The sequence below is a fragment of the Pseudomonas syringae CC1557 genome, from assembly GCF_000452705.1.
Classification (GTDB): Bacteria; Pseudomonadota; Gammaproteobacteria; order Pseudomonadales; family Pseudomonadaceae; genus Aquipseudomonas; species Aquipseudomonas syringae_F.
Window position 1 is genome coordinate 3,195,863 of sequence record NZ_CP007014.1, and the last position, 57,671, is coordinate 3,253,533.

The 57,671-nt window shown below is 61.0% G+C and carries 32 protein-coding genes and 2 pseudogenes (2 of these 34 running past the window's edge); 14 read left to right on the forward strand and 20 right to left on the reverse strand.

The window, feature by feature from the left end; all coding sequences use genetic code 11:
• Both N018_RS28395 and N018_RS28400 read right to left on the reverse strand, forming a co-directional pair.
• Positions 1–12,610, reverse strand: a pseudogene (locus N018_RS28395) (amino acid adenylation domain-containing protein) (it extends 5,209 nt beyond the left edge of the window).
• Positions 12,607–22,087: pseudogene (locus N018_RS28400) on the reverse strand (amino acid adenylation domain-containing protein). Before N018_RS28400 ends, N018_RS28395 begins: the two co-directional pseudogenes overlap by 4 nt.
• Positions 22,088–22,380: 293 nt before the next feature.
• On the opposite strand from N018_RS28400, the gene N018_RS14165 reads away from it, so the two are divergent.
• Positions 22,381–23,154 carry a helix-turn-helix domain-containing protein gene (locus N018_RS14165; RefSeq protein ID WP_025390008.1) on the forward strand — a complete coding sequence of 258 codons (774 nt, stop codon included), beginning with the start codon at positions 22,381–22,383 and terminating at the stop codon, positions 23,152–23,154.
• A gap of 71 nt (positions 23,155–23,225) precedes the next feature.
• Here N018_RS14165 and N018_RS14170 read toward each other — a convergent pair whose 3' ends face one another.
• The 3 genes from N018_RS14170 to rpiB all read right to left on the reverse strand — a co-directional run bounded on the left by N018_RS14170 (position 23,226) and on the right by rpiB (position 27,172).
• A complete protein-coding gene (locus N018_RS14170) occupies positions 23,226–25,601 on the reverse strand; it encodes a membrane-bound PQQ-dependent dehydrogenase, glucose/quinate/shikimate family (RefSeq protein WP_025390009.1) in 2,376 nt (791 codons plus the stop codon).
• 65 nt (positions 25,602–25,666) lie between these two features.
• Complete coding sequence (locus N018_RS14175) at positions 25,667–26,647, reverse strand: sugar-binding transcriptional regulator (RefSeq protein ID WP_024643615.1); 981 nt, start codon at positions 26,645–26,647, stop codon at positions 25,667–25,669.
• Positions 26,648–26,710: 63 nt separating this feature from the next.
• Positions 26,711–27,172 (reverse strand): ribose 5-phosphate isomerase B, encoded by a 462-nt coding sequence (gene rpiB, locus N018_RS14180; protein ID WP_025390010.1) that lies wholly within the window; start codon positions 27,170–27,172, stop codon positions 26,711–26,713.
• A gap of 282 nt (positions 27,173–27,454) precedes the next feature.
• On the opposite strand from rpiB, the gene N018_RS14185 reads away from it, so the two are divergent.
• The 7 genes from N018_RS14185 (at position 27,455) to dhaL (ending at position 34,812) form a co-directional block, all read left to right on the forward strand.
• Positions 27,455–28,942 carry a sugar ABC transporter ATP-binding protein gene (locus N018_RS14185; RefSeq protein ID WP_025390011.1) on the forward strand — a complete coding sequence of 496 codons (1,488 nt, stop codon included), beginning with the start codon at positions 27,455–27,457 and terminating at the stop codon, positions 28,940–28,942.
• The gene (locus tag N018_RS14190) at positions 28,939–29,916 is read left to right on the forward strand and encodes an ABC transporter permease (protein ID WP_025390012.1); all 978 of its coding nucleotides are present in this window, start codon (positions 28,939–28,941) and stop codon (positions 29,914–29,916) included. Before N018_RS14185 ends, N018_RS14190 begins: the two co-directional genes overlap by 4 nt.
• Before the next feature lie 51 nt (positions 29,917–29,967).
• Positions 29,968–30,978, forward strand: a complete 1,011-nt coding sequence (locus tag N018_RS14195; protein WP_025390013.1) for a substrate-binding domain-containing protein — start codon at positions 29,968–29,970, stop codon at positions 30,976–30,978.
• Positions 30,979–31,221: 243 nt separating this feature from the next.
• Entirely contained in the window at positions 31,222–31,977 is a 756-nt protein-coding gene (locus N018_RS14200; protein WP_025390014.1) for an SDR family oxidoreductase, read from the forward strand.
• A 29-nt stretch (positions 31,978–32,006) separates the two neighbouring features.
• Positions 32,007–33,122, forward strand: a complete 1,116-nt coding sequence (locus tag N018_RS14205; protein WP_024647481.1) for an MDR/zinc-dependent alcohol dehydrogenase-like family protein — start codon at positions 32,007–32,009, stop codon at positions 33,120–33,122.
• A 40-nt stretch (positions 33,123–33,162) separates the two neighbouring features.
• Positions 33,163–34,164 carry a dihydroxyacetone kinase subunit DhaK gene (locus N018_RS14210; RefSeq protein ID WP_025390015.1) on the forward strand — a complete coding sequence of 334 codons (1,002 nt, stop codon included), beginning with the start codon at positions 33,163–33,165 and terminating at the stop codon, positions 34,162–34,164.
• 3 nt (positions 34,165–34,167) lie between these two features.
• Positions 34,168–34,812, forward strand: a complete 645-nt coding sequence (gene dhaL, locus N018_RS14215; protein ID WP_025390016.1) for a dihydroxyacetone kinase subunit DhaL — start codon at positions 34,168–34,170, stop codon at positions 34,810–34,812.
• 88 nt (positions 34,813–34,900) lie between these two features.
• On the opposite strand, the gene N018_RS28125 is transcribed toward dhaL, so the two are convergent.
• The 12 genes from N018_RS28125 to N018_RS14270 all read right to left on the reverse strand — a co-directional run bounded on the left by N018_RS28125 (position 34,901) and on the right by N018_RS14270 (position 46,276).
• Positions 34,901–35,158, reverse strand: coding sequence for a hypothetical protein (locus N018_RS28125; protein WP_229631111.1), 258 nt, complete (start codon positions 35,156–35,158; stop codon positions 34,901–34,903).
• Positions 35,159–35,183: 25 nt separating this feature from the next.
• Positions 35,184–35,345, reverse strand: coding sequence for a hypothetical protein (locus tag N018_RS28130; protein ID WP_229631113.1), 162 nt, complete (start codon positions 35,343–35,345; stop codon positions 35,184–35,186).
• Between the two features lie 108 nt (positions 35,346–35,453).
• Complete coding sequence (locus N018_RS14225; RefSeq protein WP_025390018.1) at positions 35,454–36,041, reverse strand: peroxidase-related enzyme; 588 nt, start codon at positions 36,039–36,041, stop codon at positions 35,454–35,456.
• The gene (locus tag N018_RS14230; protein WP_024647486.1) at positions 36,038–36,568 is read right to left on the reverse strand and encodes a CMD domain-containing protein; all 531 of its coding nucleotides are present in this window, start codon (positions 36,566–36,568) and stop codon (positions 36,038–36,040) included. Before N018_RS14230 ends, N018_RS14225 begins: the two co-directional genes overlap by 4 nt.
• Positions 36,569–36,638: 70 nt before the next feature.
• Positions 36,639–38,204, reverse strand: a complete 1,566-nt coding sequence (locus N018_RS14235) for an ABC transporter substrate-binding protein (protein WP_025390019.1) — start codon at positions 38,202–38,204, stop codon at positions 36,639–36,641.
• Positions 38,205–38,268: 64 nt separating this feature from the next.
• The gene (locus tag N018_RS14240; RefSeq protein ID WP_025390020.1) at positions 38,269–39,282 is read right to left on the reverse strand and encodes an ABC transporter ATP-binding protein; all 1,014 of its coding nucleotides are present in this window, start codon (positions 39,280–39,282) and stop codon (positions 38,269–38,271) included.
• Positions 39,272–40,288: an ABC transporter ATP-binding protein gene (locus N018_RS14245; RefSeq protein WP_025390021.1), complete on the reverse strand. Its 1,017-nt coding sequence runs from the start codon at positions 40,286–40,288 to the stop codon at positions 39,272–39,274. Before N018_RS14245 ends, N018_RS14240 begins: the two co-directional genes overlap by 11 nt.
• Complete coding sequence (locus N018_RS14250; RefSeq protein WP_025390022.1) at positions 40,285–41,205, reverse strand: ABC transporter permease; 921 nt, start codon at positions 41,203–41,205, stop codon at positions 40,285–40,287. Before N018_RS14250 ends, N018_RS14245 begins: the two co-directional genes overlap by 4 nt.
• Positions 41,202–42,176 (reverse strand): ABC transporter permease, encoded by a 975-nt coding sequence (locus N018_RS14255; protein ID WP_025390023.1) that lies wholly within the window; start codon positions 42,174–42,176, stop codon positions 41,202–41,204. Before N018_RS14255 ends, N018_RS14250 begins: the two co-directional genes overlap by 4 nt.
• Complete coding sequence (locus N018_RS14260; protein WP_024647492.1) at positions 42,173–43,633, reverse strand: NAD(P)-binding domain-containing protein; 1,461 nt, start codon at positions 43,631–43,633, stop codon at positions 42,173–42,175. The genes N018_RS14255 and N018_RS14260 overlap by 4 nt, the downstream gene beginning before the upstream one ends.
• A gap of 446 nt (positions 43,634–44,079) precedes the next feature.
• Complete coding sequence (locus N018_RS14265; RefSeq protein WP_025390024.1) at positions 44,080–45,030, reverse strand: LysR family transcriptional regulator; 951 nt, start codon at positions 45,028–45,030, stop codon at positions 44,080–44,082.
• A gap of 190 nt (positions 45,031–45,220) precedes the next feature.
• A complete protein-coding gene (locus N018_RS14270; protein WP_032633015.1) occupies positions 45,221–46,276 on the reverse strand; it encodes a GGDEF domain-containing protein in 1,056 nt (351 codons plus the stop codon).
• Between the two features lie 224 nt (positions 46,277–46,500).
• Between N018_RS14270 and yghX the strand changes: the two genes are divergently transcribed.
• Complete coding sequence (yghX, locus tag N018_RS14275; protein ID WP_024647022.1) at positions 46,501–47,388, forward strand: YghX family hydrolase; 888 nt, start codon at positions 46,501–46,503, stop codon at positions 47,386–47,388.
• A 108-nt stretch (positions 47,389–47,496) separates the two neighbouring features.
• Here the strand turns inward: yghX and ydiJ are convergent, their stop codons facing one another.
• Entirely contained in the window at positions 47,497–50,544 is a 3,048-nt protein-coding gene (ydiJ, locus tag N018_RS14280) for a D-2-hydroxyglutarate dehydrogenase YdiJ (RefSeq protein WP_025390025.1), read from the reverse strand.
• A 154-nt stretch (positions 50,545–50,698) separates the two neighbouring features.
• Here ydiJ and N018_RS14285 point away from each other — a divergent pair, with 154 nt between their 5' ends.
• The 4 genes from N018_RS14285 (at position 50,699) to N018_RS14300 (ending at position 55,299) form a co-directional block, all read left to right on the forward strand.
• Complete coding sequence (locus N018_RS14285; RefSeq protein WP_025390026.1) at positions 50,699–51,604, forward strand: LysR substrate-binding domain-containing protein; 906 nt, start codon at positions 50,699–50,701, stop codon at positions 51,602–51,604.
• Between the two features lie 25 nt (positions 51,605–51,629).
• Entirely contained in the window at positions 51,630–52,538 is a 909-nt protein-coding gene (locus tag N018_RS14290) for a LysR substrate-binding domain-containing protein (RefSeq protein ID WP_025390027.1), read from the forward strand.
• A 182-nt stretch (positions 52,539–52,720) separates the two neighbouring features.
• Positions 52,721–54,043: an MFS transporter gene (locus N018_RS14295; protein ID WP_025390028.1), complete on the forward strand. Its 1,323-nt coding sequence runs from the start codon at positions 52,721–52,723 to the stop codon at positions 54,041–54,043.
• Complete coding sequence (locus N018_RS14300) at positions 54,040–55,299, forward strand: metal-dependent hydrolase family protein (protein ID WP_024647017.1); 1,260 nt, start codon at positions 54,040–54,042, stop codon at positions 55,297–55,299. Before N018_RS14295 ends, N018_RS14300 begins: the two co-directional genes overlap by 4 nt.
• A gap of 7 nt (positions 55,300–55,306) precedes the next feature.
• On the opposite strand, the gene N018_RS14305 is transcribed toward N018_RS14300, so the two are convergent.
• Positions 55,307–56,206 carry a polysaccharide deacetylase family protein gene (locus N018_RS14305; RefSeq protein ID WP_025390029.1) on the reverse strand — a complete coding sequence of 300 codons (900 nt, stop codon included), beginning with the start codon at positions 56,204–56,206 and terminating at the stop codon, positions 55,307–55,309.
• Positions 56,203–57,366: a GNAT family N-acetyltransferase/peptidase C39 family protein gene (locus N018_RS14310; RefSeq protein WP_024647015.1), complete on the reverse strand. Its 1,164-nt coding sequence runs from the start codon at positions 57,364–57,366 to the stop codon at positions 56,203–56,205. The genes N018_RS14305 and N018_RS14310 overlap by 4 nt, the downstream gene beginning before the upstream one ends.
• Before the next feature lie 93 nt (positions 57,367–57,459).
• Between N018_RS14310 and N018_RS14315 the strand changes: the two genes are divergently transcribed.
• Positions 57,460–57,671, forward strand: partial view of a RimK family protein gene (locus N018_RS14315; RefSeq protein ID WP_025390030.1) — the 5' end (the start) only. It continues 1,375 nt past the right edge of the window; the window shows 212 of its 1,587 coding nt (coding positions 1–212); the start codon lies at positions 57,460–57,462; the stop codon falls past the right edge of the window.

A 57,671-nucleotide genomic window follows, 5' to 3' on the forward strand; every position in this document is an offset into this window, starting at 1 on the left:
TCGCGCTCTGGAACCGGCAATGCACGCCGATCAACCTTGCCATTGGCGGTCAACGGCCAGGCGTCGAGGCGTACGAAAGCGCTCGGCACCATGTAACCCGGCAGACGGGTGAGCAATGCAGTGCGCAATTCAGCCACCTGAACCGGTGCAGCATCGGCACGTTCGATGAAATAAGCCACCAGACGTGACTGCCCCGGCTCATCCTCACGAGCCAGTACCAGGTTTTCCTCGATGTCGGGCAACTGCGCCAATTGCGCCTCGATTTCACCCAGTTCGATGCGCATGCCGCGAATCTTCACCTGGTCGTCGTTGCGGCCCAGGTAATCCAGCGTGCCATCGGCGTTCCAGCGCGCCAGGTCGCCGGTGCGGTACATGCGCGCCTGCGGCTTTCCCGCTGAACGGGTCGCGCAGGAAACGCTCTGCAGTCAGTTGCGGCTGGTTCAGGTAACCCCGCGCCACCCCCTCACCGCCGATGTACAGCTCGCCGGCGACGCCGAGCGGCACCAGTTGTTGCTGCGCGTCCAGCAGGTACACGCACGTATTGGCAATCGGCTTGCCGATATCCAGGCTGCCGTTCGGCAGCAGCGGTCCCGAGGTGGCGACCACGGTTGCTTCGGTCGGGCCATAGTTGTTGATTACGCTAAAGCCCGGATCACGGTGGAACTGGCGCAGGCGGTCGCCGCCAATCAGCAACGTGCGCAAGGTCGGGTGACGCAATTCGTGACTGAACGCGTATTCGGCAACCGGCGTCGGCAGGAACGCGACCTGGAGCGGCTGCGCCAGCGCGCATCGAGCTGCTCGTTGCCGATGTCTGCTGGCGGCAGGTGCAACGTCGCACCGACGCACAAGGCAGGCCAGATTTCCCAGGCCATGGCATCGAAACCGAAGCCGGCCACGCTGGCGGTGTGACTGCCTGCGTGCAGAGCAAACGCCTCACAGTGCCAATGCACCAGATTGGTCAGGGTGCGGTGTTCGACCATGACGCCTTTCGGTTGTCCGGTCGAGCCCGAGGTGTAGATGACGTAAGCCAGGTGGGCAGCATTCAGGCCCGACACCTGGGGATTGTGCTCCAGCGCTGGCCAGTTCGGCTGGTCCAGCGCAACCACCGGCACAGCCAGCGGCGGCAGCCGTCCGATGACAGCCTGCTGGGCCAGCACCACCACCGGCGCACTGTCGCTCAGCAAGTAGGCAATGCGTTCATCCGGGTGCGCGGGGTCTACCGGCACATAGCAGGCACCGGCCTTGAGTACGGCCAGCAAACCGGTCAGGGTTTGCAACCCGCGCCGTGCAACCACCGCCACCCGATCATCCGGGCGCACGCCGAGGCTGATCAGATAATGAGCAAGCGCATTGGCGTGTCGATTCAGTTCGGCGTAGCTCAATGAATGGTTGCCCACCTGTGCAGCGATGGCGTGAGGGGTACTGATCGCTCGCGCTTCGATGAGGGCATGCACCGTCTGGCCTTGCGCAACGTGCTGCGCAGCGGGGTTGAGATGATCAAGCAGATACTGACGTTCCTGCTCGCCCACCAGCGGTATCTGGTCGATCACCACCTGTTCGTTGTTCACCAGCGCGTGCAACAACTGCTCGAAATAGCCGCAGTAGCGCTTCACCGTCGCTTCATCGAACAACGCTGTCGCGTAGTCCAAGGTGCCGACCAGCGCATCACCGTGCTCGCCGAGGTTCAGCGACAGGTCGAATTTGGCGGTCTGAGTGCTCTGCTCCACCAACGCCAGCGATAATCCATCCATGTCCGGCAGCGAAGTATCCCCGGCCAACCAGTTGAGCGTGGTCTGGAACAGCGGCGCGTGCGCCAGGCTGCGTGCCGGACGAACAATTTCCACCACCTGCTCGAATGGCAGGTCCTGATGATCCTGAGCCTCCAGCACCCGACTCCTGACCTGGGCCAGCAATGCTTCACCGGTCGCGGCCGAAGACGTGTCGATACGCACGGCCAGCGTATTGACGAACAGCCCGATCAGCCCTTCCAGTTCAGCGCGACCACGCCCCGCAATCGGGCTGCCGATCACAACCTCGGCCTGCCCGGAAAGACGCGCCAGCAGCGCTCCCCAGGCGGTCATCAAGGTCATGTACAGCGTCACGCCCTGGCGTTGCGCCAGGGCACGCAAGCCTGCGGTCAGATGAGCATCCAGTCGGATCGCCAGGCTGGCACCGGCAAAGTCCTGATGCACCGGACGTGGCCGGTCGGTGGGCAGGGTCAGCAGCGTCGGCGCGCCGTCCAGGGTCTGACGCCAGTAGGCGGCCTGGTGTTGCAGACGCTCGCCACTCATCCAGCTTTGCTGCCAGACCGCATAGTCTGCGTACTGAATGGCCAGCTCGGGCAGCGGATCGGCCTTGCCCTGCCGTAACGCCGGATACAGCGCCAACAGCTCGCGAGTCAGCACGCCCATCGACCAGCCGTCGGCGACGATGTGGTGCACGGTCAACAACAACACATGACGCTCGTCCTCCACCTGCAACAGGCAGCCGCGTATCAGGGGGCCGCGTGCCAGATCGAAAGGGACTGTGGCCTCTTTCATCACGCGCTGTGCCAGTGTTTGCGGATGCAGACGCAGATCCTCGATGTGCAACAGCGAGCTGCCAGGCAGCGCAGTGAAGACCACCTCGGCCCCTCCTCGCAGGCAATGAAACGGCTGCGCAGGGTCGACCAGCCGTCGGCGACGATGTGGTGCACGGTCAACAACAACACATGACGCTCGTCCTCCACCTGCAACAGGCAGCCGCGTATCAGGGGGCCGCGTGCCAGATCGAAAGGGACTGTGGCCTCTTTCATCACGCGCTGTGCCAGTGTTTGCGGATGCAGACGCAGATCCTCGATGTGCAACAGCGAGCTGCCAGGCAGCGCAGTGAAGACCACCTCGGCCCCCTCCTCGCAGGCAATGAAACGGCTGCGCAGGGTTTCGTGACGTTCGACGATCCGCGCCAGTGCAGCGGTCAGCGCAGTAACGTCCAACTGGCCGCGCAGGCTCAGGGCCAGCGGGATGTTGTACGCCTCGCTACCACCTTCAAGCTGCGCCAGGAACCACAAGCGTTGCTGGGCAAACGACAGTGGCAACGACTGGTCACGCGGCGCCGGCAGGATCAGCGACAGTTCGCTGCGTCCGGCACCCGCCAGCGCCGCAGCAACGGCTGCCAGTTCACCCAGTGCAAAGAGTTCGCCGAGCGGCAGCTCCATACCCAATTGCTGGCGAACCTGCGACACCATGCGCATGGCCAGCAGGGAATGCCCGCCCAGATCAAAAAAGTGATCGTGGCGGCCTACCCGCTCGACCTGCAACACCTCGGCCCAGATCTGCGCCAGCGCGACTTCAATATCACCCTGCGGCGGTTCGTAGGCCAGACCGAGCAGCGACGAGTGATCCGGTTCCGGCAATGCACGGCGATGCGGAAACCACGAATCTTGACCTGATCGTCGTTACGGCCCAGGCATTCCAGTTGCCCGTCTTCCAGCCAGCGTCCCAGATCGCCCGTGCGGTACATCATGGCACCGGGCTGATCGCTGAACGGGTCGGCAATAAATTTCTCGTCGTTCAGCTCCGGGCGGTTCAGATACCCCAGAGCCACGCCGTCGCCACCGATGTACAGCTCGCCGATGACACCCAGCGGCGCCAGACGTCGATGAGCATCGAGTACGTAGACCCGAGTGTTGCCGATGGGGCGTCCGATAGGCACTGATTCTGCGCTGTCTGCCAGCACCCGAACATTGCAGACGGTGGCAAAGGTCGTAGTCTCGGTTGGGCCGTAACCGTTCAGCAGTTGCAGCCCAGGTGCCTGGGCCAGCATTGCCCGGAAGCTGACGGGATCGGCACGCTCGCCGCCAGAGAGCAGCAGCCGCAAGCCAGTGAGCGCTTCAGGAATCAGTTGCACGTACTGGTTGAACAGCGCTGTGGTGAGAAACAACACACTGACATTGCCATGACGCAAGGCTGCGCTGAAACGTGCCGGGTCGATCAGCGTCGTGTGCTCGATCACAAACAGCTGCCCACCGTTCAGCAAGGCACCCCAGACTTCCATCGTGCTGGCATCGAACGCCGCGTTGGAGGCAAAGGCGATGCTGTCCTGTTCGTTGAAATCGGCATAGCCGTTATTCAGCACCAGGCGCGCAATGCCGCGATGGGCGACGCGCACACCTTTTGGCGCCCCGGTGGAACCCGAGGTGTACATGACGTAAGCCGCGGTGTCCGACGCCTGCGGCAGGCCCGGGTCATGAGCAGGCTGGTCATCGAGCTGCAGTTGGTCCATATCGATGCGCCGCACGGACGGGGCAATCAACATGGCGCTCTGCGTCAATACGAATTTCGCCCCGCAGTCATCGATCATGTAGTGCTGCCGCTCGGCGGGCGCATTGACATCCAGCGGTACATAAGTCGCCGCGCATTTACCGATGGCCAGTTGGCTGATCAGCAGTTCCAGCGAGCGTGGCAGCAGAATCGCCACATGCTCATTGGGCCGTACGCCCTGCCCCATCAGGTAATGCGCAAGGTGGTTGGCACGTTCGTTCAATTCGCCATACGTCAGCGAGCGTCGGCCGTGCACAGCAGCGATGGCATGCGGATGAAGCGCCGCACGACGCTCGAACAGGCGGTGCACGGTTTGCTCGCGAGGGTAGTCACGACGGGTATCGTTGAACGAGGCCAGCAGTTGCTCGTGCTCAGCCTGCGGTACTACGGACGATTCTATCAGGGCTGTTTCCGATTGCTGCTCCAATGCCTGCACCAGATGAGCAAGGGCCTGTTGCAGATAGGCGCAGATCCGCTGCGGATCAATACCCGGTGCAGCCTGGACAGTCAGGCCGAAATCATCGCCAAAGTCATCGACGCTCAAGGTCAGCGGGTAATTGCTACGCTCTTCTGCGTGAATGACCTCAATGCCTTGCCATGCGGCGCTGCTCGCCGGGTCATCAACCCTGGCTGCGGCGCTGTGCCGGTAATTGAGCAACGTATTGAACAGCGGCGCGCCAGCCGGCAAGGCACTGCAACGCTGGGCAAGCGCCAACTGAGCATGCTCGTGGGCAAGCATCCCGACCAGACGGTCATGGACGTCGAGCACCGCGCTGCGCGCGCAATGCACACCCAGATCCATGCGCAGTGGCAAGGTATTGATAAACACACCCAGGGCGCGCTCACCCCCTTCACCCCCGCGCAAACGTCCAAACAGCACAGTGCCGAACACCACGCTGTCGCGCCCGGACAACTGCCCCAGCACCTGAGCCCAGGCCAGGTGCATCAAGGTGGCGGCGCTGACACTCAACTGCCGTGCCTGATCGCGGACCTGACTGCACAGGTCGCTGTCCAGTGTGAGTCGGGCCTCGCCAGGAATCTGCTCGGCGGAAGCCGTTGCCAGACCGTAAGGCAAGGTCGGCTCGTCCACATCGCCCAACTGCTCGCGGAAGAACGCTTCATGGGCGTCATCGCCAGGCCCTTGCAGGACGTGGGCGATGTAGTTGCGGTACGGCACGGGCGCTGCGAGCCCGGCTTCGTTGTCCAGCAGTATGGCCTGCAACTCATGACTCAGTACGTCGAGCGCAATATGATCCATGATCACATGGTGGTAGCGCAGTACCGCGGTAATCCTTTGGTTGTCCGGGTCATGGGCGTAGACCAGATGCAGCAGCGGTGCCTGAGTCAGAGCCATGCGCGGTGCGTTGAAAAGGTCCGGCAATGCCGTCTCTTGAACGCGCAGCGGGGCCTGACGCCAGACCACCTGAACCGGTGCTTGCAAACCTTCCCAGAACAACGCGGTGCGCAGAATATCGTTGCGCTCGATCACTCGCTGCAGTGCATGGCAAAAAGCGTCCAGACGCGACGCATCGGCGAACGCGAACTGCGGCTGCAACAGGTAGGGATCGCTGCCCACGGCGGTCAGGTGGTGATAAAGAATGCCGGTCTGCAAGGGACCCAGCGGATAGATATCCTGCACATTGGCGGTACCGCCTGGTACCTGCGCGACAATGCGGTCAATGGCTGGTTGATCCAGCGCTACCAAGGGCAGCAGCTCGGGTGTGATGCGCTGGCAGTGCGCATCAATCAGGTTGGCTGGCACGTTGATTTCGGTGTCGCGACCGACCGCCTCAGCCAGCGCCGCCAGTGTTGGCTGGACAAAAAGAACGCGAATGTCCGCCCGCATGTCCAGACGACGCATGCGCGCAATCAGGGTGACAGCGAGCAATGAGTGGCCGCCCAGCTCAAAGAAATTATCCTGACGACCGACCTGCTCCACTTGCAGCAGCTCTGCCCAGAGGCTGGCCAGGGCGATTTCGATCGCACCCTGCGGCGCCTCATAGGCCCGGCTGGCGATACTGTCGCGATCCGGTGCCGGCAGGCTTTTGCGGTCCAGCTTGCCGTTCGCCGTCACCGGCAGGTGGGCAAGCCGTACGAAGGCCGCAGGCACCATGTATTCGGGCAGCAGCCCCGACAACCAGGCACGCAACTGTTCGATATCCAGCCCGGTCTTGTCTTCAGCGCAGGTGTAGTAGCCAACCAGGCGCTTGTCTCCGGGCACATCCTCGCGCGCCACTACCACTGCGTCGAGCACATCCGGATGATCATTCAGGCGAGACGCGATCTCACCCAACTCAATGCGGAAACCGCGAATCTTGACTTGTTCGTCGTTACGGCCGAGGTACTCCAGGCTGCCGTCGGCCATCCAGCGAGCCAGGTCACCGGTACGGTAAATACGCGCATCTGCTGCCTGGCTAAACGGGTTGTCGAGGAAACGTTCGGCCGTCAGCGCTTCACGGTTCAGGTAGCCCCGCGCCACACCGGCGCCGCCGATGTAGATCTCGCCGGCAACGCCCAGTGGCACAGGCTGCTGTTGCTCGTCGAGCAGGTAAAACTGCGTGTTGCCCACCGGTTTGCCGATGTGAGCGGCGAAGCCCTCTTTGGCGTCTTCAGGCTGCACCGGGTAATAGGTCACATGCACGGTGGTTTCGGTGATGCCATACATGTTCACCAACTGTGTACCGGCATTCACGTTGCGGGCATACCACGGCTTGAGCATCGCGGTTTCCAGCGCTTCACCGCCGAAAATCACCTGGCGCAGCGAATGCGCCTGTGGGTTTTCGCCCTGCGCAGCAATCAGTTGGCGGAACGCACTCGGCGTCTGGTTGAGCACCGTCACTCCGGCGCTGCACAGCAGGTTATAGAAGTCTTCGGGCGAGCGGCTGACCAGTTGCGGCACGATCAACAGACGTCCGCCGTGCAGCAACGCGCCCCAGATTTCCCAGACCGAGAAATCGAAGGCAAACGAGTGGAACAACGACCAGACATCCTGTTCGTTGAAACCAAACCAGTCTTCGGTGGCCGAGAACAGCCGCGCAACGTTGCGGTGTTCGATCATCACACCCTTGGGCAGGCCGGTGGAGCCTGAGGTGTAGATCACATAAGCCAGGCTCTCCGGCTTTACCGGGACCTGCGGGTTACAGTCGGATTCGTCCTGCAACCCGTCATCGTCGAGACTGATGACCGGTACTGCCGAGACCGGCAAGGCGCCCTGCACCGAGCGCTGGCTCAATAACGCCACCGGCGCGCTGTCGCCGAGGGTGTAGGCCAGGCGTTCCATGGGATAAGCAGGATCAAGTGGCACATAGGCGGCACCGGCCTTGAGAATCCCCAGCAGGCCCGCGATCATCTGCACGCCACGATGTGTGCAGATGGCGACACGATCATCCACACCGATGCCCAGGCCGATCAGGCGATGCGCGATCCTGTTGGCCTGGGCGTTGAGCGTCGCGTAGCTCCACGATACATCCTCAAAGCTCACGGCAATCGCATCCGGCGTGCGCTGCACTTGCGCTTCAAACTGGCCGTGCAAAGTCTGCCCTTGCGGATAAACCATGCCAGGTGCATTGAAACCGTCGGTCAACTGCCGGCGCTCGGCCTCAGACAAGAGCGGAATGTGGTTCACCTGCGTCTGGCTGTCGGCGACCATGCCACGCAGTATCGCCTCCAGATAACCCAGATAGCGTTCGACGGTGCCATGGTCAAACAGCGCGGTGGCGTATTCCACGATGCAGCGGAAATTATCGGCGCTGTCGCTGACGCTCAGCGCCAGGTCGAATTTTGCGAAAGCGGCCTGCTCCTCCAGAGGCTCCAGCAGCAGATCCCCCAGCTGCAAGTCCAGCCCCTGGCTGCCATCCCAGGTCAGGGATACCTGGAATAAAGGGCTATGCGCCAGGCTGCGGGGCGGCCGCAGGCGTTCAACCACTTGCTCGAAAGGCAGGTCTTGATGGTCTTGGGCTTGCACCACGCGGGCCTTGATGCGGGCCAGCAGCGTCATGGCATCCGGCTCGTCCGACGTATCGATACGCACGGCCAGGGTATTGACGAACAGACCGATCAAGCCTTCGATTTCTGCACGACGACGGTTGGCAACCGGCATGCCGACGACGACCTCTTCCTGGCCGGACAACCGCGCCAGCAATACCGCCCAGGCGCCCATGAACAGCATGAAAGGTGTCACCGACTGCGCCTGGCAGAAAGTCCTGAGGTCGGCGCTCAGACGCGCATCCAGATTCAACGCGACGCTGGCGCCGGTGTAGTCCTGATGCGCAGGACGTGGACGGTCGGTAGGCAACGTGAGCAATACCGGTGCTCCCGCCAGTGCCTGCTGCCAGTAATCGGCCTGCTGGCTCAGCCGTTCGGCGTCCAGCCAGTTGCGTTGCCACACGGCGTAATCGCCATATTGCAGCGTCAGCGCGGGCAGCGGATCATCCAGCCCTTGACTGAACGCCTGATACAGCGCGGTCAGTTCGCGGGTCAGAACACCCAGCGACCAGCCGTCAGCAACGATATGGTGCACGGTCAGCAGCAGTACGTGCCGGTCTTCGGCCAGGCACAGCAAACGACCACGAATAGGCAGGTCGTGGCGCAGATCGAAGGGCTGCGCGGCTTCTTCCCTGGCTACCACGCGCAAGGAATCTGCGTCCTGACCGCGCAAATCCTGCAAGCGGATGTCCGGTACTTCGCTGACGGATGCGGCCTGCACCCACGCGTTATCGTCTTCCTGGCTGAAGCGACTGCGCAGGCTGTCGTGGCGGGCCACAATGCGTTCCAGCGCACGCTTCAAGGCCCGGCTGTCCAGCGGACCGCTCAGTTTCAGGCCCAACGAAATGTTGTAAGCGCTGTTGGCGTCTTCCATCTGCGCCATGAACCAGATGCGCTGCTGCGCAGAAGACAGTGGCAGCGGCCCGCTGCGGGGCTGCACGTCAATGCCAGGTAACTGACTGCGACCGGCAGCGGCCAGGCAGCGCGCCACGGCGCTCAACGAGCTGTCGGCGAACAGCTCGCCCAGCGCCAGCTCCAGTGACAGGCGCTGGCGCACTTGAGAGACCATGCGCATCGCCAGCAGAGAATGGCCGCCCAGCTCAAAGAAGCGGTCGTCGCGCCCTACTCGCTCGACCTGCAGTAATTCGCTCCAGATACCGGCAAGCGCTGTTTCCAGCTCACCTTGCGGCGCCTGGTATTCGCCCGTCGACAATGCGTCGCGGTCGGGCACGGGCAAGGAGCGGCGGTCGACCTTGCCGTTGGCCGTCAGCGGCCAGGCGTCCAGACGCACCAGCGCGCTGGGCACCATATAGGCTGGCAGGCGGGCCAGCAGTGCAACGCGTAATTCATCCACTGAAGTGGGCGTAGCGTCGGCGCGTTCAGTGAAGTAACCCACCAGTCGCGGCTGTCCCGGCTGATCTTCGCGGGCCAGCACCAGTGCTTCTTCGATGCCAGGCAATTGACTGAACTGGCTTTCGATTTCACCCAGCTCGATGCGCACGCCGCGAATTTTCACCTGATCGTCGTTACGGCCCAGGTATTCCAGGGTGCCATCCACATTCCAGCGTGCCAGGTCACCGGTGCGGTACATGCGTGCCTGTGGCTGATCGGCAAACGGATCATGCAGAAAGCGTTCGGCGGTCAGTTGCGGCTGGTTCAGATAACCTCGTGCCACGCTGTCGCCGCCGATGTACAGCTCACCGGCAATGCCGAACGGGACCAGACGCTGCTGCTCGTCGAGCAGGTATACGGCGGTGTTGGCAATCGGCTTGCCGATGTCCAGGCTGCCGTTGGGCAGCAAGGGCCCCGAGGTCGCCACCACGGTGGTCTCGGTGGGCCCGTAGTTGTTGATCACGGCAAAGCCCGGATCACGGTGGAACTGACGCAGGCGGTCGCCGCCGATCAGCAGCGTGCGCAGGGTCGGGTGACGCAGGTCGCGGCTGAACGCATATTCAGCGACCGGTGTTGGCAGAAAAGCCACGTGCAGCGGCTGCGCCAGCCACCAGTCCAGCAGCGCATCGAGTGCCGATTTCAGCAGGTGGCAGGTGCAGGGTCGCGCCAGCGCACAGGGCGGGCCAGACCTCCCAGGCCATGGCATCGAAACCGAAGCCCGCTACACTGGCGGTGTGGCTGCCAGCGTGCAGATCGAATGCCCGACAGTGCCAGTCCACCAGATTGTTCAGTGTCCGGTGTTCGACCATCACGCCTTTGGGCTGGCCGGTGGAGCCGGAGGTATAGATGACGTAAACCAGATGCGACGCATCCAGCCCGTCGACCTGCGGATTGCTCTGTTGTTCTGGCCAGTGCGCGTGTTCAAGATCGATCAGCGGGGCTGTTGCCTCCCCACCAGACAGGCCCTGAAGACGTTCCAGCAACGACGCCTGGGTCAATACGGCAACCGGCGCGCTGTCGGCGAGCAGATAGGCAATGCGTTCGTCCGGGTGCGCCGGGTCGACCGGCACGTAGCCCGCACCGGCTTTCAGTACCGCGAGCAGGCTGACCAGTGTTTCCAGGCCTCGGCGTGCCACCACCGCCACGCGATCATCGGGGCGTACGCCGAGGCTGATCAGATAATGCGCCAGACCGTTGGCACGCTGATTAAGCTCGCCATAGCTCAGGCGTTGCTCGCCCACCTGCGCGGCGATGGCATCGGGACGCAGCGCGGCCTGTTGCTCGATGCGCTGATGGATCGTCAGTTCGCGCTGATACTCGGCACGCTGATTATTGAAATCACTCAGCAATTGCGTGCGCTCGCTGGCGGGCACGATGCCAAGTTGATCGACCGGGGTCTGCGGTGCCTGCTCCAGGGCGTCGAGCAACGCTTCCATCGTCCGTTGCAGGTAGGCGCAGATGCGTTGCGGATCGATGCCGGGGCTGGTTTGCGCCGTCAAGCCGAACGCTTCGCCCAGATCGTCGACGCTCACCACCAGCGGGTAGTTGCTGCGTTCCTCGGCGTGCAGCACTTCGATGCCTTGCCAGGTTTCGCCGGAGGCATGGCTCGGTGAGCTGTGACGATAATTGAGCAGTGCATTGAACAACGGCGTCGGTGCGGTAACACCGCTGCAACGCTGGGCCAGCGCCAGTGGCGCGTGTTCATGGCGCATCAGAGTGGTCAGGCGCACATGCGTAGCGCGCACTGCGGCGCACACGTCCTGATCGTCCAGATTGATGCGCAATGGCAAGGTGTTGATGAAGATACCCAAGGCGCGCTCGGTCGCCTCGGCGCCCAGCAAACGGCCCATCAGCACCGTGCCGAACACCACGCGCTGGCGGCCAGTCAGGCCTGCCAGCACACACGCCCAGCCCAGATGAAACAGGCTGGCGACACTCACGCCGAGGGTCCGTGCCTGGGCGCGCAGGCCTTGGCACAGCGCCAGATCCAGAGTCAGCCCAGTTTCCTCGACGCAGTCGCCATCGCCACTCAGGTCTTGCAGATCGTAAGCCAGCGTCGGTTCGTCGAGGTCGCCAAGCATGTCGCGGAAGAAGACTTCGTGCTCCTCCTCGCTGACGCCCAGCAGCGCCTGCCCCACGTAGTTGCGGAACGGCACCGGTGTACCCAGCAGCTCGGCCTGGCCTGACAGGCAGGCCTGTATTTCATGGCGCACCACTTCGAGCGCGCTGTGGTCCATGGCAATGTGGTGAAACAGTAACGTGGCCTGTACCCGCTCATTGCTCGACGACTCGATGCAGATCAGCCGCATCAGCGGCGCCTGACCAAGATTCAGGGTGATGCCGGCAGCGCTCGACAAGGTATCGACTTGCAGTTGCGCGTGACGCCAGACCACCTGCACCGGGGTTTCAAGCCCCTCCCAATGCACCGAGGTGCGCAGGATGTCGTGCCGGGCAATGACCGTTTGCATGGCCTCGGCGAAGGCCAGCAGACGCTCGCGATCAGCGAAAGCGAACTGTACGTGCATCACATACGGGTCACCCTGGGTCGCGGTAACGTGGTGGTACAAAATACCTTGCTGCAGCGGGGCCAGCGGGTAAATGTCCTGCACGTTGTCGGCACCGCCAGGGATCGAGTCGATCAGACGGTCAATCGTGTCTTGATCCAATTGCACCAGCGTCAGCATCTCGGGCGTGATGCGGGTGCAGCCCGGTGCGATACCGTTGGCTGGCAACACCAGCGCCACGCGCTTGCCGGTCTGGTATTGGCCCTGCCCGATCAGCTCGATCAACGCAGGTTTATGCTCGCGCAGGTGATCCAGCAAGCCGTTGTCGGTCAGCGCACGACGGTTGCCCTGCACCACCAGTTGTCCGTCCTTGACCGTCAAGTGGATGCCGTGGGCTTTCAGTGTTGCCAAGAGTTCGTTGATGCTCACAGGGTAATCTCCATGTTCTCTGTGATGGACGCGTAGCCCGCCAGCGTAGGGTGTTCGAAGAGCGTCCGGACATCGGCCTCAATACCTTCCTGGCGCAGACGCGCCGTCAGGCTTACCGCCAGCAGCGAATGGCCGCCCAGTTCGAAAAAGTTGTCATGCCGGCCAACCTGCTCGACCCCGAGCAGGTCGCTCCAGAGTCTTGCCAGCAGGGTTTCGGTCTCGCCTTCAGGCGCTTCGTAGGGCCGGGTCGCGAGGGCGTCGACGCCCGGTGCAGGCAAGGCCTTGCGATCAAGCTTGCCGTTGGGGCTCAGCGGCATGGCGTCCAGGTGCACGAACAGCGCTGGCACCATGTAATCCGGCAATTGCGCACGCACTGCATCGCGCAGTGTTTCGACCGACAGTCGCGTGCCGGTGTACCAGGCCACCAGTCGCTGACCACCTGGTGGCTCGTCGCGGACCAGCACCACTGCCTGTTGAATCGCTGGGTGAGCAATCAGGCAAGACTCGATATCGCCCGGCTCGATGCGCAGACCGTGGATTTTCACCTGATCGTCATTGCGGCCGAGGAATTCGAGGTTTCCGTCCTCGCACTGGCGTACCAGATCGCCACTGCGGTACAGGCGGTCGCCCGTCACGAAGGGGCTGGCGATGAAGCGTTCGGCATCTGCCTGCGGCAGGTTCAGGTAGCCACGCGTCACGCCGCTGCCGCCGATGTGCAACTGACCGATCACGCCCAGCGGCACCGGTTGGTCATAGGCATCCAGCACATACAGACGCGTGTTGCTGATCGGCCGACCGATGGGTAACTGGCCGTGCGGCACCGGCTGCTCGGGCTCCAGCGTCCAGACGCTGCAATCTACTGTGGTTTCGGTCGGGCCATAGACGTTATGCAGGCGTACCTGCGGCAAACGCTGGCGGACTTTTGCGGCGAGTGCGGCAGTCAACTCGCCACCGCCGCAGACAATGTCGGTCAGGCTGTCGCATTGAATGCTGTGCGGCAGTTCGATGAATTGTTGCAGCAGCACCGGCACGAACTGCACGACGCTGATCTGGCGTTCCTGAATCACCTGCGCCAGATAGGCCGGATCGCGCTGACCGTCAGGGCGCGCCAGCACCAGTGGAATGCCGCTGCTCAGGGGCCAGAAAATCTCCCAGACCGAGGCGTCAAAGCTGATCGGCGTTTTTTGCAGCAGCACGGTAGCGGGGGTCGGTGGGCAGAGCAGTGAACTCCACTGCACAAGGTTGCTCACGCTGCGATGCTCGACCATCACGCCTTTGGGCGTTCCGGTGGAGCCCGAGGTGTAGATCACGTACGCCAGATGGTTCGGCGTGAGGCCCTGAACACGTGGGTTTTCGATGCGCTGCGGGTCCCAGCCGGGGGTGTCCAGATCGATCCGGGCGGTACGCTGATCATCGATCAGAGCACGCGTGGCGCTGTGCATCAGCAAGGCGACCGGAGCGCTGTCGTTGAGCATGTACTGGATACGTTCGCGCGGGTAGCCCGGATCAAGCGGCACATAGGCTCCGCCGGCTTTGAGGATCGCCAGCAGGCCAACCACCATTGACACGCCGCGCTCGACACAGATTGCCACGCGGTCGTCGGGTTTTACGCCCAGACTGATCAGGTGGTGAGCCAGGCCGTTAGCCTGCTCGTTGAGCTGTCGATAGCTCAACTGCGAGCGCCCGGCACGTAGCGCAACCGCCTGCGGCGTGCGGCAAACCTGCGCTTCGAACAGCCCTTGCAGGGTTTGCTGCAGGTCGTGATGAACCGTAGTGGCATTGAATTCGACCAACAGACGCTGGCGCTCGTCGGCATCCAGCACCGGCAGGCGTTGCAGCGGCAGATCAGGGCAGGATTCCAGTGCGTCGACCAGCCCGGTCAGTGTCTGTTGCACATAGCCACAGATACGCTGCGCGCCGACATGCGGCGGCACCGTGACGCCAAGGCGCAATCTGTCGCCCAGATCATCGACATTGAGGCTCAAGGGATAGTTGGTGTGCTTCTCGCTGGCGAGGATTTCCAGCCCGTGCCAAGCGCCCTGCTGTGCATCCTGTCGCGCCTGACCGGCAGCATGCCGGTAGTTGAGAATCGCGCTGAACAACGGCAGCGGCGCAGCCACCCCGCTCCAGCGCTGAGCCTGAGCCAATGAAGCGTGCTCGTGCCCCAGTAACGCGGCCAGATGCGCGTGAGTGGCACGCGCCGCATCGCGCACGCCGACCTCGTGCAGATCGATGCGCAACGGCAAGGTATTGATGAACATTCCCATGCCACGGTCAGCACCCACCCCGCCTTGCAAGCGGCCCAGCAAAACAGTGCCGAACACCACACGTTCATGGCCGGTCGCGGCCGCCAGTACTCGGCCCCAGGCCACGTGCAGCAGGCTGGCGACGCTGACACCGAGTTGCCGAGCCTGGCTGCGCAAACGCCGTAACACGTCGTCGGGCAAAAGCTGTTGCGCTTCCTCTATCGAGCGGCCATCGCCCTGCACATCCAGGAGACCGAACGGCAGGGTCGGTTCATCGATATCTCCGAGTTGCTCACGGAAATAAGCTTCGTGTTCTGCTTCGCCGACACCCAGACGTGCCTGAGCCACGTAGTTGCGATAAGGCACGGCAGGCTGCACGGGGCCTGGCTCGCCGCGCAGGTGGGCGAGCATTTCCTCGCGCATCACTTGCAGCGACGTGGCGTCCACCACGATATGGTGAAACAGCAGCGTCGCCGCCAGGCCCTGGCCCACTACGTCCGGGCTGTAGATCAGGCGGATCAGTGGCGCGCGACTCAACTCCATGCGGGCCGAGCCTGCTTCGGCATCGATATGCGCAAGGGGCACTCGCTCGACCACCAGCGCGGCCTCGCGCCAGACGACCTGCTGCGGTGTTTCGAGACCTTCCCAGACCACCGCGGTACGCAGGCTGTCATGCCGTGCAATGACTTTGCGCAAGGCATCGGCCACTGCGCTCAGGCGCTCCAGACTGTCGACGTTGACGCGCAATTGCAGCAGGTACGGGTCGCCCTGCTCAGCGGTCAGGTGGTGATAGAGGATGCCCTCCTGAAGCGGTGCCAGCGGATAGATTTCCTGCACATTGGCCGCGCCGCCCGGCACGCTGGCGACAATCCGGTCGATGGTCGGCTGATCGAGCTGCGTCAGGCTCAACAGCTCAGGGCTGATGTGTGTGCAGCCGCTCGGGACACGATTCAGCGGTGCGACGATCTCGCGACCGCTGCCCACCGATGCCGCCAGTGCTGCGACGGTTGGCTGCCCCAGCAGCACCCGCACGTCGACACTCAGACCGGCAGTGCGCAGGCGCTCGACGAGGCTGACTGCCAGCAGCGAATGACCGCCCAGTTCAAAGAAGTTGTCATGACGACCGACTTTTTCCAGACCCAGCACCTGCGCCCAAAGCTCAGCCATGAGGATTTCGACGTGACCCTGTGGCGCTTCATAGGCCTGTCCGGTCAGTTCTTGCAGGTCGGGGTCTGGCAAGGCGCGTCGATCAAGCTTGCCGTGACTGGTCAGCGGCAGCACATTCAGACGCGTGAATGCCAGCGGTACCATGTAGGCCGGTAGCCGTTCACGGAGTGCCTGGCGCAGCGCTTCAGGCTCGACAGCGGTGTTTTCGGTGTACCACGCCAGCAAGCGCTCACCGCGAACCAGCACCACCGCGTCATTGACTTCGGTCTGTCCGGCCAGCGCCGCTTCGATTTCGCCCAGCTCGATGCGCATGCCGCGAATCTTCACTTGGTCGTCATTGCGGCCCAGATAGTCCAGCGTGCCGTCGGCATTCCAGCGCACCAGATCACCGCTGCGGTACATGCGCGCCTGCGCCTTTTCGCTGAACGGATCGGCGACAAAACGTTCTTCGGTCATCTGAGGCCGATTCAAGTAGCCGCGAGCGACGCCTTCACCACCGATATACAGCTCACCGATGGCCCCCACCGGCACGGGATGCAGCTGTTCATCGAGCACATACACACGGGTGTTGGCGACCGGTCGGCCGATGTCCAGAGCCCCGCCGGGCAAGACCGCTCCCGACGTGGCGACCACGGTGGTTTCGGTCGGGCCATAGTTATTGATAACGGCAAAGCCTGGGTCGGCGGTCACCGCCGATCAGCAGCGTACGCAGCGTCGGGTGCTGACGCGGCCGGCGCAAGGCCTGTTCGGCCACCGGCGTTGGCAGGAAACTGACCTGAAGCGGTTGTTCCAGCCACCAGTCAAGCAGCTCGTCGACATGCTCGTTGCCAACGTCGGCAGGTGGCAGATGCAGCACTGCACCGGCACACAGCGCTGGCCAGACTTCCCAGGCCATGGCGTCGAAACCGAAGCCCGCCACGCTGGCAGTGTGACTGCCCGCGTGCAGATCGAATGCCTGGCAGTGCCAGTGAACCAGATTGGCCAGCGTGCAGTGTTCGACCATTACGCCCTTCGGCTGGCCAGTCGAGCCGGAGGTATAAATGACGTAGGCCAGGTCGTGCTCGTCGAGGCCTGGCACCTGTGGGTTGGCCGCTGAGTGCAGGTGCCAGTCGGCCTGCTGGATATTCAACTGGCGAGTATCGCCAACCAGTTCCCAAGTGGCAGTCTCGGTGAGCACCACGCGGGGCGCGCTGTCCTGCAACAGATAAGCGATGCGCTCTGCCGGGTAAGCCGGATCTACCGGCACGTAGGCAGCACCGGCCTTGAGTACCGCGAGCATGGCGATCAGCCGCTGCGGACCACGACTCAGACACAGGGCGACTCGCTCATCAGGCGTCACGCCAAGACCGATCAGATGGTGAGCCAGACGATTGGCCTGCTGATTGAGTTCAGCGTAACTCAGCACCTGCTCACCCTGAATGACCGCAGGGTTTTGCGGACTATTCGCTGCCTGCGTTTCGATCAGAGCATGCACGGTCAGATTCTGCGCAAAAGTCTGTTCGCTGGCGTTGAAATCGACCAGCAACTGGCTGCGCTCTTCAGCGTCGAGGATTGAAACACTGTGCAGCGTGAGCGGCTGAGCCTGCTCCAGCGTCTCGACCAGATGCCGGAGCGCGTTGACCATCCAGCCGCCGATACGCTCTGCGCCCATGCCTTGCACGGCGAGCACATGCAGATCGAAGCTTTCGCCCATGTCATCCACGCTGAGCGTCAACGGGTAATTGCTGCGCACATCGCCGCCGAGTATACGAACGCCCTGCCACGGGCCTTCACCGTCATGCGGTCGCACGTCAGCGCTGTGGCGGTAGTTGAGCAATGCGCTGAACAGCGGCGAACCTGCGGCCACAGCGCTGCAGCCCTGGGCGAGTACCAGCGATGCCTGTTCATGGGCGATCAGCGCGGTCAGCCGCGCATGAGTCGACTTTACTGCTGCCCGGGCGTCATCTTCGGTATCGACCCGTAGAGGCAGGGTATTGATGAAGACACCGAGCGTGCGCTCAGCGCCTTCGCCACTCATGCGTCCCAGCAGCACAGTGCCAAACACGACGTCACTGCGGTTGGCCAGCACGCCCAGCACCCGCGCCCAGGCGACATGCATCAGGCTGGCGGCGCTGGCGCCCAGTTGTCGAGCCTGTTCACGCAGGCGTGAGGCCAGTGCGCTATCGAGCGTGCGGCGATCCTCGTCGATCGCAATGCCATCGTCACGCACATCCTGCACGCCGAACGGCAAGGTCGGTTCATCGACATCGCCGAGCATTTCGCTGAAAAAAGCCTCGTGGGCAGCGTTGTCGTTGTCCAGACGTACCTGGGCCACATAGTTGCGATACGACACGGGTGTAGTCAGGGCATCAGGTTGATCGAACAGCAACGCCTGCATTTCGCGGCTAACCAGCTCCATGGCGGTGTTGTCCAGCACCAGATGATGGAATAGCAGAATCGCAGTCACTTCACCGCTGGACGGGTCATCGGCGTGCACCAGGCGCATCAACGGTGCCTGAGCCAAGTCAAGGCGATGGTGACGGGCGTCGAATCGTTGCTGCAAACGCTCGATGGTCGGCATGTCGGTCGCACCGGCCTCGATGCTGATCGCTTGCACCGCCAGTTCGGCATGGCGCCAAACCACTTGCAGCGGGTTTTCCAGGCCCTCCCAGACGATCGAAGTGCGCAGAATGTCGTGGCGGTCGATGACTTTTTGCAGGGCACCGGCCCAAGCGTGCAGGCGCTCGGGGCTGTCGAACGCCAGACGCCATTGCAGCAGGTACGGATCGCCCTGCTCGGCGGTCAGGTAGTGATAGAGAATGCCTTCCTGAAGTGGTGCCAGCGGATAGATTTCCTGCACATTGGCTGCACCGCCCGGCACGCTGGCGACGATGCGATCGATTTCCGGCTGATTGAGGCTCACCAGCGTCAGCATCTCTGGGGTGATCCGCGTACAGCCTGCCAGCACCGCATTGGCCGGTACTTGCAGCGCCTGACGGGAACCCTCGCAGGCGGCCAGTGCCGCCAGGGTCGGCTGTGCCAACAGCGCATGTACGTCGGCTTTCAAGCCTGCCTTGCGCAGTTGCTCGACCAGGTTGACGGCCAGCAACGAATGGCCGCCCAGTTCAAAGAAGTTGTCGTGCCGCCCTACCCGCTCCACGCCGAGCACGTCTGCCCAGATGGCGGCCATGGCCACTTCAACTTCGCCCTGTGGAGCTTCATAGGCGTGGCCGAGCAGGTACGCAGGGTCCGGGTCTGGCAGCGCCCGACGATCAAGCTTGCCATGGCCGGTCAGTGGCAACGCGTCCAGACGGGTGAAGGCGCGTGGCACCATGTAGCCCGGCAGTATCGCGCGCAGTGCATGGCGCAAGGCGTCGGTATCGACCGGTGAGGTTTCGGTGAACCAGGCCAGCAGATGCAGATCACGAACCAGCACAACGGCGTCCTGCATCCCGTCCTGAAGGGTCAGCGCGGCCTCGATTTCGCCCAGTTCGATGCGCATGCCGCGAATCTTCACCTGATCGTCATTGCGGCCCAGATAATCCAGCGTGCCGTCGGCGTTCCAGCGCACCAGGTCACCGCTGCGGTACATGCGCGCCTGCGCCTTTTCGCTGAACGGGTCGGCGATGAATCGCTCGTCGGTCAGTTGTGGCTGGTTCAGATAGCCACGGGCGACACCCGAACCACCGATGTACAGCTCACCGCTGATGCCCACCGGCATGGGCTGCAAGTGCTCATCCAGCACGTACACATGGGTATTGGCGATGGGGCCGCCGATGTGCAGGGTACCGTTGACCAGCACTTGGCCGGAGGTGGCGACCACCGTGGTCTCTGTCGGTCCATAATTGTTGACCACCGCGTAGCGGCGGTTATGGGCAAACTGGCGAAGGCGGTCGCCGCCGATCAGCAGGGTTCGCAGGGTCGGGTGGTCGTCCGCCTGGCTGAACGCATATTCGGCCACGGGCGTCGGCAGGAAGCTGACGTCCAGCGGTTGCGCACGCCACCATTGCAGCAGGGCTTCGATGTCTTCGCCGCCCTCTTGAACCGGCGCCAGGTGCAAGGTCGCACCTGCGCACAGGGTCGGCCAGACTTCCCAGGCCATGGCGTCAAAACCGAAACCGGCGAGGCACGACGTGTGTCCGCCTGCTTCGAGCCCGAAAGCATCACAGTGCCAGTCGACCAGATTGGCCAGCATGTGGTGCTCGACCATCACGCCCTTCGGCTGGCCGGTGGAGCCGGAGGTGTAAATCACATAAACCAGATTGGCACTGCTCAGGCCAGCCACCTGCGGGTTGCTGTCGCTGCCCGAAGCCTCAAGACAGTGATCCAGTTCGATCAGCGGCACCGCCAATGACGGCAGACGTTCGACCAGCGCCGAGAGCGTCAGCACCGCAACCGGGGCGCTGTCAGTCAGCAGATAGGTCAGACGCTCGCGGGGATGGGACGGGTCAATGGGCACGTAAGCTGCGCCTGCCTTGAGCGTGGCCAGCAGCCCCACCAAGGTTTGCAGGCTGCGCCGGGAAACCACAGCGACGCGGTCGTCCGGGCGTACGCCCGCCTCGATAAGACGCTGGGCCAGCGCATTGGCCTGACGATTGAGCTGTGCATACGTCAGCTGTTGCCCTTGATGGACGGCTGCGAGCATGTCTGGGCGCACGCGCGCCTGTTGTTCAATGCGCCGATGAATCAGTGGCTCCTCGCCAGCGTCCATCGCCGTGGCGTTCCATTGCTGAACGTCAAGCCGCTCGACGTGTGTCAGCAGATCAAAGTCCTTGACCTGCAATGCAGGATTTTCCAGGCCCTGCTCCAGTATCCGCAGCAAGCGACAGGCGATGGCCTCGGCCTCGGCGTCACTGATCCAGGCGCGATGATGAACCATGTGCAGCGATGCCTCGTCGCTGTTCAGATTGCTGCGCATGTGAATGGCCAGCGGCGTGGCTTCGTAACCATTGGAGACTTTTACAGCCCGGGCCTGAGCCGCTCCGTAGCGGTAATCATGACCTTCCTGTTCGTAGGACACCGAAACCTCGAACAGCTGCGCCCTTTCATCGCGTGATACACCCAATGTGCGATTCAGCTCGCTCAGCGCAAAGCGCTGGTGCCGGAAGTCGCGCTTGAGTGCATCACGTACTTCGCTGACCAGCGTCGCGAAATCCGCGCCTTCCGCGAAAGCCATGCGCACCGCACTGACCTGCGCGAAGTGGCCCAGGGTTGCCTTGAATCGCGCCCCGGTGCGATTGAGCAATGGCAGGCCGACCACCCATTCTTCACGCTGGGTGGTGCGGCTGAAGTAGACATGCAACACCGCCAGCAATACGTGGAATGTCGAAGCACCCTGCTGCTTGGCAAAGTGTTTCATACGCACATGCAGGGCTTCCGGGAAAGCCTGCACCCAGGCATGCGCAGGCGCCGGATCCGTCATCCGCCGATTGTGATAACGGGAGACCAGCAGTGGCTCCGGCAAGTTGCGGTATTTTTCCAGCCAGTATTGCTTGTCGCGCAGGTAGCGCTCGGAAGCCTGATAGCGTGCATCCTCTTCGATAAAGTCGCTGTAGCGCGGCGCTTCGAATATCGGACTGTCGCCGTGCATCAAGGCCGAGTAAATATCCCCCAGCGACTGCATCATCTGCCCGAAGCCCCAGCCATCCAGAATCAGGTGATGAGCCTGACTGGCCAGCCAGTAATGGTCAGCCGTCAGGCGAATGAGGCTGAAGCCGAACAATGGGCTGCCATCAAATACATACGGACGGCGCATCCGCTCGATCACCAGTGCCTGAGCGGCCAGTTCGGGTTGCTCATGATCGCTGAAGTCATGCAACGCCAATGGCATGGGCATGCTGGTCACATATGTCTGAAGCGGCAGACCGTCTGTCCCGGCACCGGCCAGAAACACGGTGCGCAAGCCTTCATGCGTCGCGATCAACAGTTCCAGAGCACGCTGCAAGGTCGCTGCGTCCAGCGGACCGTCAACATCCATATAGCCGCCGATGTTGTACAGAGGAGAATCACCACGGCTGATCTGGTCGAGCCAGACATCACGTTGTGCGGCAGTCAGAGGGAAGTGTGCGGCGGCAGAGACGAGCATGGTTCAAGATCCTTCTTGACAGATAAGACCCGGATTAGGCCCTCGCACTCTTGTCACTGTATGGCCCCTTAAACCCGGACACTGGCGTATCGCTACTAATCACTGGGAGTTAGTTCAATTCAGGGTTTAATCGTGTCCCTGTTTTTCGTTACAGACGCAGGCGCAATCCTTAGGCTGAATACCCAAAGAATCAGTGACCTATCGATTTTTATAAGTAATGGTTATCAGTAGTCGCCGCGAAAGGAGCTGAACACGATCCTCTTTTCGCAGGGTTGAAATCGGGAAGGATCAAGATGAACACGGCGCAACACTTCGAATACAGCGACGATCCGCGCTTTTACCTGCAACTTGCCAGCCTGGTTTCCAGCACCGGCTGCACTACATTTGCCGGACGCATGCTGCAATTGGTCCATTCTGTAGTGCCGATTCACGGGCTCGACCTCAGCGAATTGACGCTGGACCTGCGCCAGGGCAGCGTCAGCCGTATCAATCTGCTCGGCGGCGCCGGCCTGCAGCATGCAAATACCGACATTGACTCAACGGGTCATCCACTGCTGGCAAGCATTCTGCATATGCAGGACCCGCTACTGATCCAGCTCAAGCCGCCTTCGAGCATGCAACATCCGCAACGCAATACTCATCAGTGCAACCTGGTTTCCAGCCACGGCGAGCTGCGCCGGATAATCTGCTTTTACCGGTTGACCACCTTGCGCGCGTTCTCGCTGACCGAGCTGTCACTGCTCAAAAGCCTGTCGGATACCCTGTTGCCACTGGTTGAACAGCACGCCTATGGCCTTGCTCAAGCCAGTGTTCGAGGGGCGCGAGTCGAACCGGAGCCTGGTTCGTTGGATCAGGCGTTCAGCGGCAGGCTGGCGCAGGACGCTATTACCTTGTCTGCACGAGAGCAGGAAGTCTGTCTGGGCTTGCTGACAGGTGGCACTGTGGCCGAACTGGCACAGCGACTGAAGGTCAAGAACAGCTCGGTGGAAACTTACCTGAAGCGTGCCACGACAAAACTGGGCGTCAGCGGCAGGCATGGCCTGGCGCGCTGGATGGCGGGGAATTGAAGCGCTTTCATGTCGTCTGAGCAGCACCCTCAAAGAGGCCGTCCATGGCCCCGGTCAGGATGCGCCGGATATCAGTCCATACGGAACGCAATCACGCTGTCGCCCAGCGTAGTCCCCAGCGATCCGTGACCACCGGCGGCGATGATCACGTACTGCTTGCCGTCCTTGCCGGTATAGGTAGACGGCGTGGCCTGACCGCCAGCCGGCAGTTCATGCTCCCAGAGCACTTCCCCGGTATTGACGTCGTAGGCACGGAAGAAGTTGTCTGCGGTTGACCCGTGAAAGATCACCCCACCAGCGGTCACCAGCGGACCGCCGTGGGCGACCATGCCCATCGGGAAGCCGACAGGAAAGCGCGCCTGCATGAAATTGGTCTTCAGGTTTTTGGTGGTGCCGACCCGTCGGGTCCATTCAGTTTTGCCGGTGCTCAGATCGACGCCGACCATGCTTCCCCAGGGCGGCGCAGTACACGGAATTCCAAGACTGGACGCGAGCCGTGAAATACGGATGGCGTAGTCACCCTTGAAGTTTTCATTCCAGTACGGCTTGCCGTCTTCGGTGAACAGCCGTTTCTCTTCTGCCTGCGCAGGACGCTTGATCAGGTTGTAGATGTACGCCAGATGTACGGGTGTTGCGACGAGTATCTGCCGGTCCGGATCGACAGCCACCGAGCCCCAGTTAAACACCCCGATATTGCCCGGATAGATCAGCGAGCCTTTCTCGGTAGCGGGCGTCCACGGGTTACCGTCATAACGCAGCGTGTTGTAGGTGATCCGGCAAGCCATCTGATCGAACGGCGTCACGCCCCACATGGATTTCTCGGTCAGCGCTGGCGGGATGAAGTTGAGCCTGGAAACCGGCTGGTTCGGCGCAAAGCGTTCACCGGGCACACCGCCTTCGGTAGACACGCTGGCCTGATCGATCGGCACAATCGGCTCGCCGGTCAGGCGGTTGAGGACGAAGATATTGCCAACCTTGGTAGGCACCAGGATGGCCGGTTGTTTGCTGCCCTCCTTGCCCAATTCCAGCAGCGACGGCTGCGAAGGGTTGTCGCGGTCCCACAAATCGTTGTGCGAAGTCTGGAATTTCCAGCGCAATGCACCGCTTTTCAAGTCCAGCGCAACCAGCGCGTCACGGAATTGTTCGGTGTTGCTTTCAGGGTCCCGCAACGTGCCGGTCTCGTCAGGCGAAGCGTTGCCGAACGGTACATACACCAGACCGTTTTTGACGTCTGCACTCAGAGTGGCCCATGCAACAGGCGTGTCCTGCGGGTAGCTCTGGCCCGCTGCGATGGGTCGGGTGTCATGTGGATGGTATGGATCGAAGTTCCACACCAGTTGCCCGGTGAGCACGTTATAAGCGCGAATCACGCCGGACGGATTGCCGTTGTTGTAGCCGTTATCCATCACCGAACTGCCAATTACGATCAACTCACCGGCAATCAGCGGCGCGGAGGTCTGCATCAAGGCGTGGGGACGAACTTCACCCATATTGACGCTCAGGTCGATCACGCCAGCGTCGCCGAAATTGCTGCACAGCTTGCCGGTGTCGGCATCCAGCGCCACCAGCCGAGCATCGGCGGTTGCGGTGATGACGCGTTTTGCGCAGAGCGCTGGCGTGGGCTGAGCATCCGCAGTGCCGCTTGCCGCCGAGTAATAGCTGACACCCCGGCAGGTCTGGTGCTGTTGCAGGTATGAACGTTTTTTCTCCGGCGTGTACTTCCAGGTCAGTTCGCCGGTCTGCGGGTTCAGGGCATGCACTTCGTTGTGCGGAGTGCACACATAAACCCGGTCATTGACCTTCAGTGGAGTGGCTTCGAAGGTGTACTCGCCTGCATCCTTGTCCGCGTCGCGCAGGTCGCCGGTGTGGTATTCCCAGGCGACCGACAGCTTGCCAACGGTTATCGGCGTGATCTGATCAAGGCGGGAGAAGCGCTGACCGGCGCTGGTTCCGCCATACGCAACCCAGTCGTTACCGGCTGTTTCAGTACTGCGAGCTGTCCCGGCCGCGTTGATCTGTCCGCGCTGCGGGTACGGATCGTAAAACATCATTGCAACGACAATGACCAGCATCACGCCGAGCGTGCCACTCAGAAACGGATGAAAGTGACGTCGGTCATCGCCGGCCTGCGCGCGATACAGCGGGCGTACCACCCAGGGCAGCGCCAGCCACAGCCCGACCAGAGCAAAGACGTCACCTCGGGGGATCCATTGCCACTTATCGAAGCCGACTTCGGAAACGATCCAGATCAGGATGGCCCACAGAATCAGCGCATACAGCGTCAGTGCAGATTTCTTTTTCAGAAACAGCAGGACCGCCGTCGCCAGCACGCCAAGGGCGATAATCGAATAAGCGGAAGAGCCTCCGACGGCCACCAACTGCGCGCCCATGTACAGCAGGGCCATGCTCAGCATCGCCATCGCGATACTCGTCACTTTCAGAATCATCGTCCTTGCCCTGTCATTATTTTTGGATGCAGGTCATGCGACAACGCCTAAGGCCGGGTGTTGCGTCAGCTTTTGCGGGTCGCATCATCCAGGGCAAGGATGGTGTGCGCATTGGTCACGGTGGTCGCAAGCGTGTTGATCACGCCTGAACGCAGCGCGCCCAGCGTGGCGGCCGCCTTGGTGTTTTCACTGGCGATGGCGACCACATCCGGAATGCGGAAAAGCTCTTGCACGGTCAGGCCGATGACCCTGCCCTGTATGGCGTTGACCGCTGGCTGACCATGAATGTCGATGAAGTCGTAACCCATCATGTCGCCGACTGTCCCGGATAAACGTGCCTGAGCGATTTCCTGCGGAGAGAACCAGCCCATGCGCACCATGTTGCTGTTCTCACTCATGTCACCTATACCGATCAACGCCATGTCGGCACGGCGAGCTCGGTCCAGAGTGGAGCGCACCGTGTCGTTGCTGATCAGAATGCTGCGCAGTTCCGGGTTGGCGACCAGCGCCGGGGCATACAGGCTTTCGCTTTCACCACCGAAACGCAGTGCCAGACGGCGACAGATGTGGTCGGGGTTCATGTATTCCCCCGCCTTGAGCGAACCGCCAATCGCACAGACAAATGTGCAGTTGCGCGTGACTGGCAGGAATACGTTATCGGCCACGGCCCCCACATTGCGGCCCATGCCGACAGCGACGATCACACCGTCGCCCAAAGTCTTGTTCAGGTAGTTGGCCACCAGGCTGGCGACCGCCGAGCGCTGGGTATCGGGATCGCTGTGGTCGACCGCAATCAGCGCTCTGTCGAGCTGAAAGCGTTCTGTCAGCGCCAGCTCAAGCTCGTTGTTCATGGCCGGATGCTGCAAGACCCGCACCTCGACGATGCCTTCATCACGTGCGCGTTTGAGCAGCCGGCTGACTTTTGCTCGCGACAAGTCGAAACGCTTGGCGATGGCTTCCTGAGTGACATTCTCAAGGTAATAAAGCATCGCGACTTCAGTCATCAGGTCGATGTCGCTGGCCATGCGCTGGCTACTGTCACTCATGTGGGCGGGCTTCCGTTTCGACGTCAAAGGCCCATTCTCCCTACTCCTGCCCTGTTCCGTCCACTATTGATGCCCGTCACGCTCAATCGCATTGATGCGCTCGACCTTGGCCCCGGAGCGCGCCGCTTCAAACTCTGATTCCAGAAACGATTTGACGATACTTTTCGCCAGCTCCGTACCGATCACCCGCGCTCCGATGGAAAGGATCTGCGCATCGTTGCTCTTGCGCGCCCGCTCCGCCGAATAAGTGTCATGCGCCTGCGCTGCACGGATGCCGAATACCTTGTTCGCGGAAATGGCCATGCCGATGCCCGTGCCGCAGACCAGAACCCCGAGCCGCTGCTGCCCGGCATTGATGGCGGTTGCGACCGCCAGCGCTATATCCGGATAAAGCACTGGTGCGGTGGAGTGGGTGCCGAAGTCAGTGACTGGATAGCCCAGTGCCTCGATATGACGTTTGAGCAGTTCCTTGAGTTCGTAACCCGCTTCATCGCATCCAATAGCCACCGGAAAAGGTGTGTTCATGGCGTCTGGCTCCGCTGCTGAGGTCGCATAATGCTGACCAAATGTTCATTCTGTGAAATTCCGATCAGTCATTTCTCGGATATTAGATCTGCTCTGTCAAGCAGGAATTAAAGAAAACCTCTCAAAAACTGCCTACACCTCCATTTCTGCTAGGTAGCGCAGCGTCGTTTGAAGTTTTTCTTGAAAGAGATTGACTGATCAGAATTTCATTTGGTAAACATATGCTCACTGAGCAACACATCAGTGCATCTAATAAGAAATTCACAGCACGAGGACACGCCAATGGCTACGCCATTACTGCTCCAGGCTGAACACGTCGCCAAGGCTTATGCCGGTATCCCAGCCCTGCGCGACGGCCGCCTCTCATTGCGGGCTGGCAGTGTGCACGCCTTGTGTGGCGGCAATGGCGCCGGTAAATCGACTTTCCTGAGCATCCTGATGGGCATCACGCAGCGTGATGCGGGCAGCATTCTGCTCAACGGCCAGCCCGTGCAATTCAGCCGTCCGGTTGAAGCGCTGACGGCAGGGGTTGCGATGATCACTCAGGAACTCGAGCCCATCCCCTTCATGACCGTTGCAGAAAACATCTGGCTGGGCCGCGAACCACGCCGGGCCGGCTGCATTGTCGACAGCAAGGAGCTGAATCGCCGCACACGTAAACTGCTGGAAGAGCTGGAGTTCGATGTCGACGCGACCAGCCCCATGCACCGTCTGAGCGTGGCGCAGATACAGCTGGTCGAAATTGCCAAGGCGTTCAGCCATGACTGCCAGGTAATGATCATGGACGAGCCGACCTCGGCCATTGGTGAGCGCGAGGCGCAAACCCTGTTCAAGGCCATTCGCAGGCTGACCGCACGCGGTGCCGGCATCATCTATGTGTCCCACCGCCTCAGCGAACTGGCGCAGATCGCCGACGACTACAGCATTTTTCGCGACGGCGCCTTTGTCGAAAGCGGACGCATGGCAGATATCGACCGGGCGCATCTGGTGCGCGGCATCGTTGGCCAGGAGTTGCAGCGTATCGACCACAAGGCCGGTCGTGAATGCACCACCGAATGCTGCCTGAGCGTCGACGGCCTGAGCCGCAACGGCGAGTTCGAAGACATCAGCCTGCAACTGCGGCACGGTGAAATTCTCGGTATATACGGCTTGATGGGCTCTGGCCGCAGCGAGTTTCTCAACTGCATCTACGGCCTGACTACCCCGGACGCCGGCAGCGTCACGCTGCGCGGCAAGCCGATGCCGATCGGCCTGCCCAAAGCGACCATTCGTGCTGGCATGTCGCTGGTCACCGAAGACCGCAAGGACAGCGGCCTGGTGCTGAGCGGCAGCATTCTTTCCAATATCGCACTCTCGGCCTACAAGCAGTTGTCACGCTGGTCGCTGATCAATGCGCGCAAGGAACAGCAACTGGCCGAAGACATGGTCAGGCGGCTGCAGATCAAGACCACGTCGCTGGACCTGCCAGTGTCATCCATGAGCGGTGGCAACCAGCAGAAAGTAGTGCTCGCCAAATGCCTTTCTACCCAGCCGGTCTGCCTGTTGTGTGACGAGCCCACGCGGGGTATCGACGAGGGTGCCAAACAGGAGATCTATCACCTGCTGGATCAGTTCGTGCGCGCAGGTGGTGCAGCTATTGTGGTGTCGTCGGAAGCTCCGGAACTGCTGCGCCTGAGTGACCGGATCGCCGTATTCAAGGGTGGCAGGCTGGTGACCATCAGCAGCGATGCCGACCTTTCCCAGGAAGCCTTGCTGAGTCTTGCCTCATGAATAGCAAAACTGTTATCGCCCCTGCCACCGTTGAGCCGCGCAGCCGTTTGCGCCTGTCCTTCGACCGTTTTGGCCTGCCGCTGGTGTTCATTCTGCTGTGCCTGGTCATGGCGTTTGCCAGCGAATACTTCATGACCTGGCGCAACTGGATGGACATTCTGCGCCAGACCTCGATCAACGGCATCCTTGCGGTTGGCATGACCTACGTGATCCTCACCAAAGGCATCGACCTGTCGGTGGGCTCGATTCTGGCCTTCGCCGGGTTGTGCAGCGCCCTGGTGGCGACCCAGGGTTACGGCCTGCTGGCAGCAGTCAGCGCGGGTATGTTCGCCGGTGCCATGCTCGGGGTGGTCAACGGCTTCATGGTCGCCAACCTGTCAATTCCGCCATTCGTGGCCACGCTGGGCATGCTCAGTATTGCCCGCGGCATGACGTTTATCCTCAACGACGGCAGCCCGGTTACCGACCTGCCTGAAGAATACCTGGCGCTGGGCATCGGCAAGATAGGCCCAATCGGTGTGCCGATCATCATCTTCGCTGTGGTCGCACTGATCTTCTGGATGGTGCTGCGCTACACCACCTACGGCCGCTATGTGTACGCCGTGGGCGGCAACGAAAAAAGCGCACGTACCTCGGGCATCGGCGTGCGCAAGGTGATGTTTTCGGTGTACGTGGTATCCGGGCTGCTGGCGGGACTGGCAGGCGTGGTGCTGTCGGCGAGAACCACTTCCGCCCTGCCCCAGGCCGGCATGTCGTATGAACTGGACGCGATTGCTGCTGTGGTGATCGGGGGCACCAGCCTGTCTGGTGGCACTGGCAGCATCGTCGGCACGCTGTTCGGCGCGCTGCTGATCGGCGTCATCAATAACGGCCTCAACCTGCTGGGTGTGTCTTCGTATTACCAGCAGGTAGCCAAGGGCCTGATCATCGTGTTCGCAGTACTGATTGACGTGTGGCGCAAGAAGAAACGCTAGTCCTTTTTCTCTGAATGACCGACTGACTACAACAATAACGAGGTGCTCATCATGAAATTCGGTAAATCCCTGGCCGCTGTCGCGGCGCTCACCCTGCTTGCCAGCAGCATCGCTCTGGCGGCCGACAGCAAGACCTACAAGATCGGCGCTGCGGTGTATGGCCTCAAGGGCCAGTTCATGCAGAACTGGGTGCGTGAGCTAAAGCAGCACCCGGCGGTCAAGGATGGCACTGTGCAGATCACCGTATTTGACGGCAACTACGACGCACTGACCCAGAACAACCAGATTGAAACGATGATCACCCAGCACTTCGACGCGATCATTTTCGTGCCAATCGATACCAAGGCCGGGATCGGTACCGTGGCACGGGCGATGGAGAGCGACATTCCGGTGATCGCCTCCAATACCCGGGTGGCCAGTGCCAAGGTGCCTTATGTGGGCAACGATGATGTCGAGGGTGGTCGCCTCCAGGCACAGGCCATGGTCGACAAGCTCAACGGCAAGGGCAACGTGGTGATCATTCAGGGCCCGATTGGCCAGTCGGCGCAGATCGACCGGGAAAAAGGCGAGATGGAAGTGCTGAAGAAACACCCGGACATCAAGATCATCGAAATGAAGACCGCCAACTGGTCCCGTGCCGAAGCGCTGGCGCTCACCGAAGACTGGCTCAACGCGCACCCCAACGGAGGCATCTCCGGGATCATTTCGCAGAACGACGACATGGCCCTTGGAGCCCTGCAAGCGGTGAAATCCCGCAACCTGAAGCCTTCGGATGTACCGATCACCTCCATCGACGGCATGCCCGACGCCATTCAGGCGGCCAAGAAAAACGAAGTCACCACCTTCCTGCAAGACGCCCAGGCGCAATCCCAAGGCGCCCTCGACGTCGCCCTGCGCGCCTTGGCTGGCAAGGATTACAAGCCGAAGTCAGTGATCTGGGAACGCTACGCCAAGGACGTGAAATGGGGCGACGGGACTGACAAGAACTACATCCTGCCGTGGGTACCGGTGACCGATGCCAATGCTGACGCGCTGTATCAGCAGGTCAGCGGCGGCAAGTAAGCCGAAGAACGCGCAGAGCGCCACAGGTGTGTGACGCCGAGCGTCACGAACGGCATTCCGAATGCGGAGCGTGAGGAACGGGAAGTGTTCGGTCCGACAGCTCTCGTTTATCGCTGCAACGTTCCAGCGTGGTAATGCCGTTCTGGACGCTCTGCGTCCGATCTTGAGTGTGCGGTAAAGCATGGATTTGTGACGCAGAACGTGACGAATCATCAGTCAACCAGCGCTACGGGAGTCATATCAATGTCTGAATTCTGGAACAAGGCCTTCGATCTCCAAGGACGTTGCGCCGTGATCACCGGCGGCGCCGCCGGGATCGGTCTGGCCTGCGCCAGCCTGCTGGTCGAGCGTGGTGCGCGGGTTGCACTGCTGGACCGCGACCCGGCAGTGGTCGACGTGGCTGCCGGTCTTGGCAGCGGGCATATCGGCATCGCTGTCGATCTGCGCCGGATCGATCAGGTGAACAGCACTATCAATAGCGTATTCGAGCATTTTCAACGCATCGATTACCTGGTCAACAGCGCGGGCGTCGCGGTGCTCGACAAGGCGCTCGATGTGAATGAAGAAGCCTGGGACACGACGCTGGACATCAACCTCAAGGCCAGTTTCTTCGTCGCTCAGGCCTGCGCCAGGCACATGCTGGCCCAAGGCAGCGGACGCATCGTCAATCTCGCCTCTCAGGCTGCTGTCATTGGTCTTGATCGACACGTCGCCTACTGCGCAAGCAAGGCCGCAGTGGTCGGCATGACCAAAGTACTGGCCATGGAGTGGGCACCACACATCAACGTCAACGCCATTTCCCCAACCATCGTCGAAACCGCGCTGGGCAAGAAAGCCTGGGCCGGTGAAGCGGGCGAACGCGCCAAGACACAGATCCCGGCCGGACGCTTCGCCCAGCCCGAAGAGATAGCCGGTTTGACGCTGTACCTGCTCAGCGATGCCGCGAGCATGATCACCGGCGAAAACGTGGTCATCGACGGCGGCTACAGCATTCAGTAACTCATTTTTCAGTCGCGAGGTTTATCGTCATGTCCACCGCCATCGAACGCACTGCCGAACAACGCTCTCCCGTCATTCCGGCCACCATGCAGGCAGTGGTGTGCTACGGCCCGGAAGACTATCGGCTGGAAACCGTCGACGTCCCCACGCCTGGCCCTGACGAAATCCTCACCAAAGTCGAGCTGTGCGGCATCTGCATGGGCGATATCAAGACCTATCGCGGTGCGCCGTCGTTCTGGGGCGACGCCGAGCAACCGCGCTACGTCAAGCCACCGATGATTCCCGGTCACGAATTTGTCTGCCGCGTGGTTGCGCTCGGCCCCGGTGCAGAAAAGCGCGGTGTGCAGGTGGGGGACCGGGTCATTTCCGAACAGATCGTGCCGTGCTGGGGTTGCCGCTTCTGCAACCACGGCCAGTACTGGATGTGCCAGAAGCACGATCTGTACGGTTTTCAGAACAACGTACAGGGTGCCATGGCCCAGTACATGATTTTTACCAAAGAAGGCATCGTCCATCAGGTGCCGGATTCCATCGCACCGGATGAAGCGATCCTGATCGAACCCCTCGCCTGCTCACTGCATGCTGCCGAACGCGCCAACGTCGATTTCGATGACATCGTGGTGGTCGCAGGGGCCGGTACGCTGGGATTGGGGATCATCGGCGCAGTGCGTATGCGCAATCCCAAAAAGCTCATCGTGCTCGACATGAAACCTGAGCGCGCAGCCCTTGCGTTGCGCATGGGTGCAGATGAAGTATGGAACCCGGCCGAGGTTGACGTGCTGGCGAAAATCCGCGAAATCACTGACGGCTATGGCTGCGACATTTATATAGAGGCCACCGGGCATCACAAGGCAGTCAATCAGGGCCTGGCGATGTTGCGCAAACTGGGGCGTTTCGTCGAGTTCAGCGTGTTCAATGACGAAGCTACCGTGGACTGGTCGATCATCGGCGACCGTAAGGAACTCGATGTACTCGGCTCACACCTGGGACCGTATATGTACCCGCGAGCCATCGATTTTATCGGCAACCGCAAGATCGACATGCGCGACGTGGTCACACACAAGTTCGCCCTCGCCGATTTCAAGCAGGCCTTCGAGGTCATGGAGCGCGGCGACAAATCCTTGAAGGTGGTACTGGAACCGTAATCCGCCCGATCCTTATAAGAACAACACAGGAAAACGCGTTATGAATCGAGTGATCAATGACCCGGACCAAGTGGTCGAGGACATGCTGTGCGGCCTGCTGGTTGCCCACCCCGAATTGTCGCAAAGCGACAGCAACCCGCGCGTTATCAGTAAAGCCAGACCTTCCGCACAAGGGCATGTGGGCATTGTGACGGGTGGCGGCTCTGGCCATGAACCGGCTTTTCTGGGTTATGTCGGCCCAGGCCTGGTGGATGCCGTAGCCGTTGGCGAGATTTTCTCCTCGCCCACCGCGAAAAGCTTTTTCGATGCGTTCCGCGCTGCCGATCACGGGGCCGGTATAGCCTGCCTGTACGGCAATTACGCAGGCGACAACATGAACGTGAAGCTGGCGATGAAAATGGCCGCCAGCAAAGACCTGCAAGTGCGCACCGTGGTGGCCAACGATGACGTCGCCTCCGCCCCGAAAGCCGATATCGCCAAGCGCCGCGGCGTGGCCGGGGAAATTTTCATGTGGAAGGTCGGCGGTGCCGCCGCCGCACAAGGCTACGACCTGGGTGGCGTGATCCGCGTTGCCCAGAAAGCCGTCGACCAGTGCCGCTCCATCGGCATTGGCCTGACGCCCTGCACCATCGCGGCAGTCGGCAAGCCGAATTTCCAGATTCCGGACGGCAAGATGGAATTGGGTATCGGTCACCATGGAGAACCGGGCATAGAGGTCATCTCTATCGAATCCGCCGCCGCGATGGCAGAACGGATGCTCACGCCCATTCTTGCCGACCGCGACTTCAGCACTGACGAGAGCGTCGTGGTGCTGGTCTCCGGTCTCGGCGCAACGCCGGTCATGGAGCTTTACATCTTTTACGCCGAGGTAGAAAGCCTGCTCAAAGCCAAGGGTTTGAAGGTCCATCGCTGCTACGTTGGCAACTACTTCACCTCGCTGGAAATGATGGGCGTGACCCTGACCCTGCTGGGTCTGGATGATGAATTGAAAACCCTGATCGACCACCCTTGCCGCTCCATCGGCATGACCCAGGCGGAGTGAACCATGAGCCAGCATTTCTCCACACATGACGGCACTGCCATCGTTGCAAGCCTGGTGAGCGTGATCGTCGCCAACCGCGAATACCTCAGCGAAGTCGACGGCGCCATCGGCGATGGCGACCATGGCATCAATATGGCTAAAGGCTTTGCCCACTGCGGTCGCACCATCGAAGGACGTCAACTGACCCTCGCCGAAGCGCTGGACGAACTGACCCTGAGCCTGATGGAAGGCATCGGCGGCTCGATGGGCCCGCTATATGGCAGCCTGTTCATCGGCATGGCCGATCAGGTGCGCGGCAGTGACGAGATCGACGCAGCAACCTTCGCCAACCTGTTGCGTGGCGGACTCACCTCATTGCAGGACATTACCGAAGCCGGTGTCGGCGATAAATGCCTGATGGACACCCTGATCCCGGCCGTCGAAGCCTTTGAACAGGCGCATGCCGCTGGCGCTTCATTCAACGAGGCCCTGAACGCGATGAAAAGCGCCGCCGCACAAGGGCGTGATTCAACCAGGGATCTGGTGGCAAAAATCGGCCGCGCCAGTCGACTGGGTGAGCGCTCACTCGGCGTGCTGGATGCGGGGGCGGTGTCGTGCTGCCTGATTTTGAACAGGCTGGCGGATTCGGTGCAGCCGAGGCTTGTCTAGTTTGATAGCGAACTGACAGGCATTGTTTGATGATCGACCTGTGAATACGTATGGGTGCGGCTCATGAACCTGGTCGATAAGGCTCTATTCAGGCGAAAGCAAAAGGCCCTTCGAAGTTGCCGATCGGCACCCAATGCGTAATAAGCCCCGTATCGCTTTTCCAGTGATGCAACAGCAATGCTGGCGGTTCGATGTACGAGGCATCGCTGGCATCAGGGCGAAGCTGCAAGGCAATGGCTGTGGTCGTGCTTGGCGCCGTACACATCAACGTACCGCCAAAGCGAAGCTGCATGAAGCGATGGATGTGTCCGCAGACGATCCGTTCAACGGCAGGGTATCGCGACACGACCTCGGCCAGTCGCTCGCCTCGTTCATTCCATCAGGTCGCCGCTGAACAGAATCAGATCGGGGGGCGGGGCGAGGGCGTTTATCGTGTCGACGGCAGCCGCCAGCATCGCGTTCGAATCAACCACTCCCTGATAGAGCTGCCCCCTTGGACGTACATGCGTGTCGGATATTTGCGCAATCAGCATTGCATTACCTCAATCGTGATCAGGTTGCCCGTTCATTAACACAACGAGCTTTGCAACGAGCGGGCCAGACTGCGCCGGATCACTGGGTACTCCCGAAGGAGATGACTATCAGGCCTCGGGAAACACGGGCTCGCCAAGATTCAGCATCAGCCGGTTGGCCCAGGCAAATATCGAAATGGCGTGGATAAGGTCCAGAATCTGTGTGTCATCCAGCCCGTGTTCACGCAACGCCTGAATGTGCTCGGCATTGAGTTCAGCAGGCTCAAGTGTCAGATCGATGGCAAACTGCACGATGGCTTTTTCGCGTGCGCTGGTGCCCGCCGTCGCCGGGTCGGCAAACACCTCGGCGATCACGTCATTACGCTTGGCCAGTTGCTCGAAGCGCTGCGCATGCACCGAAGCGCAATACACGCAGCGATTGATCCGCGACACCACGGTGCTCGCCAGCTCCCGCTCGGCGCGCGACAGCCCGCCCGGCGCGTACATGATGGCGTTGAAGGCCTGAGAACGCTGGCGCAGGATGTCCGGGTGATGCGCCAGGGTCAGGTAATAATCCGAGGTTTTGGCTTGCGGATGGCTCTCTTCAAGCACCGCTATCTGTTCGGCAGTGGCGTCGTCGAGATTCACAGTCGGCAACCAGGCCTTCCAGCCCAGCACCTGGTTAGTGAAGCCTTCGATCTTGATTGGCTCGCTCATTGGGCAGCTCCGGCAGATTTCATGGCGCTCAGCCCGGCGGCCAGACGTACCTGATAGGACAGGAATGCGATCAATTGCGCCAGGACCACGATTTCCGCGGTGCTCAGGCCTTGTTGCTGCAATGCCTGCAAGGCATGTTGATCACCCTGCACCGGAGACTCGATCAAGGTGCGGGTAAAGCTCAGGATCGCCGCCAATCGTGGGTCTTTCAGCCTATCGATCCGGCTGCCATCAATATCGGCACGTACACAGTTGTCCAGACCGAGCTTTTCCAGCTGCGCCAGGTAATGCGCGGTCAGGGTTGGCTGCGCGCTTAGCCGCGTTGCGTAATAGGCGACCCACAGGCGCTCGATCAGCGACAGGTTGTTATCCAGTGCCGGATCGAAAAACAATTGCTGGCTGCCTTCGGTGGCTGATGCAACCTTGTCCCGCGCATGGCGCACGGTGTGCAACGGGCTGCCTGGCTCGATAGCCAGCAGTTCATCCAGCAAGTCCGGCGTTGTCTGATGTTCAGCAGTCGATGTCATGAAATACCCTGCAATGCTGTGGTGGCGTTCGCGCTGTCGCTGTCACAAGCGCTGCGCGAACCGAGGAAGATCAAGGCTGTTCGGTGACCATGGTCGCTGCGGTACGGTCGCTGACCAGCGGCTCGACTTTCAGGCCTTTGCGCGCGGCCCAGATGTTCTGGTAATGAAACAGCGGAATGATGCCGACGTCGTCGCTGACCACCTTGACCGAGTCCTGGAGGATTTTGCGGCGCTTGGCTTCATCGAATTCGGCAGTCGAATCGGCCAGCGCCTTGTCCACCAGCGGGTTGCTGTAATGGCCCCAGTTGGAGGCGCCCAGCCCCTTGCTGCTGTTGACTGTGGTCAGAATGTTGGTCAGCGCATAAGCCGCTTCACCCGTGCCATTGCCCCAGGCAATCACACTGATGGCCAGTTCATTCTTGTTTGCCTTGCCCGCGTATACGGCCCACGGCAGTACTTCCAGCTGCACCTTGACGCCGATTCGCGTCCAGAACTGCGCCACGGCCTGCATGACTTCCGGCGCTTGCGGGTAACGGTCGCCCGGTACGTGTACGGTCAACTGAAAACCTTCGGGAAAGCCTGCCTGCGCCAGCAGGTCCTTGGCCTGTTTGACGTCATACGGGATGTTCTTGATCTCAGGGTTGTAACCGAAGGTGTTGGCCGGCATCCACTGGTTGGCCTCGGTGACCGTGCCCTGCATGATGCGCTCGTCGATGGCCGGACGATTGATCGCCAGGGACAGCGCCTTGCGCACCCGCACGTCCAGCAATGGGTTCTCGGCCAGCGGCTTGCCCGCGTTATCACGAATGAACTCGTTGGGACCGACGCGGAAGCTCGGCTGAATGATCAACGCACGCAGCCCCTGATAAGCAAACACATTCACGCTTGGCGTCTTGCGCAGGCGCTCGACATCGGTTGGCGACACCTTGTCGATCACGTCCACGTCGCCTGCCAGCAAAGCCGCCGTTCGATTGGCCGCGTTAGCGATGAAACGGAAATCAACCTTGTCCCAGGTCGGCTTCGCGCCCCAGTAACTGTCATTGCGGGCAAAGATCGTGCGGTCGCCCGGCACGTAGGACACAAAGCGATAAGGCCCGGTGCCGATCATGGCCTTGCCCGAATTGTAATCGGCACTGCTCGCCGTCGCGCCTGCGTGCCGACTGACAATGTAGATCGAGTCGATGTCCGGCAGCAGGTTGGCGTTGGGCAGACGGGTCTTGATAATCAGCGTGTGCTCATCCCTGGCCTTGACCGATTCCACCGTGCGCATGGCACCCGCGTAAGAGGCGACACTGCCCGGTACGCTGCGCGCACGCTCGAAAGAGAACACCAGATCGTCAGCCGTCAGTGGCGTGCCGTCCTGCCATTTCACGTCATCACGCAGGGCAAACTCCCACGTGGTGTCGTCCACGACTTTCCAGCTTTTCGCGAGCCCAGGCAGGGTCTTGTCGTCGCGACGGCTGACCAGCGATTCAAAGGCATGCAGCGCCACCGAACGGTCGCCCGCGTAGTTGTTCAACTGTGGATCAAGGGACGAGACCGGGTCGGCATAACCGATACGCAGGTCCTGCGCCGAGGCACTGCCGGCTGCCAGTAGCAGAGCCGAGGCCAGCAACGAACGAACGAGTGGTTTCATGGGTGATTCCTTGTACGCAATGGCGGAGATTGACGAGCTTCAGGGGCTCGTTCAGTGTTGGTCATTAGCCTTGATCATTTAAATGACACGCGCTCTGGTGGTTCGGCGAAACCTCCCTCAGCGCTGGAACTTCCTCGCGGCAGCGCGGCATGGCGTGCGGGCAGCGAGGGTGGAAATGACACCCGGCAGGCGGGTTCAGCGGGCTGGGGATTTCCCCTTTGATCGCGTCATAACGGGTACTGCGAATATCGAAGCGCGGGATCTGCGCCAGCAGCGCCTGGGTGTACGGGTGATTGGCCCGCGCAAACAGGTTATCGACCGAGGCTGTCTCGACCACGCGGCCCAGGTACATCACCACCACGCGGTCACAAAGGTGCTCGACCACACCCAGATCGTGGCTGATGAACAGATACGTCAGGCCCAGCTCATCGCGCAGGTCCATGAACAGATTAAGGATCTGTGCCTGAATCGAGACGTCCAGCGCGGCCACCGATTCATCGCACACCAGCAGTTCCGGCTGCACCGCCAGCGCACGGGCGATGCCGATCCGCTGACGCTGACCGCCGCTGAACTGATGCGGATAACGCTGACGCAGTTGTGGGCTGAGTCCGGCACGCTGCAGTTGCGCGCTGACATAGTCGTCGGCACCTTTGCGGTCGGTCAGGCCATGCAGCAGTGCGCCCTCGCCGACGATACGGTCGACCCGCAAGCGCGGATTGAGGCTCGACGACGGGTCCTGAAAAATCATCTGCACCTTGAGACGCAGCGACTTGCGCTCCTTCGCGGTCAGGCTGTCGAGCGGCTTGCCGTCCACCAGCGCGCTGCCGGAAGACACCGGCAACAGTCCGGCAACCATGCGTCCAAGGGTCGATTTGCCGCAACCCGACTCGCCCACCAGCCCGACCACTTCGCCGCGCACAATACGCAGATCGACACGATCTACGGCATGCGTCACCGGCTTGGGGCGTGTCAGGTGCAGGCGTTGCAGCAGCCCTTCAAACGAGCGCTCGTTCACGGTTTTGCCAAAAGTCTTGCTGACCTGTTGCAGTTCGATGAGGGGGATCTGATCACTGGACATCGGCAGCAGCTCCTGGATAAAAGCAGCGAACCGTATGGCCCGGCAGAATTTCGCGTGGTTCAGGGTCCTGCGCGCATATTTCTGCTGCTCTGGGGCAGCGCGCGGCAAACGCACAGCCAGCAGGCATCGACAGCAGATCCGGTGCCATGCCGGGAATCTGCCGCAAGCGCTGACCACGTTTGTTGCGGCTCGGCAGGCTGTCGATCAGGCCCTGTGTGTAAGGATGTTGCGGACGATCCAGAACCTGCTCGACCGAACCCTGCTCGACGATACGTCCGGCGTACATCACCGCCATATCGTCAGCCAACCCGGCCACCACGGACAGGTCATGGGTGATCCAGATCAGCGAAGTGCCCTGCTCGCGCACCAGTTTCTGCACTTCACTGAGGATCTGCGCCTGAATGGTCACGTCCAGCGCGGTGGTCGGCTCGTCGGCGATGATCAGGTCAGGCGAGTGCAACAGCGCAATCGCGATCGCCACCCGCTGACGCATGCCGCCGGAGAGCTGATGCGGATAGGCACGCAAGCGCTCTTCGGGGCTGGCAATGCCCATCAGCGCCAAGGTGCGGCTGGCATGCTCGCGGGCATCGCGTTTACTGATCGAACGATGCGCGCGTACCGCTTCGATCATTTGCGTATCGACGCGCAGTACCGGGTTGAGGGTCATCATCGGGTCCTGAAAAATCATCGCCACCCGATTGCCCTGGATTTCCCGCAGTTGCGCGGTGGAGAGCTTTGTCAGGTCCCGGCCCTTGAACAGTACCTGGCCGCCACTGATGCGCCCCGGTTCATCCACCAGACCGAGAATCGAGAAACCGGTCACCGATTTGCCCGACCCCGACTCGCCCACCAGCCCTAGAATGCGCCCCGGCTGCACGCGCAACGACACATTGCGCACCGCAGGCAACACACCGGCGCGGGTATGAAACGAGGTACACAGGTCGCGCACCTCGAGGGTCGGCTGTTCGACTGAAACTGGCGCAGATGACACTTCAGGCAGGCTCATCGCTGCAACCTCGGGTTCAGGACATCACGCAGGCGGTCACCGACCAGATTGATCGCAACAATGGTGATCAGCAGTGCCAGCCCCGGAAACAGGCTGATCCAGTATTCATTGCTGAGCATGTATTGAAAGCCGTTGGCGATCAGCAGGCCCAGCGACGGCTCGGTCACCGGCACGCCAAGGCCGAGAAACGACAGGGTCGCTTCCAGGGTGATGGCGCGGGCGATCTGCAAGGCGCCGATCACGATCAGCGGCGGCAGGCAGTTGGGCAGAATGTGGCCGATCACCAGGCGTAGCGGCCCCACCCCCTGCCCGCGCGCTGCATCGACATATTCGCGGCGGCTTTCAGTGAGCGCCTGACCACGGGCGGTACGTGCGTAATAAGCCCATTCGAGCAGGATCAGGGTGAGCATCACGTTGCCGACGCCCTTGCCCAGCCAGGCCAGAATCATCAGCGCCATCAGAATCACCGGAAACGACAGCAACAGGTCGACCAGACGCATCAGCAACGCATCGACCCAGCCGCCGACATACGCAGAGACCAACCCCAACAGCGTGCCGATCACTGCTGCGATCAACGCTGAACCGATGCCGACCCACAGGCTGATGCGCAAGCCGTAGATAATCGCCGAGACCAGATCGCGGCCCTGCCCGTCAGTGCCCAGCCAATAGGTGTAACCGCTGTCCATGTTCAGGCTGCCGGGCGGCATGCGCGCATCCATCACGTTGAGCTGCATCAGGTCGTAGGGGTTCTGCACCACAATCCATGGCGCGAAGGCTGCGACCAGCACAATGATCACCAATAGCAGCAGGCCAACCACCGCCGTGGTGGAACTCATGAACTCGACGGCCACCCGCCGCCAGGGCGACTGGGCCTGCAACAGGGTGTTCGCAGGCAGGGCTTTTTCAGTGATGCTCATCGGGATGCCTCGATACGTACGCGCGGATCCAGCAGGTAATACAAGCCATCGACGATAAGGTTGAGCACCACGAAAATCACCACGACCACCATCAGGTAGGCGACCACCACCGGGCGGTCAAGCATGTTGATGCTGTCGAGAATCAGCTTGCCCGCACCCGGCCAGGCAAAAATGCTTTCAGTGACGACGGCATAGGCGATGGTCGAGCCCAGCTCCATCGCCAGCACCGTCACTACCGGAATCATGGTGTTGCGCATGACGTGCATGCACATCACGCGCATGGGCGACAGGCCTTTGGCACGGGCGAATTTGACGAATTCCTGCGGCAACACCTCACGCACGCCTGCGCGGGTCAGGCGCAACACCAGTGAAATCTTGAACAGTGCCAGGTTCAGCGCGGGCAACAGCAAGTGCTGCAAGCCGTCCAGCGTCAGCCACGACCATTGCACGCCCAGCCATTCACGGGTCTCGCCGCGCCCGCTGGCCGGCAGCCAGCCAAGTTTGATCGAGAACAGCATGATCATCATCAACGCCACCCAGAACGCCGGCAGCGAAAAGCCGACGATACTGGCAGCCATCATCAGGCGGGACAGCGGATGATCGGGATATAAACCGGCGAACATGCCCAGCGGCACGCCGATCACCACGGCCAGAAACAGTGCGCTGAACGCCAGTTCGAAGGTCGCGGGCAGGCGCTGCAAAATCAGACGCATGGCGTCTTCGTGATACACGAAACTCTGGCCCAGATTGCCGTGCAACGCGCCCTTGAGAAAGATCAGGTATTGCTGCCACAACGGCTTGTCCAGCCCCAGGTGGACGATGGCTTGCAAGCGTTCGGCCTGATTGAGGTCTTCGCCCACCAGAATGTCCATCGGATTGCCGATGGCGTTGAGGCCGACGAACACCACCAGCGTCATCAACAGAATCACCAGCAACGACTGGGTAAGTCGGCGCAGCGCCCAGCCGATCATGTGCGTGACTCTTCGGCAGTCGGCTCGCTGACCAGCCACTCATCGCCCAACAATTCCGGCTCGGCATAATCGCGCATGGACTCGAAATGCAGCGCGATGTCTTCGTTGAACAGCAGCCCGACCAGTGCATGCGCCAACCGTTTGGAGCCTTCGCTGATGGCCGGGATGTCTCCGGACACCGCGCCGTAGCTCAGTGCTGCCGGGTAGCTGAAACAGTGAATGTGATTGAGCCCCGGACACGCACCGGGAGTTTTCTCCTGAAATTCGAAGCAGTTGCCCAGGTCAGGCAGGACCGCCAGCTCAGTATCAGTTTCGCCAGGCGGCGCCGTGAAGCGGTCCTGCCAGACACGAATATGCGACGAGAACGGGGCAAATTCCGGGCGCTGTGCAAGGTCGGTGCGAAAGCCGGTGGCGAAGACCACAAAATCTGCTTCGATACGCGCCTTCGACGTGTGCAGCGAGACCCCGCCAGCCGGATTTGCTTCGACCGCCAGCACGGCGTTGTCGAGCAGGAAACGCGCCCTGCCCGAGTTCGATACCCTGAGGGTACTGCCACGTGGCGGCGGCACTTGCTGGGTGTTGAGGTAGTGACGAATGCGCCACTTCCAGAGGTCCGGCAAGCGCCAGTAGCCGTGGACCATCCCCGGATTACCGACGCCCTTGCCTTTGTTGACGCGCGGCAGCTCGGCTCGACGAATCAGCAGATCGACTCGCTGCGCACCGGCTTCCAGCGCCGTCGCGGCGCTGTCCATGGCCGACGCGCCGCCACCGATGACCGCGACACGCTTGCCTGCGAACCAGTCATCCTGCAAACCGGCTGCCGAGTGTGTCCACAGATGATCCGGCAATTGCCGGGCGAAATCCGGCACCCAGGGGCCACCCAGCCCATCACGACCGGTCGCGAGTACCACGTGCCGGGCCAGCATGAATCGGGTTTGCGCGGGCGTGGTGAGGTCCAGCTCGATCAGACCATCGGCTCTGGGTGCAACCCGGCTGACCCGGTGTTCGTTACGTACATCCAACGCCAGTACCTTGCGATACCAGCGCAGGTACTCGGCCCATTGCAGGCGTGGAATCTTGTCCAGTGCGGCCCAGCCATCAGCACCGAACTGCGCTTCATACCAGGCACGAAAGGTCAGTGCCGGTAAACCCAGTGCCGGTCCGGTCAACTGTTTTGGCGAGCGCAGGGTTTCCATGCGTGCGGTGGTCGCCCACGGGCCCTCGAAACCTGCCGGAGACTGATCGAAGATTACTGCCGCGACGCCCAGATGCCGCAGCTCGGCAGCCAGGGCAAGCCCGGCCATGCCGCCACCAATGATCGCCACGTCGAGCACGGCCTGCCCGGCACTGACCCGCGGTTTGACCCAGGGCTTGGCAGGCAGGTCCAGCCAGGCCAGATCCTGTTGCAGGCGAGCTTCCAGCGCGGCAAGGCCGGCAGGCGGGTTTACATCGGACATTGGTCGGTACTCGGAAAAATGATCAGGCCCAAAGCCCTGGCGTTGACTCAAATCAATTCAAAAACCATTCCATATTTACTTAAAATGAATTCTTAAAGGCCTTGAATGCTTAATCCGAATAGTAAAAGCCGTTTTTTATTCTAGCAACGCGCAAAAAAGCATATTGATATTTCCAAATGGAATTTAGGTGCTATCTGGCTACGCGTGGCGGCATGGGTATGTGACGCAGAGCGTCACGAAAGGCGTTCCCACGCTGGAGCGTGCGGAACGAGAGGTATCTGGACTTTCGCTGTCTCGCCCCAGTGACGCGCGCTGAGCGTCATCTACAAACTGACTGACTATCGTGCCAATGCTCCGCGTTGGCATGCATTTCTGGACGCTCCGCGTCCGATCTTCAGTCTTGTGCGATGACAGGCGTTACCAACGCTCAAGCTTAGATCCCTCTCTCACTCTGCATAAATGCTCTGCAACAGCGCATCGTGAGCACCGGCTTCGTGCATGATCATCTCTGGCAACAGAATTTTCGCGGAAACGGCTATTTCCTCGATCAGCGCCCTTGCCACGTCCGATAACGGGCTGGCAAAGGCCGATATCAAACCGAAAAAGAACGGAATATTGCAGGTGATCGGCCTGACTACTACGCCTTGCACCGGCACGCCCATGGCGGTGAACGGGTCGACCAGTGCGATGCCGAGCCCTGCCCTGGCCATCTGCATGGCGATCAGCGAGGTGTTGGTGTCAAGCATGTGCGGAGGCTCGCCGACAACATCGTGAAACGCCTTGTCGATCCGTCGGCGAAATCGATACGGATTGGCCATGGTGATCAGGGTCTGTTGCCGCAGCAGCTCAATAGACAGAATGTCATGCGCGGCCAGTTCGGAGTCGGCAGGCAACACCGCCACGCAAGCTGCCTCGCCGATCCAGTGGATCTCCAGCCCACGATGTTCCAGCGGCAGGCTCACAGCCCCCAGATCCATGGTCTTCGACAGCACGGCCTGAACCACATTCTCCGGGGACATGCTCTGGAGCTGGATCTGCTGTGGACGCAGATGCTCCGGCAGTCGTGACAGTGCCGCAGGCAGCAGCCCGGCCGCCAGCGCCGAAATGGCGACCAGTTTGATCTGATGGTTTTCTTCCTGAGCGATGTGCTGCGCCCGTTGGCGAATGTTGCGAACGCTCAGCAACGCGCTTTCGACCTCGCCGTACATCATGAACGCCTTGTGGGTCGGCGTGACCTTTGGCCCGCTGCGCTCGAACAGCGCAAAACCCAGCTCCTGCTCAAGTTCCTGAATAACCCGGGTGACGGAGGGCTGGGAGCGACCCAGCATTTTCCCGGCCGCCGTGACACTGCCTGCCGACATGACCGCCGCAAACGCTTCAAGTTGACGCAAATCCATAAGCACGCCTTGATCATCACCGATACGTGAAGAATCCTGCGTTGCAGAACTCCCCGACTCAAAGCGCAAAAGTCTACACGCTGTCGGCATGGAAGGCCTCGCACCCGTCGCTCATACGTACGTAAAGTGTGGCTGAGGCTGGTCTTCCAGAAAGCTGCGGCGGTGTTTTGAGCAAAGCTCAGGGCGGTGCTTAAACGCCGACCATCAAGCGGTTGCGGCCCTGTTTCTTGCCCAGATAAAGCAATGCATCGGCTCGGCTCAGTGCAATCTCGAAACTTTCATCGCGATTGATCGCGACCACCGAAAGCGTCGCGGTCACCTTCATGACGTGCTCCCTGCTCCAGCCTGATTCGTTGCCAATGCGCGTCCAGATCCGGTCGGCGACCCGTTGCGCATCTTCCGTCGAGATGTCGGGCATGAGCACCAGAAACTCTTCGCCGCCCCAGCGGGCCGGCATATCACTGCTGCGCACGCTTGAAGCAATAATGTCTGCCACACGCTGAAGAACCACATCGCCGGTCTCATGCCCATGCTGGTCATTGATCAGTTTGAAATGGTCGATATCGAGCAAAATGAGTGACGCCGCCAGGCCCTGACGCCGTGCCTGCAACTGTCGCACGCGGTCCTGTACCCTGCGGCGCGTGAACAGGTTGGTCAGGCTGTCGCGATTGGCCAGGTGAAACAGACTCAACTGGATGGACGACGTGAAGCGCACCGAAAGCGCGGTCGCGTAGATCGACAGCGTGGTGGCGGTGAACAGGTTGATGACCCCGAACACATCAAGCGTCGTGCTGCTCAGGCCGGAATTGAGGCCCATGTGCCGCCGGAATGCGAAGCAGGCAACCAGCGCCGCCAGAATGGCCACGCTGAAAACAATCCGTTTGACGGTTATCAGCTGGAAGGTGAAGGCAATGACAGGGATGACGCAGAACATGTAAAAACTGAAATTGCTTTCCCACCCCAGCACACAGGTTGCCAATACCGCATGGGCAATGATTTCCAGGCTCATCAGTTGCCCGGCCTGCTGGTAACGCTCTCCTCTGATCAGGTAGATACAGTTGACATAAATCAGGGTGCTGACAATGTTGGCAATCCACAGGATTTCAACGTGCAGGGCGAGAAACACCAGCAGCGACACGGAGTGGATCCCGAGGGCGACGTAAACGATGGGCGTGATGTGTTTCCAGAACTGGGCGGCCGTGTCCTTGTACAGCTGGGATCGGTCTTCTGCCGGGAGGGTCATCATCACGTTTCTCGAGGGTGCGGGCTGGGTATGACCATGAACCAAGGGGTGAATTCATCGACTCTGTCGGCAAAAAAGCACACCCCTTGCTACATTGTCTAACAATTTAACAAGCTGCTTTGCGATTATTGGATATGTATCAACGCAATACCAGGCTGCTTTAATACGCGATGATCATCAGCCCGTGGGTTCACGGGCGACCCGACTGACCCAGAGGAAGCATGCTGATGGAACGTCTTACTGCGAAAGATTTTGCGCCTGAACTGCTTGAGCTCTATGACTATTATGCCCACGGCAAGATCAACAGGCGTGAATTTCTCGACCGTGCCGCACTGTTTACCCTGGGCGGGCTGACGGCCAGCGCACTGCTTGCCGCGCTGAGCCCCAACTACGCGCTGGCCACCCAGATCGAGTTCACCGACCCGGATATCGTTGCCGACTACATTACCTATCCGTCCCCAAAGGGCCATGGTCAGGTACGCGGCTATCTGGTGCGTCCGGCAAAAGCCACCGGCAAAGTGCCTGCTGTTGTCGTGGTGCATGAAAATCGCGGTTTGAACCCGTACATCGAAGACGTTGCGCGCCGAGTGGCGAAAGCCGGGTTCATTGCGCTTGCGCCTGATGGCCTGTCCTCGGTCGGCGGCTACCCGGGCAATGACGAAAAGGGTAAAGAGCTTCAGCAGAAAGTCGATCCGGAAAAGCTCATGAACGACTTCTTTGCCGCTGTCGAGTGGCTGATGAAGCATGACGCCACGACCGGCAAGGTCGGGATCACCGGTTTCTGCTATGGCGGCGGCGTGGCCAACGCTGCGGCTGTGGCCTATCCGGAACTGGGCGCAGCTGTCTCGTTCTACGGGCGTCAACCCAACACCGAAGACGTGGCCAGAATCAAGGCTCCGGTAATGATTCACTACGGCGAGCTGGACACCCGCATCAACGAAGGCTGGCCAGCCTATGAGAAGGCCTTGAAAGCGGCGGGCACGACCTACGAAACCTTCATCTATCCGGGCGCCAACCACGGCTTTCACAACGACTCCACCCCGCGTTATGACGAAGCCGCAGCCAAACTGGCCTGGGAGCGCACGTTGGGGTGGTTCAACAAGTATCTGGTGTGATGAGCTGCCCCTGACCAGGCACAGCAGCGTGGAGCGTGCGGAACGATCATCTCGACTATCGTGCGATGCTCCGCGTCGGCATGCAGCTCTGGACGCTCTGCGTCCGGGTTACAGCGCCCTCACACGCTCCAGCAGCACCTGCAACGGATGCTGCACCGCCTTGCCATCCTTGCGCTTGACCTGGCTGCGACAAGAATACCCGTCGGCGAGCAGTCGGCCATCACCTCCATGGCGCGCCACCAGTGGCTGCCAGGACTGTCGGTAAATGGTGTCGCTGGTCTTTGCGTTGCGGGTCTCGTGCCCATAAGTGCCGGACATGCCGCAGCAGCCGCTGGCCAGCACTTCCAGCTTGAGGCCCGCACGGGCGAAGGTTTTCTGCCAAAGGCCTACGCTGCCCGGCTCGTTGGTCTTTTCAGTGCAGTGCGGCAGGAAGTAATACGTGTCCTGCGTCACGGCGGCAGACTGATCTTCAAGCGCAGTCGCCAGCCATTCCTGCGGCAGCATGACAACTGGCACGTTCTCGCTGCCCAACGCCTTGCTGTATTCCTGGCGATAGACCAGGGTCATGGCCGGGTCCAGACCAATCAGTGGAATGTCGTACTCCGCCAATCTGCCAAGCGACTGGCTATTGAAGCTGGCAGCTTTCTCGAACGCAGCCAGAAAACCCTGCACCTGCAATGGCTTGCCATTGGGCGCAAACGGCGCAAGGTAAACCTGATAGCCAAGGCGCGAGATCAGTTCCAGCCAGTCTGCCGCCAGTGGCGTTTCGAAATAACGGGTGAATGCATCCTGAACCAGCACCACCGTACGCTTGCGTTGCTGTTCGCTCAGTGCAGCCAGGCGCTGTGGCGTGGCGATGCCGACATTCCAGCGAGCGCAGGCGGCACGAAAGTCCATCAGGCTCAACAGCGGGCTGTCGACCATTCCGGCAACGTGCTCCAGCAGGTAGCGCACCGGTTTTGCGCCCATGATCGCGTTGTAAAGCTTCGGGAAGCGTGCCAGATGCGGAATGCTGAATTCCAGCGAGCCGATCAGGTAATCCTTGATCGGGCGCAGGTAACGGCTGTGATACAGCTCCAGAAAGCGTGAGCGAAACTCGGGCACATTGACTTTGACCGGGCACTGCCCTGCGCAGGATTTACAGGCCAGGCAACCGGCCATGGCGTCATAGACTTCGTGGGAGAAATCTTTCTGCCCGGCGACTCTGGCCACACTGTTGACGGTTCGCTGGGCCAGGCTTTTCAGCACGTTTGCGGTGCGCGCCCTGGCGCTGGCCGTCAGGACGTTCACATCCTGCTCGCCCTGCAAGCGCAACCATTCGCGCACCAGCGACGCACGGCCCTTGGGTGAATGAATGCGGTCTCGGGTGGCTTTCCACGACGGGCACATGGCGTCGTCGGTGTCGTAGTTGTAACAGGCGCCATTGCCGTTGCAATGCAGCGCGCTGTCGTAGCTCTTCCAGACGCGCTCGTCGATCTTGCGGTCCAGATCGCCGCGTAGCGTCACTTCATCCACCAAGGTCAGACGCGCCTCGGGCACTGTCGCAGGCGTGGCGATCTTGCCGGGATTAAGCTGATTGAATGGGTCGCAGGCCGCTTTTAGCGCCTGCAACGCCGGGTACAACTCGCCGAAATACTCAGGCACATACTGCGAGCGCAGACCCTTGCCGTGTTCACCCCACAACAGACCGCCGTAGCGTTTGGTCAACGCGGCAACCGCGTCGGAAATCGGGCGAATCAGCGCCGCCTGCGCCGGGTCTTTCATGTCCAGAATAGGCCGTACATGCAGCACGCCCGCGTCCACATGGCCGAACATGCCGTATTGCAGGCCATAGCTGTCCAGCAGCGCACGGAACTCCTGAATGTAGTCGGCGAGGTTTTCCGGTGGCACGGCGGTGTCTTCCACAAACGGCTGCGGCCGGGCTTCACCCTGGACGTTACCCAGCAAGCCCACCGAGCGCTTGCGCATGGTGTAGACCCGGCTCACCGCCGCGCTGCCGACTGCCAGCGTATGCCCGAGGCGCACCACCGAGGTGTCTGCCTGCAAGTGCGCGACAAACGCATGCACGCGCTGCTCTACTTCCTCCAGTTCGTCGCCACTGAACTCGATCAGGTTGATGCCCAGCGTCGGCGTCGCCGGATCCTGAGGGAAGTACTCCGCCACGCCATGCCAGACGATGTCCTGCATCGCCAGCATCAGCACCTTGGAGTCCACGGTTTCAATGGACAAAGGCTTGTGCGCCATCAAGGCCTTGGCATCGCGCAAGGCGTCCATGAACCCGGCGTAGCGCACGTTGACCAGAATCGAGTGCCTGGGAATCGGCAGCACATTGAGCCTGGCTTCGACGATGAAGCCCAGCGACCCTTCGGAGCCGCACAGCACGCTGTTGAGGTTGAAGCGCCCGTCTTCCTCGCGCAGGTGCGCCAGGTCATAGCCCGTCAGGCAGCGATTCAGCGGCGGAAAGATGTCCTTGATCAGTTGCGCCTGGCTGTCGGCAATCTGCTGCGCGCAGCGGTACACGTCACCGGCCCGATCAACACGCGCCTGTTCACTGGCCAGCTGCACGGGGCCCATCGCCTGGCTGTGAACGTACGAACCGCCGAGCAACACGGTCGACAGCTCCAGGACATGGTCACGCGTCTTGCCGTAAGTACAACTGCCCTGCCCGCTGGCGTCGGTATTGATCATGCCGCCCACGGTGGCACGGTTGGACGTCGACAATTCCGGCGCAAAAAACAGCCCGTGCGGTTTGAGCGCGGCATTCAGCTGATCCTTGACCACGCCGGTCTGCACCCGCACCCAGCGTTCCTCGACGTTGATTTCAAGGATGTTGTTCATGTGCCGAGACAGATCGACCACCACGCCATCGGTCAGCGACTGCCCGTTGGTGCCGGTGCCGCCGCCACGCGGGGTCAATACCACCTGCTGGTGCTCGGGCCGCGCGGCCAGTCGCGCGACGATCGCCACATCATGGCTGTCCATCGGAAATACCGCCGCCTGTGGCAAGCGCTGATAGATGGAGTTGTCGGTGGCCAGCACCGTGCGCGACCCATGATCTCTGGCGATTTCGCCGCGAAAGCCGCCCTCGACCAGCGCATTGAGGAAACGGTCGTAATGGCCGACCTGTACTGAGGTCGGTTTCAGCAGCGCAATCATGGTGGTCTTCCTGGCTGGCTAGGCGTTTTATATGCAAAGCACGTATGCTTCGAAACGCTCGTATGCATGGTGTTATCAACGGTTACCGTGATTCTCCCGCCTGTCATGCTCCAGCGCAAACGTAAAACATGCCGTTTTTCCATGAGTTTTATGAATGAACACCAGAAGACTGACGCCTTCGATGTCACTGCTCCTCGCTTTCGAGGCAGCGGCCCGGCATGGCAGCTTCACCAAGGCTGCAGATGAACTGGCCCTGACCCAGAGCGCGGTCAGCCGTCAGGTACAGTCACTGGAAGCGCAACTGCAGGTCGAGCTGTTCAAACGTGATGGCAGGCGCATCGAGCTGACCACCGCAGGCGCGTTGTATCAGCACGAACTGGCCGCTGCACTGGGCCGCATCCGCAGCGCGACCTTGCAGACCATCGCCCACAAGTCCGAGGGTGGCACTCTGCATCTGGCCGTGCTGCCGACCTTCGGCTCCAAATGGCTGCTGCCGCGGATGAATGATTTCTACACCGGGCATCCTGGCTATGTTGTGCACATTCACTCGCGCATCGTGCATGCCGACCTGACGCCGGCCGCCAGCGAAATGAACGCTATCATTTGTGCGGGCCATGGCAACTGGCCGGGTTACATCGCGCATCCGCTGGTCAGCGAGAAGTTGGTGGTCATCGCCAGCCCTGCTGCGCTTGCCGGCTACCCGTCAATGACCTTGGCACAGGTTGCCCAGCAGTCGTTGCTGAGCGTGGTGTCTCGGCCCAATGCCTGGTCGGACTGGTTCGACAGCAATCAACTGGCCCATCACATCATGCGCCTCGGCCCGAGCTTCGAACTGACCTCACACCTGATTCAAGCGGTGGCCGCGGGGATCGGCATTGCGCTGGTGCCACGCATTCTGGTGCAGGATGAGATCAGCAACGGCGAACTGGTCACGCTGTTCGAGCCCATGGACAGCGGACGCAATTACTACCTGGCCTACGCCACGCGCTTTCAGAACCTGCCGTCGCTGTGTGTATTCCGGGACTGGCTATTGTCGACGCCCTTTCCAGACAGTCTGTGAATCGAGTCCGTAAACAGGAGCCACCGTGCGTATCGAGCCTCTTCCGCCACTGCAGAACCTGATTGCCTTCGAAGCCACCGTGCGGCATGGCAGCTTTACTCGCGCTGCCAGCGAGTTGAACCTGACCCAGAGCGCGATCAGCCGTCAGGTCGCCCAGCTCGAAGAATTCCTCGGCCGGGCGTTATTCCGGCGCGAGCACAAGCGTATTCACCTGACAGTCGCCGGGCAGATCTACGCCGAACAGATCCAGCGCATGCTGACCCTGTGTGCCGAGGCCACGACACAGGTCATCACCCACAGCGGCGATCAACAGCTGACGCTGGCCTGTTCCAGTGGTGTTGCGGCCTTGTGGTTAGGCCCGCTGCTCGGCCGTTATCGCGATGCGTTTCCGGCCGTGGATATCCGCTTGCGGGTGGTCGACGGGCTGGATTCGCTGATCCGCGCTGAATTCGATCTGGCGCTGTATTTTTTGCGCGAAGTGTCACCCGCAGGCCTGGACAGCAAGCTGCTGTTCGCCGAATCAGTGAATGCCTACTGCTCGCCCGACTACCTGAAAGGCCAGGTGCTGGAACCTGCACAGCTGCTGGATCACTGTCTGCTGATGCTCGAAGACGGTCAGCGTCAGTGGCTGTCCTGGTCAGACTGGTTTGGCCGTCAGGGCGTCGATGCCTCGCTGATCCGCCAGCGCATGACGGTAAATCTGTACCCGGTACTGGTCGATCTGGCCATTGCCGGGCATGGCATCGTGCTGGGCTGGCAACCGATGATCAATCGCCACGTGCAATCCGGTGCGCTGGTGCCAGCCTGCAACAGCAGCGTTGGCGCAGTCGGTGGCTATTACTTGCTGACACCCAGCGGCAAGATGCCCCGTCGCGCAGCACGTGCTTTCGAAAAATGGCTGACAGAGAAAATAGCGCAGCCCCTGAAACCCTGACACTTGCATGCGTCATGCGCATGCAAACCTGCGTAATAAGCGTTTTCTCCAAACCGGCTCAGCACCTACTCTCGAACCAAGCGGGCCAAGACCCGACTCTGCCGCACCTCGCCAACTCTGCCCTTAATCAATGCAGCCAATGCAGGGGCTTCCCTGCGTGATTCGCATGCAGGAGCCAACCAGTGAGCACTACACAACAATCGGCCTCACAGCACCATGATCGAACCCATCAGCAGAAAGCGCGCCGCGCAGTCACCGCCACAGTGATCGGCAATGGCCTTGAATGGTTCGACTTTACGGTTTACAGCTTCTTCTCGGTCATCATTGCCAAAGTATTCTTCCCCACCGGCAGCGAACTGACCTCTTACCTGCTGGCACTGGCGACGTTCGGCGTCGGTTTTTTCATGCGCCCGGTCGGCGGCATCGTGCTCGGCATCTACAGTGACAAGCGTGGTCGCAAGGCTGCGCTGTCGCTGACCATCCTGCTCATGGCGCTGGGCACACTGATCATCGGCCTGACCCCGAGCTTCGCGCAGATCGGCTACCTGGCACCGGTGCTGATCGTGCTGGCGCGCCTGCTGCAGGGCTTCTCCGCCGGTGGCGAAATGGGCAGCGCCACCGCCTTTCTAACTGAGCATGCCCCCGAGGGCAAGAAGGCTTTCTATTCCAGCTGGATTCAGGCCAGCATCGGCGTTGCGGTGCTGCTCGGCTCGGCACTGGGTGCGCTCCTGTCGACGTATCTGACCCAGGCACAGCTCGAAAGCTGGGGCTGGCGTGTGCCGTTTCTGATCGGCACGCTGATTGGCCCGGTCGGCTTCTACATTCGCAGCCGGGTCGACGAAACGCCTGCTTACAACGCCGCCAAACAGGTCGAATCGCCCCTGCGCGAAGTCATACAAACGTATCCGCGCCAGACACTCATCAGCTTTTCGCTGGTGGTGCTGTGGACCGTCTGCACCTACGCGATCCTGTTCTACATTCCATCCTATGCGCAGCGCGTACTTGGCCTGCCGTCATGGATGGGATTCAGCGCCGGCATGATGGGCGGCGCGGTGCTGATCGTCGCCACCCCGATTGTCGGCGCACTGGCCGACCGCAGCGGCCATCGTCCCTGGTTGCTGGGATCGGCCATCGCAATCTTCTTCAGCGCCTACCCGATGTTTCTGCTCATCAACCAGATGCCGGGGCTTTATTCGCTGCTGATCTTCGAGCTGGTGCTCGGCTTGCTGATCTCCGCCTACATCGGTTCGATCCTCGCGGCCTTTGGTGAGTTGTTGCCGACCCACGTGCTGTCCACCGGCCTGTCAGTGGCCTACAACTTCGCCGTGACCATTTTCGGCGGCTTTGCCACCTTCACCATTACCTGGTTGATCTCCACAACCGGCAGCAACCTTGCACCCGCCTTTTACATCATGTTCGCCGCCATCGTCAGCGGCAGCGGCGCGCTGCTCTATAGCGATCGCGCGCCAACCGTTCATCGCCCTTTGACTGGAGCTTTCCAATGAATACCGCTGAATCCCCCTGCCTGATCCTGCGCAACGGCCGCCTGCTGGACCTGCAACTGGGCGAGTTGATCACCGGCCAGGAAGTCGTGATCGAGGGCGAGCGCATCGTCGAGGTGCGCGCTGAGGGTCAACCTGCCCCGGCCAACGCGCAGGTGGTTGATCTGGGCGGCAGGACCCTGATGCCCGGCCTGATCGATTGCCACGTACACGTACTGGCGTCCAATGCCAATCTGGGCATGAACGCCTTGCAGCCCAACGCGATCATCATGTACCGCGCGCTGCCGATTCTGGCGGCGATGCTCAATCGTGGTTTCACCACCGTGCGTGACGCCGGCGGTGCCGACTGGGCGTTGGCGCGTTCGATTCAGATGGGCCTGATTCCGGGCCCGAGGATTTTTGCATCCGGCAAAGCGCTGTCGCAGACCGGTGGCCACGGCGACATGCGCGCCCGAGGTGAACTGCTGCTCAACGAGCCTTGCTCATGTTGCTTCCGGGCCGGGGCCATCGCCCGCGTGGTCGATGGCGTCGACAATGTGCGCCTGGCAGTGCGTGAAGAGCTGCAACAAGGCGCCAACCAGATCAAGATCATGGCCTCGGGCGGCGTTTCATCGCCCACCGATCCGATTGCCAACACTCAATACAGCGAGGCCGAAATTCGCGCCATCGTCGACGAAGCGGCAGCGGCCAATACCTACGTCATGGCCCATGCCTACACAGCCCGGGCCATTCGCCGTGCCATCGAATGCGGTGTGCGGACCATCGAGCATGGCAATCTGGTGGACGCCGACACCGCTCGCCTGATGGCCGAAAAAGGCGCGTTTGCGGTGCCGACCCAGGTCACCTACGAGATGCTCGCCGAGTACGGCGAACGCTTCGGCCTGCCCGCTGATTCAGTGGCGAAGATCGAAGACGTACGACAGGCCGGGCGTAACGCTCTGTTGCTGTTCGCCGAAGCCGGCGTACCCATGGGCTATGGCTCGGATCTGCTAGGCGAAATGCACGAATATCAGACCCACGAACTGAAGATTCGCGCGGAGCTGCTGGGTAATCTGGCAGCGCTGCGCAGTGCCACCAGTGTTGCCGCACAGATTCTGCAACGCGAAGGTGAACTGGGCTGCATTGCTGCCGGGGCGATTGCCGATCTGCTGGTGGTGGACGGCGACCCGCTGAGCGACATCAGCTGCCTTGTGGGCCAGGGTGAGCAGCTGGCGATGATTGTTCAGGGTGGTCAGGTGCGCAAGAACACCCTGCTCTGACCCGCCGTCAGTGAGCGTTGTGGTCCCAGATCCAGTTCCACACGCCGGGTAAGTGAACAGGCTGGTCGGCGTTCCTGACGGTACGCGCCAAGGCAGCGCGCTGCAATTGCGCGCTGTCATCGTAAAACGGCTTTTCGGCCAGACGCACGCCGGTCTGCGCCGCGCTGTCGACCAGTATCTGCAAATATTCCTGCGCGTGCCGTGCGGTGTAGCGGTTCAGGTCATGGAAGGTCACCACCACCGGAATCACTCCGTCGACCGCAGGCATTTCCCCGGCAGCAATGCGCTCGCGTACCTGAGATAGCTGGCTGACCATGTTCGAGCGCCGCCGCAGGCTGAAGTTGTAACCCCAGATTTTACCGTCGTTGGCGCTCAGGTCAGTCAGCAAGACATGCAGGCCGTGGCGCTGATAGGCGCTGAACGTGCGTTTGTCGTAGTTCCAGAATGGCGGCCGCAGCAAAACGGTCGGCGCCCCGGTGATGGAGGCCATAATGGCGCAGCCCTTGCTCAGGGACTGCTCCAGTTCGTCGTCGGTCAACGAGCGATGATTGGTGTGGTGCGGTGTGGCGGAATGAAAGCCCAGCAGATGGCCTTCCTCATGCTCGCGCTGCATGATCGCCCGGCCTTGATCACTGTTGCCCGCGCCTGTTGCGCCGGTCTGTACGAAAAATACCGCCTTGATGTGCGGCTGAACCGGGTTCTCGGCCAGGCTGTCGAGCACCGTGATACTCGGGTTGTAAAACGTCGAAGCACTCGGGCCGTCGTCAAAAGTCAGCAGGAAACGAACCGGCGGCTGCTGACGCAACTGCTCGGCAGTCTTTGCCGTCAGCGGCACTGGCGCACTGATGCAGGCCGACAGGCTCAGGGCGATGGCAAGCATCCACAGGGCATTGAATACGGGTTTCATCTGAGGGCTGGATCCTTTGCGTGAGCTGCCAAAGCCTTGTGTAAAGCGGACGAATGATCATCCACCGGCGCGGCAAACACAATAACCGCAGCTCTGAGTTTGTCGGCGCCGAAACAGCTCATGCGGTTGAAGTCAGCGTGGCTGACCGGCATGTGCTGGCAGTCGATGGCCTGACGATGCAGGCTGTGATCGATGTCAGGATCGTGCAGGTAGACAAAATCGCTGTCGCAATCGGTCACCATTACCCAATGCGGGGCCTTGGAGCGTGTCAGGCGGTAGCTGCTGATCAGCACCAGGGGTTTGCCACCGTCGGCCAGTACACGCGGCAGATTCAGCGAGCGATTGGGTAACGATTGCACACCGCAGGCGTCAAGCTCGCGACAGAACTGTTCGTGAACCAGACGGATGACTTGTTTCTTGTTGTCGCTGCGCACTCCGCCCAGAAACAACGGGCCTGACACCGACACCAGCAGATTCACCGCAAAACCGCGCCGCCATGCCGCCAGTGCCAGGCCTTGTGGGCTACACCCGCCGTGACCGGAGGTCATGAACACCGTGGTCGCTTCGCGCCAGATCTGCACTTCTTCAGCGCGGTCCATCAAACGCTCGGGCTGCAAGGCTTTCATGGCCATCAATAAACAGGCCGGGCCACAGGTGAAATCCAGCGTCTGCTGGTAGTAAGGCACCGAACGGCTGTCGTGCCTGACGTGCTCGACGATACGCTTCTCGTAACGAAGCGCCGGGGCGTGGTCCTGGTAGTAATCGTCGACCTGAGCGAAACGCCGATAACCGTTGCGCTCGTACAGGCCAATCGCTGCGGCATTGTCGGGCCGCACCTCCAGCCGCAGGTACGCGCAATCGCGCTCCACCGCCTGTTGTTCGGCACGCTGCAACAACTGTCTGCCCAGCCCCTGTCCCCTCGCAGACTCGGCGATCGCCAGCGAATACAAACGCCCCAGCGAAGTGCCGCGATGGAACAGCACCAGCGCGTAACCGGTGAGTTGACCCGCGTGCTCGGCGACGATCAGACACGCGTTGGCGCGGCGGATCATCCAGTGAAAACTGCGTGCCGTCAGCCGGTCGCCTTCAAAGCTCTGGTTCTCCAGAAACAGCAGCGCCTCGACATCGGCTTCAACTGCATCACGAAATATAAAGTCCATCTGCACCGCCGTAAAAGTTGTGTAACGAAACGGGACATTTCAAAAAGCACATGCTTAATAGAAAGGACTTGTTTCCCATCGGATCGATTACACATGTCAGCGGCACAGGTGAAGATGAACGAAGTATCGGCCCAACTTGCACTTTCAGCAACAACCAGACGTGCAGCCCCCACACCCCCCTTTGCAGCGCAGAGGCAACTGGTGATTATTGTCGAACGGCTTGAAGACTGGGCATCGTACTTCCCCAGCGAAGACTTGATCAGCGCTCAGGACTATCTCGAAAAACCGCTGAAAGCCACAGCAGG

Coding starts and splice junctions, on each gene's coding strand:
- N018_RS14165 (WP_025390008.1), top strand. CDS start 22,381: ATGAACACGGCGCAACACTTCGAATACAGCGACGATCCGCGCTTTTAC.
- N018_RS14170 (WP_025390009.1), bottom strand. CDS start 25,601: ATGATTCTGAAAGTGACGAGTATCGCGATGGCGATGCTGAGCATGGCC.
- N018_RS14175 (WP_024643615.1), bottom strand. CDS start 26,647: ATGAGTGACAGTAGCCAGCGCATGGCCAGCGACATCGACCTGATGACT.
- rpiB (WP_025390010.1), bottom strand. CDS start 27,172: ATGAACACACCTTTTCCGGTGGCTATTGGATGCGATGAAGCGGGTTAC.
- N018_RS14185 (WP_025390011.1), top strand. CDS start 27,455: ATGGCTACGCCATTACTGCTCCAGGCTGAACACGTCGCCAAGGCTTAT.
- N018_RS14190 (WP_025390012.1), top strand. CDS start 28,939: ATGAATAGCAAAACTGTTATCGCCCCTGCCACCGTTGAGCCGCGCAGC.
- N018_RS14195 (WP_025390013.1), top strand. CDS start 29,968: ATGAAATTCGGTAAATCCCTGGCCGCTGTCGCGGCGCTCACCCTGCTT.
- N018_RS14200 (WP_025390014.1), top strand. CDS start 31,222: ATGTCTGAATTCTGGAACAAGGCCTTCGATCTCCAAGGACGTTGCGCC.
- N018_RS14205 (WP_024647481.1), top strand. CDS start 32,007: ATGTCCACCGCCATCGAACGCACTGCCGAACAACGCTCTCCCGTCATT.
- N018_RS14210 (WP_025390015.1), top strand. CDS start 33,163: ATGAATCGAGTGATCAATGACCCGGACCAAGTGGTCGAGGACATGCTG.
- dhaL (WP_025390016.1), top strand. CDS start 34,168: ATGAGCCAGCATTTCTCCACACATGACGGCACTGCCATCGTTGCAAGC.
- N018_RS28130 (WP_229631113.1), bottom strand. CDS start 35,345: ATGCTGATTGCGCAAATATCCGACACGCATGTACGTCCAAGGGGGCAG.
- N018_RS14225 (WP_025390018.1), bottom strand. CDS start 36,041: ATGAGCGAGCCAATCAAGATCGAAGGCTTCACTAACCAGGTGCTGGGC.
- N018_RS14230 (WP_024647486.1), bottom strand. CDS start 36,568: ATGACATCGACTGCTGAACATCAGACAACGCCGGACTTGCTGGATGAA.
- N018_RS14235 (WP_025390019.1), bottom strand. CDS start 38,204: ATGAAACCACTCGTTCGTTCGTTGCTGGCCTCGGCTCTGCTACTGGCA.
- N018_RS14240 (WP_025390020.1), bottom strand. CDS start 39,282: ATGTCCAGTGATCAGATCCCCCTCATCGAACTGCAACAGGTCAGCAAG.
- N018_RS14245 (WP_025390021.1), bottom strand. CDS start 40,288: ATGAGCCTGCCTGAAGTGTCATCTGCGCCAGTTTCAGTCGAACAGCCG.
- N018_RS14250 (WP_025390022.1), bottom strand. CDS start 41,205: ATGAGCATCACTGAAAAAGCCCTGCCTGCGAACACCCTGTTGCAGGCC.
- N018_RS14255 (WP_025390023.1), bottom strand. CDS start 42,176: ATGATCGGCTGGGCGCTGCGCCGACTTACCCAGTCGTTGCTGGTGATT.
- N018_RS14260 (WP_024647492.1), bottom strand. CDS start 43,633: ATGTCCGATGTAAACCCGCCTGCCGGCCTTGCCGCGCTGGAAGCTCGC.
- N018_RS14265 (WP_025390024.1), bottom strand. CDS start 45,030: ATGGATTTGCGTCAACTTGAAGCGTTTGCGGCGGTCATGTCGGCAGGC.
- N018_RS14270 (WP_032633015.1), bottom strand. CDS start 46,276: ATGATGACCCTCCCGGCAGAAGACCGATCCCAGCTGTACAAGGACACG.
- yghX (WP_024647022.1), top strand. CDS start 46,501: ATGGAACGTCTTACTGCGAAAGATTTTGCGCCTGAACTGCTTGAGCTC.
- ydiJ (WP_025390025.1), bottom strand. CDS start 50,544: ATGATTGCGCTGCTGAAACCGACCTCAGTACAGGTCGGCCATTACGAC.
- N018_RS14285 (WP_025390026.1), top strand. CDS start 50,699: ATGAACACCAGAAGACTGACGCCTTCGATGTCACTGCTCCTCGCTTTC.
- N018_RS14300 (WP_024647017.1), top strand. CDS start 54,040: ATGAATACCGCTGAATCCCCCTGCCTGATCCTGCGCAACGGCCGCCTG.
- N018_RS14305 (WP_025390029.1), bottom strand. CDS start 56,206: ATGAAACCCGTATTCAATGCCCTGTGGATGCTTGCCATCGCCCTGAGC.
- N018_RS14310 (WP_024647015.1), bottom strand. CDS start 57,366: ATGGACTTTATATTTCGTGATGCAGTTGAAGCCGATGTCGAGGCGCTG.